The organism is Thermostichus sp. MS-CIW-15 (assembly GCF_054060575.1).
In genome coordinates, this window is the sequence record NZ_JBSSDI010000018.1 from 1 (window position 1) to 53024 (window position 53024).

Annotated in this window: 48 protein-coding genes, 2 tRNA genes and 3 pseudogenes; 27 read left to right on the forward strand and 26 right to left on the reverse strand. The window is 60.3% G+C overall.

The features are described from left to right. Positions 1-111: 111 nt before the first annotated feature. From prmC to ACVW0R_RS08145, 3 genes are all read right to left on the reverse strand, one after another. On the reverse strand, positions 112-999 hold the full coding sequence (gene prmC / locus ACVW0R_RS08135) for a peptide chain release factor N(5)-glutamine methyltransferase (RefSeq protein WP_041438671.1): 888 nt from the start codon (positions 997-999) through the stop codon (positions 112-114). A gap of 11 nt (positions 1000-1010) precedes the next feature. Further along, a complete protein-coding gene (locus ACVW0R_RS08140; protein WP_099884443.1) occupies positions 1011-1880 on the reverse strand; it encodes a Tic22 family protein in 870 nt (289 codons plus the stop codon). 455 nt (positions 1881-2335) lie between these two features. Further along, positions 2336-3532, reverse strand: a complete 1197-nt coding sequence (locus ACVW0R_RS08145) for an ABC transporter ATP-binding protein (RefSeq protein ID WP_457501910.1) — start codon at positions 3530-3532, stop codon at positions 2336-2338. 224 nt (positions 3533-3756) lie between these two features. On the opposite strand from ACVW0R_RS08145, the gene ACVW0R_RS08150 reads away from it, so the two are divergent. From ACVW0R_RS08150 to apcD, 4 genes are all read left to right on the forward strand, one after another. Beyond that, positions 3757-4482, forward strand: coding sequence for an SDR family oxidoreductase (locus ACVW0R_RS08150; protein WP_099812698.1), 726 nt, complete (start codon positions 3757-3759; stop codon positions 4480-4482). Positions 4483-4686: 204 nt separating this feature from the next. Then, the gene (gene folE / locus ACVW0R_RS08155; RefSeq protein ID WP_049749847.1) at positions 4687-5295 is read left to right on the forward strand and encodes a GTP cyclohydrolase I FolE; all 609 of its coding nucleotides are present in this window, start codon (positions 4687-4689) and stop codon (positions 5293-5295) included. Positions 5296-5395: 100 nt separating this feature from the next. After that, a complete protein-coding gene (locus ACVW0R_RS08160) occupies positions 5396-6904 on the forward strand; it encodes a PilT/PilU family type 4a pilus ATPase (RefSeq protein WP_228375371.1) in 1509 nt (502 codons plus the stop codon). 187 nt (positions 6905-7091) lie between these two features. Next, positions 7092-7577, forward strand: a complete 486-nt coding sequence (apcD, locus tag ACVW0R_RS08165; protein WP_011431562.1) for an allophycocyanin subunit alpha-B — start codon at positions 7092-7094, stop codon at positions 7575-7577. A 66-nt stretch (positions 7578-7643) separates the two neighbouring features. On the opposite strand, the gene ACVW0R_RS08170 is transcribed toward apcD, so the two are convergent. Continuing rightward, a complete protein-coding gene (locus tag ACVW0R_RS08170) occupies positions 7644-8324 on the reverse strand; it encodes a HEAT repeat domain-containing protein (RefSeq protein WP_099812700.1) in 681 nt (226 codons plus the stop codon). Positions 8325-8412: 88 nt separating this feature from the next. Here ACVW0R_RS08170 and rpsO point away from each other — a divergent pair, with 88 nt between their 5' ends. Together rpsO and ACVW0R_RS08180 are read left to right on the forward strand one after the other, a co-directional pair. After that, the gene (rpsO, locus tag ACVW0R_RS08175) at positions 8413-8688 is read left to right on the forward strand and encodes a 30S ribosomal protein S15 (protein ID WP_011431560.1); all 276 of its coding nucleotides are present in this window, start codon (positions 8413-8415) and stop codon (positions 8686-8688) included. 35 nt (positions 8689-8723) lie between these two features. Then, complete coding sequence (locus ACVW0R_RS08180) at positions 8724-9158, forward strand: photosystem II biosynthesis protein (protein ID WP_457501911.1); 435 nt, start codon at positions 8724-8726, stop codon at positions 9156-9158. Positions 9159-9182: 24 nt separating this feature from the next. On the opposite strand, the gene ACVW0R_RS08185 is transcribed toward ACVW0R_RS08180, so the two are convergent. From ACVW0R_RS08185 to ACVW0R_RS08205, 5 genes are all read right to left on the reverse strand, one after another. Beyond that, positions 9183-10385, reverse strand: a complete 1203-nt coding sequence (locus ACVW0R_RS08185) for a carbohydrate ABC transporter permease (RefSeq protein WP_228375370.1) — start codon at positions 10383-10385, stop codon at positions 9183-9185. Between the two features lie 101 nt (positions 10386-10486). Then, positions 10487-11839: an ABC transporter substrate-binding protein gene (locus tag ACVW0R_RS08190; protein ID WP_011431557.1), complete on the reverse strand. Its 1353-nt coding sequence runs from the start codon at positions 11837-11839 to the stop codon at positions 10487-10489. Between the two features lie 155 nt (positions 11840-11994). Beyond that, the gene (locus ACVW0R_RS08195) at positions 11995-13647 is read right to left on the reverse strand and encodes an ABC transporter permease (RefSeq protein ID WP_240527786.1); all 1653 of its coding nucleotides are present in this window, start codon (positions 13645-13647) and stop codon (positions 11995-11997) included. A 54-nt stretch (positions 13648-13701) separates the two neighbouring features. After that, positions 13702-14706 (reverse strand): ABC transporter substrate-binding protein, encoded by a 1005-nt coding sequence (locus ACVW0R_RS08200; RefSeq protein WP_011431554.1) that lies wholly within the window; start codon positions 14704-14706, stop codon positions 13702-13704. A 517-nt stretch (positions 14707-15223) separates the two neighbouring features. Then, positions 15224-15814, reverse strand: a complete 591-nt coding sequence (locus tag ACVW0R_RS08205) for a thioredoxin family protein (protein WP_011431553.1) — start codon at positions 15812-15814, stop codon at positions 15224-15226. A 137-nt stretch (positions 15815-15951) separates the two neighbouring features. Between ACVW0R_RS08205 and ACVW0R_RS08210 the strand changes: the two genes are divergently transcribed. The 3 genes from ACVW0R_RS08210 to ACVW0R_RS08220 all read left to right on the forward strand — a co-directional run bounded on the left by ACVW0R_RS08210 (position 15952) and on the right by ACVW0R_RS08220 (position 19782). Further along, a complete protein-coding gene (locus ACVW0R_RS08210; protein WP_228375368.1) occupies positions 15952-16770 on the forward strand; it encodes a TatD family hydrolase in 819 nt (272 codons plus the stop codon). A 124-nt stretch (positions 16771-16894) separates the two neighbouring features. Beyond that, positions 16895-19402, forward strand: coding sequence for a sensor histidine kinase (locus ACVW0R_RS08215; RefSeq protein WP_099887306.1), 2508 nt, complete (start codon positions 16895-16897; stop codon positions 19400-19402). Next, a complete protein-coding gene (locus ACVW0R_RS08220) occupies positions 19402-19782 on the forward strand; it encodes a DUF309 domain-containing protein (protein ID WP_041438668.1) in 381 nt (126 codons plus the stop codon). Before ACVW0R_RS08215 ends, ACVW0R_RS08220 begins: the two co-directional genes overlap by 1 nt. Before the next feature lie 40 nt (positions 19783-19822). Here ACVW0R_RS08220 and ACVW0R_RS08225 read toward each other — a convergent pair whose 3' ends face one another. Both ACVW0R_RS08225 and ACVW0R_RS08230 read right to left on the reverse strand, forming a co-directional pair. Beyond that, positions 19823-20011, reverse strand: coding sequence for a hypothetical protein (locus ACVW0R_RS08225; RefSeq protein WP_011431549.1), 189 nt, complete (start codon positions 20009-20011; stop codon positions 19823-19825). Between the two features lie 15 nt (positions 20012-20026). Then, the gene (locus ACVW0R_RS08230) at positions 20027-20143 is read right to left on the reverse strand and encodes a cytochrome b6-f complex subunit PetN (protein ID WP_240527309.1); all 117 of its coding nucleotides are present in this window, start codon (positions 20141-20143) and stop codon (positions 20027-20029) included. 106 nt (positions 20144-20249) lie between these two features. Here ACVW0R_RS08230 and ACVW0R_RS08235 point away from each other — a divergent pair, with 106 nt between their 5' ends. Both ACVW0R_RS08235 and ACVW0R_RS08240 read left to right on the forward strand, forming a co-directional pair. After that, positions 20250-20495, forward strand: coding sequence for a hypothetical protein (locus tag ACVW0R_RS08235; protein WP_011431547.1), 246 nt, complete (start codon positions 20250-20252; stop codon positions 20493-20495). Between the two features lie 105 nt (positions 20496-20600). Beyond that, the gene (locus ACVW0R_RS08240) at positions 20601-21158 is read left to right on the forward strand and encodes an SRPBCC family protein (protein WP_457501912.1); all 558 of its coding nucleotides are present in this window, start codon (positions 20601-20603) and stop codon (positions 21156-21158) included. 173 nt (positions 21159-21331) lie between these two features. Here the strand turns inward: ACVW0R_RS08240 and ACVW0R_RS08245 are convergent, their stop codons facing one another. After that, positions 21332-23296 (reverse strand): DICT sensory domain-containing protein, encoded by a 1965-nt coding sequence (locus ACVW0R_RS08245; RefSeq protein WP_011431544.1) that lies wholly within the window; start codon positions 23294-23296, stop codon positions 21332-21334. A gap of 169 nt (positions 23297-23465) precedes the next feature. Here ACVW0R_RS08245 and ACVW0R_RS08250 point away from each other — a divergent pair, with 169 nt between their 5' ends. Both ACVW0R_RS08250 and ACVW0R_RS08255 read left to right on the forward strand, forming a co-directional pair. Next, positions 23466-23909: a 2TM domain-containing protein gene (locus tag ACVW0R_RS08250; protein ID WP_457501913.1), complete on the forward strand. Its 444-nt coding sequence runs from the start codon at positions 23466-23468 to the stop codon at positions 23907-23909. Between the two features lie 94 nt (positions 23910-24003). Next, positions 24004-24074 (forward strand) — tRNA-Gly (locus tag ACVW0R_RS08255). 261 nt (positions 24075-24335) lie between these two features. Here the strand turns inward: ACVW0R_RS08255 and hisN are convergent. Both hisN and ACVW0R_RS08265 read right to left on the reverse strand, forming a co-directional pair. Continuing rightward, positions 24336-25130: a histidinol-phosphatase gene (gene hisN, locus ACVW0R_RS08260; protein WP_011431542.1), complete on the reverse strand. Its 795-nt coding sequence runs from the start codon at positions 25128-25130 to the stop codon at positions 24336-24338. A gap of 31 nt (positions 25131-25161) precedes the next feature. After that, a pseudogene (locus ACVW0R_RS08265) lies at positions 25162-25578 on the reverse strand (zinc ribbon domain-containing protein); the annotation flags it as partial. 33 nt (positions 25579-25611) lie between these two features. Between ACVW0R_RS08265 and ACVW0R_RS08270 the strand changes: the two are divergent. Both ACVW0R_RS08270 and ACVW0R_RS08275 read left to right on the forward strand, forming a co-directional pair. Continuing rightward, the gene (locus tag ACVW0R_RS08270; protein ID WP_011431541.1) at positions 25612-26244 is read left to right on the forward strand and encodes a biotin transporter BioY; all 633 of its coding nucleotides are present in this window, start codon (positions 25612-25614) and stop codon (positions 26242-26244) included. A gap of 152 nt (positions 26245-26396) precedes the next feature. Beyond that, the gene (locus tag ACVW0R_RS08275) at positions 26397-26837 is read left to right on the forward strand and encodes a hypothetical protein (RefSeq protein WP_011431539.1); all 441 of its coding nucleotides are present in this window, start codon (positions 26397-26399) and stop codon (positions 26835-26837) included. A gap of 111 nt (positions 26838-26948) precedes the next feature. Here ACVW0R_RS08275 and ACVW0R_RS08280 read toward each other — a convergent pair whose 3' ends face one another. Continuing rightward, positions 26949-27065, reverse strand: a complete 117-nt coding sequence (locus tag ACVW0R_RS08280; RefSeq protein ID WP_011431538.1) for a photosystem II reaction center protein I — start codon at positions 27063-27065, stop codon at positions 26949-26951. 369 nt (positions 27066-27434) lie between these two features. Between ACVW0R_RS08280 and ACVW0R_RS08285 the strand changes: the two are divergent. Both ACVW0R_RS08285 and hemB read left to right on the forward strand, forming a co-directional pair. Beyond that, positions 27435-28353, forward strand: a pseudogene (locus ACVW0R_RS08285) (alpha/beta fold hydrolase). Positions 28354-28408: 55 nt separating this feature from the next. Next, positions 28409-29395, forward strand: coding sequence for a porphobilinogen synthase (gene hemB / locus ACVW0R_RS08290; protein ID WP_011431536.1), 987 nt, complete (start codon positions 28409-28411; stop codon positions 29393-29395). On the opposite strand, the gene ACVW0R_RS08295 is transcribed toward hemB, so the two are convergent. Further along, positions 29396-29956 carry a slr1601 family putative cell division protein gene (locus ACVW0R_RS08295; protein ID WP_228375367.1) on the reverse strand — a complete coding sequence of 187 codons (561 nt, stop codon included), beginning with the start codon at positions 29954-29956 and terminating at the stop codon, positions 29396-29398. It lies immediately after the preceding gene. Between the two features lie 105 nt (positions 29957-30061). Between ACVW0R_RS08295 and ACVW0R_RS08300 the strand changes: the two genes are divergently transcribed. Both ACVW0R_RS08300 and thyD read left to right on the forward strand, forming a co-directional pair. Beyond that, positions 30062-30241, forward strand: coding sequence for a hypothetical protein (locus ACVW0R_RS08300; RefSeq protein ID WP_143596988.1), 180 nt, complete (start codon positions 30062-30064; stop codon positions 30239-30241). A 96-nt stretch (positions 30242-30337) separates the two neighbouring features. Beyond that, positions 30338-31267, forward strand: coding sequence for a thylakoid membrane protein ThyD (thyD, locus tag ACVW0R_RS08305; RefSeq protein ID WP_011431534.1), 930 nt, complete (start codon positions 30338-30340; stop codon positions 31265-31267). A 53-nt stretch (positions 31268-31320) separates the two neighbouring features. Here the strand turns inward: thyD and ACVW0R_RS08310 are convergent. Further along, positions 31321-34223, reverse strand: a pseudogene (locus ACVW0R_RS08310) (HAD-IC family P-type ATPase); the annotation flags it as partial. Between the two features lie 474 nt (positions 34224-34697). Between ACVW0R_RS08310 and ACVW0R_RS08315 the strand changes: the two are divergent. From ACVW0R_RS08315 to ACVW0R_RS08325, 3 genes are all read left to right on the forward strand, one after another. Next, positions 34698-35972: an NAD(P)/FAD-dependent oxidoreductase gene (locus ACVW0R_RS08315; protein WP_011431532.1), complete on the forward strand. Its 1275-nt coding sequence runs from the start codon at positions 34698-34700 to the stop codon at positions 35970-35972. A gap of 232 nt (positions 35973-36204) precedes the next feature. Beyond that, on the forward strand, positions 36205-37011 hold the full coding sequence (locus ACVW0R_RS08320; RefSeq protein WP_457501914.1) for a hypothetical protein: 807 nt from the start codon (positions 36205-36207) through the stop codon (positions 37009-37011). Beyond that, positions 36989-37351, forward strand: a complete 363-nt coding sequence (locus ACVW0R_RS08325; RefSeq protein ID WP_099812711.1) for a hypothetical protein — start codon at positions 36989-36991, stop codon at positions 37349-37351. The genes ACVW0R_RS08320 and ACVW0R_RS08325 overlap by 23 nt, the downstream gene beginning before the upstream one ends. Positions 37352-37418: 67 nt before the next feature. Here the strand turns inward: ACVW0R_RS08325 and ACVW0R_RS08330 are convergent, their stop codons facing one another. Next, positions 37419-39002, reverse strand: coding sequence for a serine/threonine-protein kinase (locus tag ACVW0R_RS08330; RefSeq protein WP_099812712.1), 1584 nt, complete (start codon positions 39000-39002; stop codon positions 37419-37421). Positions 39003-39320: 318 nt separating this feature from the next. Beyond that, positions 39321-40541 carry an HhoA/HhoB/HtrA family serine endopeptidase gene (locus ACVW0R_RS08335; protein WP_457501915.1) on the reverse strand — a complete coding sequence of 407 codons (1221 nt, stop codon included), beginning with the start codon at positions 40539-40541 and terminating at the stop codon, positions 39321-39323. A gap of 187 nt (positions 40542-40728) precedes the next feature. On the opposite strand from ACVW0R_RS08335, the gene ACVW0R_RS08340 reads away from it, so the two are divergent. The 3 genes from ACVW0R_RS08340 (at position 40729) to glgP (ending at position 45362) form a co-directional block, all read left to right on the forward strand. Beyond that, positions 40729-41253 (forward strand): nucleoside deaminase, encoded by a 525-nt coding sequence (locus ACVW0R_RS08340; RefSeq protein ID WP_011431528.1) that lies wholly within the window; start codon positions 40729-40731, stop codon positions 41251-41253. Positions 41254-41553: 300 nt separating this feature from the next. Further along, the gene (locus ACVW0R_RS08345) at positions 41554-42750 is read left to right on the forward strand and encodes a SpoIID/LytB domain-containing protein (RefSeq protein WP_041438653.1); all 1197 of its coding nucleotides are present in this window, start codon (positions 41554-41556) and stop codon (positions 42748-42750) included. Between the two features lie 410 nt (positions 42751-43160). After that, positions 43161-45362 (forward strand): alpha-glucan family phosphorylase, encoded by a 2202-nt coding sequence (glgP, locus tag ACVW0R_RS08350; protein ID WP_041438652.1) that lies wholly within the window; start codon positions 43161-43163, stop codon positions 45360-45362. Positions 45363-45541: 179 nt separating this feature from the next. On the opposite strand, the gene ftsH is transcribed toward glgP, so the two are convergent. Continuing rightward, positions 45542-47458, reverse strand: a complete 1917-nt coding sequence (ftsH, locus tag ACVW0R_RS08355; protein WP_011431525.1) for an ATP-dependent zinc metalloprotease FtsH — start codon at positions 47456-47458, stop codon at positions 45542-45544. A 229-nt stretch (positions 47459-47687) separates the two neighbouring features. Between ftsH and ACVW0R_RS08360 the strand changes: the two genes are divergently transcribed. After that, the gene (locus tag ACVW0R_RS08360; protein WP_011431524.1) at positions 47688-48161 is read left to right on the forward strand and encodes a globin family protein; all 474 of its coding nucleotides are present in this window, start codon (positions 47688-47690) and stop codon (positions 48159-48161) included. On the opposite strand, the gene ACVW0R_RS08365 is transcribed toward ACVW0R_RS08360, so the two are convergent. Continuing rightward, positions 48158-48409 (reverse strand): ferredoxin-thioredoxin reductase variable chain, encoded by a 252-nt coding sequence (locus ACVW0R_RS08365; RefSeq protein ID WP_011431523.1) that lies wholly within the window; start codon positions 48407-48409, stop codon positions 48158-48160. The two genes, ACVW0R_RS08360 and ACVW0R_RS08365, sit on opposite strands and share 4 nt — an antisense overlap. Positions 48410-49171: 762 nt before the next feature. Between ACVW0R_RS08365 and ACVW0R_RS08370 the strand changes: the two genes are divergently transcribed. Beyond that, positions 49172-49375, forward strand: coding sequence for an RlpA-like double-psi beta-barrel domain-containing protein (locus tag ACVW0R_RS08370; RefSeq protein ID WP_168173328.1), 204 nt, complete (start codon positions 49172-49174; stop codon positions 49373-49375). 59 nt (positions 49376-49434) lie between these two features. On the opposite strand, the gene ACVW0R_RS08375 is transcribed toward ACVW0R_RS08370, so the two are convergent. The 5 genes from ACVW0R_RS08375 to ACVW0R_RS08395 form a co-directional block, all read right to left on the reverse strand. Beyond that, positions 49435-49647, reverse strand: a complete 213-nt coding sequence (locus ACVW0R_RS08375; RefSeq protein ID WP_049749797.1) for a hypothetical protein — start codon at positions 49645-49647, stop codon at positions 49435-49437. A gap of 189 nt (positions 49648-49836) precedes the next feature. Further along, on the reverse strand, positions 49837-50442 hold the full coding sequence (gene cbiT / locus ACVW0R_RS08380) for a precorrin-6Y C5,15-methyltransferase subunit CbiT (RefSeq protein WP_011431520.1): 606 nt from the start codon (positions 50440-50442) through the stop codon (positions 49837-49839). Positions 50443-50600: 158 nt separating this feature from the next. Further along, positions 50601-50673 (reverse strand) — tRNA-Thr (locus ACVW0R_RS08385). Between the two features lie 82 nt (positions 50674-50755). After that, positions 50756-52372: an apolipoprotein N-acyltransferase gene (locus ACVW0R_RS08390; protein WP_011431519.1), complete on the reverse strand. Its 1617-nt coding sequence runs from the start codon at positions 52370-52372 to the stop codon at positions 50756-50758. A 112-nt stretch (positions 52373-52484) separates the two neighbouring features. Further along, positions 52485-52934 carry a DUF305 domain-containing protein gene (locus ACVW0R_RS08395; protein ID WP_276307364.1) on the reverse strand — a complete coding sequence of 150 codons (450 nt, stop codon included), beginning with the start codon at positions 52932-52934 and terminating at the stop codon, positions 52485-52487. Positions 52935-53024 lie beyond the last annotated feature (90 nt).

Sequence of the window (53024 nt, forward strand, 5' to 3'; positions counted from 1 at the left end):
CGGTTTTACATACCTAGCCATACCAAGCAGCCATACTGAACATACTGGGCATTATTTTCAGTATAGTCCAGCATATCATTGACTAGAGTCATGCTTTTTCTTCCCAACTTTCTAGCCGACGAAGTGGGCGCTGACCACCCGCTCAATTCCGGCCAAATCCCGGTGGACTTGGATCTGCTGATAGCCGCCTCTGGCCTGCAACTGCTCCGCCACCCAAGGGGCTTGGCCTTGCATCACCTCCACCGCCCAAAAGGAGTTGGGGGCCAAGTAATCCGGTGCTTTTTGAATCAAAAGCCGCAAGTGCACCAGCCCATCTTCCCCGCCATCGAGGGCCTGTCGTGGCTCGTGCAGCCGTACCTCGGGCATGAGGTAGGCCAGCTCCCCGGTGGGGATATAGGGCGGGTTGGAAACCAGGCCACGCAGCCGACCTCGCCAGGGATCCAAAGGCGCAAACCAGGATCCCTGTAACAGCTTCACCCGTTCCTGCAGATGATAGTCCGCCACATTGGCTGCCGCAACGGCCAAAGCCTCTGGGCTCACGTCCACCGCTAGAAGCTGCAACTGGGGATGCCCCTGGGCCAAAGCGATGGCAATGGCCCCGCTGCCGGTGCCCAGGTCGGCAAAAGGGGATCCCGGCGGCAGCAGGTTAGACTGCAACCAAAGGGAGGCTTGCTCCACCAGCAGCTCGGTCTCCGGGCGCGGGATCAACACCGCTGGCGTTACCCGCAAGCTTAAACCTGCCCACTCTACCCTTCCCAGCAGGTACTGCAGGGGGATGCGCTCTGTCAGCCGGCGCCGCCACAGCTCCTCTACCTCCGCCAGCGGATCCCCCTGCAGCGTCGGGGGCCGACCCAGCAAGCGCTCCAACGATCCCCAGCCCAGCCGTTCCCTAAGCAGAAGTTCCACCTCCTGAGGAGGGATGCCGGCGGCTTGCGCCGCCTGCAGAGCCTGGGCACGCCAGGCCAGCAATTGCTGCACCAGCGCAGAGGGGGATCCCATCAGGAGCTAGGTCAACGCCGCTGAGGCTGGGGAGTGGCAGAGCGAATTAACGATTGCACGTACTCCAGCGACGCGCGCGGCGGAATGAAAGCGATCTTCTGCACATCCTCCTGGGCGTCAGGGGCTAACATGCGCTCCACCACGATGGCCAGGGAAGTGACCTCGATCTGGGTTTTGCCGACCACCTCGGGGTTCTGCGCCGCCGCCCGGTCTAAAGCCCCCTTCAGGTCGTTGCGGTCGAAGAAGAAAGGCACCACCTCCTGGCCATCCTGCTCGATGGTCAGCAACCCCTCTCCCGAGCGGCCATAGAACAGCGGCACGCCGATCACTTCCGGCGGCACCTCCTGACCCGTTTCTTTCAGCACTTGCTTGGCCGCCTCCACATCAGCAGCCCGAGGCACCACCTCAAAGTACAGATTGCTATTCTTGGCCCGCTCTTCTTCCGACTTTTCGTAGGCGTAGCCCAAGGGAATGGGCACCACCTGGGCTTGCTGGCCCACCTCAGGGTTCTTGGCTTTCACCTGATCCAACGCTTGCTGGGCTTGGTTCTGATCCAGCCAGAAAGAAGCCACCTGGATGGTGCGACCCTCCCGCTCTACGTTAGCGACCACAGGGGTGCCGTTCTGAGACACAATGGCAAAAACCGGCACCAGATTCAGCCGCTCCGCCACTTCTTGACGACTCATGGGGGCTGCCACTGCCTGAGTCGAGAGGGGCCCCCCTTGAGCAAAAGTAGGAACTCCCCCCCAGATCACCCCCGCCAACCCCAGCAGGAGGGTGCTGCGAACTGCCGCTACGAACGCGGCCCGCCCGCCTGCCTGAGCTCTACGGCGGCAGAGGGATCCCAAAAGCGGCACTGCATTACCGCGCATCATTTTCATCTCTACTCCTGGCATCACGCCTTGTCTTCGTTGCTATTGGGTCAGATCCCTGAAACACTAACCGACGACCTCTGCCCAAGAGGAGCTGACCAAGCTCACCTTGCTCAACACAGCTCAGGCTGGCCATGCGGCGCACTCTTGGGACTTTGGGGACAGCGCCTGGCGAAGCTGGTCCTTGCTGACACTACGCCCCTCTACCCTTTTTGACGAGCGCCCCCTGGGCCACCCTAGAAGGCAAGGTTAAAGCATTTGCTCAACCCCTGTCGAGGGGTAAAGCCCTCGTTTTGGGTGGGGATCCCGCATCACCTCCTACTATATACGGAGTCTAACAAAGCGGATCCACACCAAATACAGATAGCCCCTCCATCCTCTGGCTGTAGAGTCTGGGCTGAGAAGGCAGGATCCTGGGAACGCGGCAGCGGCGTGGGGCGCCTGGGCTGAGGGCAAAGATCCCATCAGGCAAAGCTCTTGCTTCCCGATCCCGCTACTGACTGAGGTTCCGAAATGGGAAACAGACGGCCCTGCTCGACGGTAACTTGAACCCGCGTGCCCACCGGCAAAGCTTCCCGCGCCAGGGCGTGCAATTGCTTGCCCGTCTCTGTAACCAGACAATAGCGATACTCTCGCCCCAGAAACTGTCGATCCCGAATGGTAACTCTCCCCTGGGGATTGGGATGCAGACGTAACTCCTCCTGCCGGATCATCAGCTCTCCCTGGCGCAGATGGGGATCGGGCTGATCCCTCAAAGCCTGAAATGGGATGTGCAGCAGCCCCTCAGCTTGCCAACCGAACTCCCGCCGCTCACAGCGAAGAAAGTTGGCCTGGGCGATGAATTCCGCCACAAAGCGGGTAGCCGGCTCCCGATAGACTTCCTCCGGGGATCCCCATTGCTCAATACGCCCTTCCCGCATCACCGCCACCCAATCGGAAAGGCAGAGAGCCTCCTCTTGGTCGTGGGTAACGAAAATGGCCGAGGTCTGGGTTTGCTTGAGGATTTTGCGGATTTCTTCCCGCAAGTAGTAGCGCACCTGCACATCCAAGTTGCTCAACGGCTCATCCAAAAGGATTAGGCTGGGCTTGGGGGCCAGAGCTCGGGCCAGGGCCACCCGCTGCTGCTGCCCGCCTGAAAGTTCATGAGGATAGCGGTGGGCGTAGTCCTCTAGACCCACCAACCGCAACACCTCGTCAGCCCGTTCCCGCGCCTGTTGGGCAGCGCCTCCCACCTCAGCCGAGGAGGAGCGACTGCCGCCCCCCGCTGCCGACGCGAACAGGGCAGTGGGCCGGAGGCCAAACATCACATTGGCCAACACATCCAAGTGGGGAAACAGGGCAAAATCCTGAAACACCAGCCCCACCCCCCGCCGCTCCGGTGGGATCCACTGCCCCTCCCCGGCCACCACTCGCCCCCCCAGCAGGATCCGCCCGCTGTCTGGCTGCTCAAAGCCGGCAATGGTGCGCAATAAAGTGGTCTTCCCACAGCCCGATGGGCCGACAATCCCCAGAATGTCTCCCTGGGGCAGGCGAAACGCCACTTCCTGCAAAACCAACTGCCGCTGGCCGGGAAACCCCTTGCTGATGTGCTCAACCTCAAGAGTGTAGGGAGAGTCCGTCCGGGCAGCGGTGGACGTCGAGGAAATCAAAAACTCGGCCATGATCGTTGTTGCAAAAGATTTTCACTATCTTTACCAGACTACCATACCTCAGATCCTTCCCGGCCCGACGCCAGTCAGCTAGAGGGCGGCGGAGAGGGATCGATGCCAGTCTTTCCTGTTTGCTTGGAGGGGCAGGCAGGAATTAGTGTTACACTGGGTTAACGAAGTTTCCCAGGCTCTGGTGGCGCTTATTCTCGACGGCGCATCCCAGAGTTTTATTGTGGATGAGTTTTGAGACCCAGTTTCCCGAACGTGCCCTGATTACGGGGGCCAGTCGAGGGATCGGCAAAGCAGTGGCCCTAGCCCTAGCTCGGCAGGGGGTGGCAGTTGCTCTGGTGGCCCGTTCCCATCCCGATTTGCTGGGGGTACAGGCGGAGATCCAGGCAAAGGGAGGAAAGGCGGAGGTTTTTCCCATCGACTTGGCCGACTTAAGAGCCCTGCCGCAGCGGTTGCAGGCTCTCCTGGATCAATTTGGTGTTTGTGATGTCTTGGTCAATAACGCCGGCATAGCCCATGTCGGGCCTTTGGCCACCTTATCTTTGTCCGATTGGCAGCGGGTGATCGACTTGAACCTGACGGCAGCTTTTCTCTGTGCCCAAGCCGTCCTGCCGGCGATGCGCCGGCAGCGCTGCGGCACGATTGTCAACATTATCTCCATTGCGGGCAAGCGAGCCTTTCCCAATTGGGGGGCTTACTGCGCCAGTAAGTTTGGCCTGCTGGGCTTTTCTCAAGCCCTGGCCGCAGAGGAACGGCAGCATGGCATTCGGGTGACCAGCCTGTGTCCCGGAGCTGTGGATACACCTCTTTGGGATACAGTTCAGGTCGATTTCGACCGTTCCAAAATGCTCTCGCCGGAGTGGGTGGCGGACTTGATTGCCCACATCGTTCGCCTGCCCAAGGGTGCTGTGGTGGAAGATCTGACCCTCATGCCGGCAGCAGGGGCCTTTTAGGCTGGGCTGGAGCTGGCTTTTCCTGTAACGGCCTTTGTGACTGAGCTTTTGAGGAGATCTGCCTGCACCGCCTCCCTCGACAAGTTCCTTCAACCCTTCGTTCAACCCAAGGAATATCCTGCTATGACTCTTGCCAAGCCTGGATCCGGTGCCGAGTTTCGACTCAACGACAAGGCCAACCTGAAGTCTCGCCTTGTCCGAGATCTGTCCCATGCGGCGGGGCAAGAGCCCGAGGGCTCAGAGAGCCTGGATCCGGCGATGGTAGCGGCAGTGGAGACGTTGCTGCGGGGAATTGGGGAGGATCCGCAGCGGGAGGGCCTCAAGAAAACGCCGGAGCGGGTGGTGGCCGCCCTGAAATTTTTGACCAGCGGCTATCGGCAGTCCCTGGAAGATCTCATCAACGGCGCCATCTTCGACGAGGGCCACGACGAGATGGTGCTGCTGCGGGATATTACTTTGTTCAGCCTCTGCGAGCACCACCTCTTGCCCTTTATCGGCAAGGCCCATGTTGCCTACATCCCCCGCCAAAAGGTGGTGGGCCTGAGCAAGATCGCCCGCATTGTCGAGATGTACTCCCGCCGCCTGCAGGTTCAGGAGCGCCTTACCCGCCAGATCGCGGAAGCTTTGATGACCATGCTGGATCCCTATGGGGTGGGGGTGGTTATCGAGGCTACCCACATGTGCATGGTGATGCGGGGGGTGCAAAAGCCGGGCTCTTGGACGGTCACCAGCTCGATGGTGGGGGTGTTCCAGGAGGATCCCCGCACGCGGGAGGAGTTTTTGAGCCTCATTCGCCACCCGTCCAACCTTTAAGGATGCCGCGGCGCTTTGCCGGCAAGAAAGCTAATCCTCTGCTCTGGCTGGGCATACTAGCTTAAAATCGACGCAGATCCTGCCAGAAGCGAGGCCTGTTATGAGCGAGGTTAGCCCCGAAAATCAATTTCCCACCGACTTAGACTCCGGTTGGAAGCCGCCGACCCCGCCTGTTATCCAGCGCCCCGCGCGTGCGGCCGCGCAAGCGCCCTCGGCAGAACCCCCAACCCAGCTAGATCCGGTGCTGGGCAGGGCTGCTCCTCCCCCTGTCGGGAGCGGATCCCGTCCTGTCCCCAGCGCCCCCAAGCCCATCTTGGGCCGGCCCGTCCCCCCAGATGTGGCCGTCGCCCCCCCGCAGACGCCGGTGCCCATGCCGGGCCCTGCCACTCCCCCGCAGATGTCTCCGCCCCCTCCAGCTCCTGCTGCCCGGCCTCAGGTGTCTCCCCCCAGCCCCGGTTCGGCTGCTCCGCCTTTTGGGCCGCCGGCTCGCCCCACGGCTGCTGGACGGATCCCGGTGGCCGCCGCTGCTCCTAAGTCTGCCCCCGCTGGACCGACGCTGCGCCAACTGGTGCAGGAAGCCTACGAAAAAGGCTACTCGGATATTCACCTGGGGGTGGGAGAGGTGCCCCGTTTCCGGGATCGGGGGCAAATTGTGATAGGCAACTACCCGGTGACCACCACCGAGGTGTTCTATAGCTGGCTGCGGGAAAGCCTGCCGGAGAACCAAATCCGCCAGTTTGAGGAGTGCCTGGAGCTGGATACCGCTATCCAGTACGAGGGCTTGGTGCGCTGCCGGGTTAACTGCTTTGTTTCTCTGCTAGGGCCTGCCATGGTGCTGCGCCTGATCCCGCTCAAGATCTTGACGCTGGAGCAGTTGCGGGCGCCGGAGGTGCTCAAGCGCATTGCCGAGGAGCACAAGGGCCTGGTACTGGTGACAGGCCCCACCGGCTCCGGGAAGTCCACAACCCTGGCGGCGATGGTGGACTACATCAACTCCAACTTTGCTAAGCACATCATCTCGATTGAGGATCCCATCGAGTTCGTCCACCAGAGTAAGAAATCGCTGGTGCGGCAGCGGGAGGTCGGCATCCACACCCTGGAGTTTGCCAACGCCCTCAAGGCTTCGCTGCGGGAAGATCCGGACATCATCCTCATCGGGGAGATGCGGGATCGCGAAACCGTGGATACGGCTCTCAAGGCCGGCCAGACGGGCCACCTGGTGTTTGGAACCCTGCACACCAACAGCGCCGTCCGCACCATCGAGCGTCTCTTGGGGATCTACCGGCCAGAGGAGCAGGAGCCAATGCGTCTGCAACTGGCCGAGACTCTAGTAGCAATTATTGCCCAGACGCTGGTGCGCACCACCGACGGCAAGCGCACCGCTGCCCACGAGATTATGCGCAACACCGATGCCATCCGCGACTACATCAAACGGGGTGCCGTGGACGAGATCGAGGAGCTGATTGCCGACGGCTCCTACGAGGGGATGTGTACCATGAACCAGTCGCTGTTTCGGCTCTACCAAGAGGGGCGCATTACAGAGGAGGTGTGTCTGGAGGCGGCTCCGCGGCGCAACGAGATGGCCCAATGGCTGCGGGGGCGCATCTGAGGTCGCTGCCCCGCAGGGTGGGTGCTTGAGGGAAAGCTCGCCCTATCCTAAACTGAGAGCAAGCGGCAAGGCTGGCTTTCTGGGCCATATTCTCATCTCCTGAGCCGAGCTTTGGCTTGCGGGATGGGTGCCGGATTGGTGAACAAATTGAATTGAAAGCAAGTTAGCAAACAGGAGAATTCCTACCGTGAGCGTGATCAACCAGATCATCGAGACCGCAGACGACCAACTGCGCTATCTCTCCGTCAGCGAACTGCAAGCTATCAAAGATTACATGAGCAGCGGCGAGAAGCGTTTGCAGATCGCTCAGGTGTTAACTGAGAACAAAAAACGCATTATCGATCAGGCGCAGAAGCAGCTATTTGCCAAGCGACCCGAATACATACAACCCGGCGGCAATGCCTACGGCGAAAAGCGCTATAACCAGTGCCTGCGGGACTACGACTGGTATCTCCGCCTGGTGACCTATGGCATCATTGCCGGCAGCAAAGAGCCGATCGAGTCCATCGGCTTGATAGGGGTGCGGGAGATGTACAATGCCCTCAACGTGCCCATTGCCGGTATGATCGATGCGATCGTGTTCTTGAAGGAAGCAGCCCTCAGCCTGCTGGATCCGGACTCCGCCGCCGAGGCTGCCCCCTATTTCGACTACATCATCAATGCCATGAGCTAGCTCGCCTCTCTTGAGGAGGGAGGCCGGTCTGGGCGGTGGAGAGGCAAGCTTTGGTGGTCTTGCTGCCTACAGAGATGCCAGGGCGGTGCGGGCGTGGGCGGCCACCTGCTCTTGGGGATCCTGGGCCAGCCGGGTTAGGCCGGGGCGGGCGGCTTCGGTGCCGAGCTGGGCTAGAGCAATGCAGACGCGGTAGCGCAACTGCCAATCGTCCGAATCGATGAGGGGCTCCAAATGGGGGATGGCCCGCGGATCCCCTAGATCTCCCAGGGCAGCGGCAGCGGCTGTTGTTAGCAGCTCGTCTCCTTCCTGTAAAACCTGCACTAGGGTGTCGAAGGCGGCGGGGTTGCCCAGCTCGCCCAGCGCGGCGACAATGCTAAAGCGCACCAGCCACTCCGTCTCTCGCCGGTAAGCCTCTAGCAGATCGTCTAGGGCCTGTGGCTGCTTCAGATCCCCCAGGGCGGCGGCGGCGGCAGCCCGCACATCGAACTCGGGGTCCTCTCGCAAAAACTGTCGCAGAATCGGCAAAAGGGCAGCCGGGTCGACACCTGCGCCGGAGAGCGTGCCCAATTGGCTAATGGCGGCATAGCGGACGCGGGCATTCTCGTCGGTTACAGCTCGCTGCAACAGCGTCAAGGCTTCGGTCGCGGGGAGCTCTCTGGCCTTGTTGACGGCGCGCAGCCGATCCCCCAAGTTCTGAGAGCTCAACAGCTCCAGCAAGGCCGGCAGATCCCCAGAAGTTGTCGTCATCTCCTTTTCTCCCCCTAACCCGGCTATAGCAAAGGACGAAAAGCCGATGTTATCATTCTGAGGCAGTGCATCCAGTTTTTGTGAACTTATGGCCTTACTGCAGCAAGAGAAGCAGGAGATTATCGAGACCTACCGACTTCACGACACTGACACCGGCTCTGCCGAGGTACAAGTTGCTCTTCTAACCAGCCGTATCAACCAACTCTCGCAGCACCTTCAGAAAAACCCGAAAGATTTCAACTCGCGCCGCGGCCTAATGATGATGATCGGTCGGCGTAAGCGGCTGCTCAACTACATTGCCAAACGTTCTCCCGACCGCTTCCGGGAGCTGGCCGAACGGTTGAACATTCGGGTGAAAAAGTAGGCAGCTAGCTAAATCACTGTCGGAGAGCTACCTTCGTGGGCAAGTCCAGGCGCTATTCCAAAGCCTCCCGCCGCCGCTCCAGCTCTACCCCTGCTCAGGTGGAGACGCAACCGACCCAAAGAGAGCCGGTTGCTGTCATTCCCCCTGAGGTCAGCCGGCGTATGGTGCGGCGGATCTTGGTCTTTTCCGGGATCCCTTCTGGCCTTGGCTTGAGCAGCTTTTTTGTCAATTACTATCTCTTAACCAACCATGTGATAGCCCTGCCCCCCTACTTTACTTTGGTGGAGTCGCTGGCCTTTTTCGGCCTTGGCTTTTTGGGCATTAGCTACGGCGTGTTCTCGGCTTCTTGGGATCCAGAGCCGGGATCCCTGCTGGGGATTGACGAGTTCCGCCGCAACCTAGGCAATGTTTTCAAGCAATGGCGCGAGTTGTCTGACCCTTCTAAGCCGTCGGAAGCTGACGAATCCTAGATTTTGCTCTCTCCCCCAGCCCCGTTATCCCCCATACGTTACATTCCGCTCGGTGGTGCGGAATTGCAGGATCGTCAGGCCCACCACAATTAAGAAGAGCACAATGGATTGGGCGGCTGCCCTGCCCAAATTGCCTGACGATACGCCAATCTTGTAGATCTCGTACATCAACACCGAGGTGGATCCGGAAGGGCCGCCGGCAGTCAGCAAATCAATGGTGCCGAAAATATCGAAAAAGGCGTAGGTCATGTTGGTGATCACCAAAAAGAAGGTGATGGGGGAAAGCAGCGGTAGAGTGATGGAAAAGAAGCGGCGAAGGGCCCCCGCCCCATCGATGGCAGCCGCCTCCTGCAAATCTTTAGGCAGGTTTTGCAGCCCAGCCAGATAAAACAAAATGTTGTAGCCCATTTGCTTCCAAACGCTGGCAAAGATCACCACCCAAGGGGCTAAATTGGGATCGCTCAGCCAGTTCAAACGTGGGATCCCTACTAACCCCAGCAAGTAGTTGGCTACGCCGCCCAAGGGGTTGAAGATAATGAAAAAGATGATACCGGCCACTGCTGGCGAAATGGCGTAGGGCCAGATCAGCAAGATGCGATAGATTGCCGCCCCGCGGATGGGCTGGTAGGCCAGCGTGGCAATCAACAGGGATCCGCTCAGCCCCAACACCACGATGGCCGCCGAAATGGCGAAGGTAATCCCCAGGCTGCGCAGATAGGTGGCATCCGTCAGCAGAGCGGTAAAGTTGTCCACACAGACGAAGCGGCTGCGCGGCGCGCCCACAAAGGTGAGCAGGGTGGAGAGGCGCAGGGTATCCAGCCCTGGATAGTAGAGAAACACCACCAAAATGGCGAAGGTGGGCAACAAGAGCAGCCACGCCAGCCACCCCTGCTTGAAGATACCCCTCTCTTGGGGAGCTGCACTGGGGATCCCCAGGCGGCGCTCCCGCTCCTTGCGGATCCAGGCCAGCAGCGGCCAGAGGGGGATGGCCATGCCCGCCAGCACCAACCCCACGCCAAAAGCGAGGTCGATGGCCTTGCGCTCCGGCTCAAAGGTGCAAAAATCCAGCGGCACCATGAAGATCAGGGATCCCAACCCTCCTGCCAGCCCCCCCAGAGCCGCCCCCAGCAGCACAGGCCGCTCGATGCGCCGAAAACGGGATCCCACCCAGAGGGCCCCCGACAACCCCGCCAGCAGCGGCAGCAGCACTTGGATCCATTTCCCCATGTTCTCTCTCCCATCCAACCTTGCAAAAGCCAAAAAGGGGCAGGCCGCCGCCCACCCCCCATCCTCAGATTTTGCTTTGCTGTAGCCCAGCTCCTGACCAATTACTGATAGAGGGAGTTGTACTCGGCCAGAAGCCGGTTGGCAGTCTCGTTGGCCCTGGCCATGGCTTGGGCCGGATCCCCGCCCTTGAGCATGAGATCTTCCATGGTCTGGGTTACCACATTGCGAATCTCAGGAAAGGCTCCCAGCAACGCCCCACGGGTGGCAGGAGTGACCTTGGAGTTGTTGATTTGGTCGATAGCAGTGAAGAAGTTGGGGTTTTCCTTGAACCAGCCCTGCGACTCCAGCAAGGCTACCGAGCTTTTGCGAATGGGCAGATAGCCGGTCACTTGGTGCCATTCGGCAGCATTTTCGGTGTTATTCAGCCACAACATGAAGGTCAGCGCCCCCTCTTCCACCTCTTTGGGCAGATCCTTCACCAACCAAAGGCTGGCGCCCCCGATCAAGTTCCCCGTCCAACCCTTGTCGGCGTTGTAGGGCATGCGGGTGGTGACCAGCTCGATGTTGTTCTGCTTGGCGGCGTTGGTGATGTTGGCCGCGTCGGCGCTGCTGGTGATGGCCATGGCGACGGTGCCGGTTTGGATGGCTTGCTCCGTGGCCGCCCAATCGCGCTGCTTGCCGCTGTAGATGTAGTAGCCTTTGTCATACATCCCTTTCCACCAGGTGGCGATAGCCACCGAGGGCTGCGAGTCCAAAAAGACCTGGGTGGCCCGGGCGGCACGGCCATTTTCGTTGTTGGCCAAGAGAGCATCTTGCTGCGCCATCCACTGCTCGTAAAACCAGCCGTGGTTGGGCCAGGTGACGCAGCCCTGGGGAGCGTCGGGAAGCGCCATGATCTTCTCACAGGCGGCTTCTAGCTCCTGCCAGGTGGCCGGCGGCTTCTCGATCCCGGCCTTCTTCAAAATGGCGGTGTTGGAGTAGAGGATGGGGCTGGAGCTGTTCCAGGGCATGGAGGTGAACTTGCCATCCAGGGTGTAGTAGCTCACCACCGGCTCGATAAAATCCTCGAAGTTCACCGGGATCCCGTTCACTTCGGTGCGGTTGCCCAGCGCCTCGGCGATGGACTTGAAGTAGCCGAAATCCCGTGCCCGTTGGGTGCCCACCTCAAACCACTGCACCACTGCCGGAGCGGCTTTTTGTTGAATAGCGAGGTCGGTGGCCTGTTGAATTTCTTCGTAGTTGCCGTAGCCCTCAACAGTTACATTGTATTGAGGAAATTGCTTGTTGAACTCTGCCGCCTTTTGACGGGCCCAATCGAGACGGTTATCGGTAAAGGCAATCCAAACTTTGACGTTGGCAGGAGACTGGGCAAAGCTGTCAGCAGCCAGGAAGGCAGCACCAGCGGCAGCCGCCAGGCCGGCCAGAGCAGCCAGGAAAGTCCGACGGGTATTCATAAAATAAAATGCAGTCGCATCCACTAAGGGCAGGACTGATACTAGCGCAGCGACATTAAGAGCAGGTTATAAACCGGGGATCCTGAAGGGGCAACCCATCCGTCGCACCACCACCATCGACCCCCATCCGTGAAGGATCTGGTGGGATCCCCTGCTTAAGGCTGCCCAACCTGCCGCCGCAGCGCCTGGATCCCGGCAGCCAAGCCAAAGAGAACGAGTACCAGCAGGGTGCTCAGAGCTGCTGCCTGGTGGGTGTAGCCCCCCTGTTGCAAGCCAAAGATGAGCCACCCAAAGGTTTCTGAGCGGGAGGTGACCAAGAGGGCGGAGAGGGTCAGCTCGGCAAAAGATTGCAAAAACACCAGCAACACCGCTGCTGTCAAGGCCGGTGCCAGCAGGGGCAGCAGGATGTAGCGAAAAGTTTGCAGCAGGGAGGCCCCGTCGATGCTGGCCGCCTCCTCCAGGCTGGTGTCCAGGCTGCGCCAAGCAGCTTGCATCGGTTGCAGCGCCAGGGCCAAGAACCGCCCCAAGTAGGCCATCAGGATCAGCCACAGGGTGCCGTAGAGGCTCAGCCCCGGCAGGGGAGGGGGCAACCACACCAAAATGAGGGACAACGCAAAAATCAGGCCCGGCAGGGCATAGGGCAAGTCCACAATGAAGCTGAGCAGCGCCAGCAGCCGTGCTTTCAGCCGGGTCAGGGCGTAGCCCAAGATCGTCGCCATCCCGCTGCAGAGCAGCGCTGCTCCTCCCGCCAAACCCAAACTGTGCAGCGTGGCGCGGCGGGCCCGCTCCAGCTCAAACAGAACCAGCCGGAAATGCTCCAGCGTCAGGTTAGACCAGACCAAGGGCAGGCCATAGGCCCGCAGCAGGGCAGTTGCAGCCATGGCCAGCAAAGGCCCAAGGATGACCAGCAAGGCTGCGGCAAAGAGGATCCCGCTGAGCAGCCAACCCAGCCAGCCCAAGCGATAGGGATCCGGAGGGGCCTCGCCCGGATCCAGCCCCGCCTGAGGCTGCTGTGACCAGGCCAAAAAGAAGAGGGCCGGCAGGCCAAAGAGCAACGCCAGCGCCGCGCTGCGCCCAAACCCATCCCCGCCGAAGTTGATCACCTCTTGGTACAGCAGGGTGGGCAAAGTCAGGTAGCGTCCTGGGATCCCCAGCAAGGCCGGGATCCCGAAATTGCCCCAGGCCCCCAAGAAGGCCAGCGCCGCTGCTGCCGCCACAGAGGGCCGCAACAGGGGCAGCGTGATGAAGAGCCAAACCTGCAGCAGGTTGGCCCCATCCAGTTGGGCCGCCTCCTGAGCTTGCTTGGAGAGCCGGCTCAAGCCCGCCACCAGCGTCAGGTAGGCAATTGGCAGCACAAAAAGAGCCAGCAGCAGGATGATCCCCCCCGGCGTGTAGAGGCTCCACAGGGATCCCTGACCCCCCAAAATCCAGCGCAGCCCCTGCTGCAAATAGCCCACCGGCCCGGCCCATTGGATCCAGGCCAAGGCCAAAACCTGGGGCGGAACCACAAGGGGAGATAAAAAGAGCACCCGCAGGATGCTGCGGCCCGGCAAATCTGTCTGGGTGGTGAGTACCGCCAGCACCAGGCCGCCGACCAGCGCCAATGTGGCTGAGACCGCCGACACCCAAAGGCTGTGAACCAGCGCCAGATGGACACGGGGCGTTTCCAGCAACCAGCGGATGTTCTCACCTTCCCCGCTCAAAGCTCGCTGCAGCAGCCGCCAGAGGGGATAGGCATGGGTCAAAACCAAAAGGCCCGGTACAGCCACCAGCCAGGGAATGATGGGGTGCCTTAACCCTTTACTCAAACCCTCCCCCAGAAACGTTAGACCACGCCTTTGCCGACGCCCAAGGGATCCCACCTATTCCTCAAACAACTTGGCAAAGCGGGCCTTGTCGGCCTCGCGGCTTTGGGCCAACTCTGCTGCCGGGGCGCTCAAGATCTTCAGCTCGCTCAAAGCGGGGAACCCTTTTGGCGGCGTCACACCCTGCCGCAGCGGCATGTAGCCCATCTCAGCAGCGACCTCCTGCCCCTTCTGAGACAGCAAGAAGTCCACAAAAGCCTGGGCAGCTTCCAGGTTAGACGTTCCTTTGACAATTCCCACCGGCTCGGTAATCACCGGCACGCCCTCCTTGGGATAGACCACCTCCACTGGGGATCCCTCGTTGCGGCTGCGAATGGCAAGAAAGTCCACCACCATGCCGTAGCTCTGTTCGCCACTGGCGACGTTGCGGGCGACAGCGCCATTGCCCTGCACCAGCACCGTTTTGTTCTTTTTCAGGGCTTCGTACCACTCCCAGCCCAGGCCGGGGGTGCGTGTGATCACCCCCAAATTGTAGGCGGCAGCACCCGAATAGGTGGGGCTGGGCATCACCAGTTGGCCTTCCGGAACCTGGGCTAGGGCCGCCCAGCTATCCACGGGCTGGGCTTTGGCCGTGTTGTAAACGATCACCGTGGCCAGGATCTTGGTGCCGAAATAGTGGCAGTCTGGATCGTAGTAGGTGGCGGCGATGGCCTTGGCTTCAGGGCTGCAGTAGGGCTCCAGCAAATTGCGGGATTTCAGCAACTCAAAAGTAGGCGCATCGGCCACCAGCAGCACATCAGCCTGGGGACTACCCTTTTCGGCTTCCAGCAAAAAGCGGCTGATCACCTCCTCGGTGCCGGAGCGAAAGATCTCCACCGAAACCTCTGGATAAACTTCCCGAAACGCAGCCACGGTTTTCTGAGCATCTGCATCGGGTTGGGAAGTGTACAAACGCAAGGTGCCGGACGGCTTGGCCCAGGCTGGGTTCAGGGATCCCCACCCAAGGGGCTGGGCAAAAACCAGGCTCCAGAGTACCGCCAACAAAGGTAGAGGACGCTTCATCGTTTTCCCTCGCTTGAGAGCTTGACCTGGACTCCGCTACCAACTTGCCAAAGACAAAGGCATTTTCGGATTTCAGATCGCGTCCAGATCGCGACAGTGAAAATCCACTTCGACCTTCGCCCCCTGCAATTTTTGCCTTTGGCAAGAGTCAGCCATCGCTAAACTACCCCAGGAAGATTAACCCGAGGTTATCTCTGGATTCATCGAGGATGTTGAGATTCTCCCCGCGGCTACAGCTTGCCTTTGGAGTCCTTTCCGGTTTGTCAGAGTTAGTTCTGCGCCCTGGGCTACCCAGAACTTGCGGCTGATGCCGCAGCCCCCTGGGAGAGGGGAAAACCCTGGGCGCCGCCGCAGGCAAAAACCCTAGCTTCAAGGCCTGCAGCCTGCTGGCACAAAGGAACCCGGAACTGCCCTGGCTACTTTTTCCGCAGATTCCCCCAAGCCCACCCCTACTAGAGGCGCCCGGCGGGCTTGGCTGGCCGGTCGGCTCAGGCTTTCCCAAGGGTTGCTGGCGAATTTAGGCTTGCTTGAAATAGTCGGGCTCATTGCCGGGTTTCCACTTGATGTTGCAGCCGAGGCTGGGCTTTTGGTCGGGATCGATGGGCTTGCCCGCCAGCAGGTTATCCAGCGCCGCCCGCAAATCTTTGCCCGTCACCGGCACATCCGGCAGGCTGGGGCGGCTGTCGTCCAGTTGGCCGCGGTACACCAGCTTGCGCTCCGCGTCGAACAAGAAAAAGTCGGGGGTGCAGGCCGCCGTGAAGGCCTTGGCCACCTCTTGGCTTTCGTCGTAGCAAAACGGGAAGGTGAAGCCCAAGGTCTCGGCCATCTTCTTCAGGTTCTCGGGGCTGTCGTCGGGGTATTTCTCCACGTCGTTGGCGCTGATGGCTACAATGCCGACGCCGCGATCCTTATAATCTCTGCCAATGCGGGCCAGCTCCTCTTGCACATGCTTCACATAGGGGCAGTGCTGGCAAATAAACATCACCAACAGGGCCGGCTTGTCGGCAAAGGTGGAGAGGGAAATGGTTTGGCCGCTCACCACATCGGGCAGGCTGAAGTCAGGGGCAGGGGTGCCCAGAGGCAACATGGTCGAGGGAGTACGGGCCATAGCAAACCTCCAGCGTAAGGTTTCCTCAATCATCATGGATCATCCTGCTCCTCCCGCAGCAGCCCCCACCCCAAGCAGGCCGGGAACCGCTTTTACAATTGGATAGAGTCCGCAACATTTGGTTCGGGAGCTGAGCCTTGAGCACCGCCGTCTTGCCCGCTGCCCCCCTCGTGGATACCCACGTCCACTTGAACTATCCCGATTTTGCCGAAGATCTGCCGCAGGTGGCCGAGCGCTGGCGCCAGGCCGGGATCCAGCAACTGGTGCACTCCTGCGTAACGCCGGCGGAGTTTCCCCAATTGCAGGCCATTGCCGACCAGTATCCGGAGGTGTTTTTGTCGGTGGGGCTGCACCCTCTGGAGGCGCGCCAGTGGCAGCCGGATCTGGCCGAAAAGATCGCCCAGTTGGCCGCCGGCGACCCCCGAGTGGTGGCCATTGGGGAGACAGGCCTAGATTTCTACAAGTCCGACCCGGCCGATGTGGAGCGGCAAACAGAATCCTTCCGCGCCCACATTGCCCTTGCCCAGGAGCAGGATTTGGCCCTGATCGTCCATTGCCGCGAGGCGGCAGCAGCCACCTACGAGATTTTGAGGGAGGCCATGGCTGCCAGGGGGCCGCTGCGGGCGGTGATGCACTGCTGGAGCGGATCCCCGGAGGAGACGCGACTGTTTGTGGAGCTGGGCTGCTTCATCAGCTTTAGCGGCATCGTCACCTTTAAGAACGCTGAGACGGTGCGCCGCTCGGCCCAGGAGGTGCCTCTGTCCCAGCTTCTGGTGGAAACCGATTGCCCTTTCCTGGCCCCCACCCCCTTCCGCGGCAAGCGCAACGAGCCGGCCCATGTGCAGCGGGTGGCCCAAACCCTGGCGGAGCTGTTGCAGATCCCCTTGCAAGACCTGGCCCGACAGACCAGCCAAAATGCCGCCCGCCTCTTCCGCCTGCCTCAGCCCCCCTTGTGAAGAAGGGTGGAGAACTTTTGGCATTTTTTAAGCTTTTTACTTGGGGCTCTCTAACTTCCCGGCAGGGGGCGCTATCGTGAAAGAGGAGGTGTAGCTTCCAATACTTTTGCACTCCCCTATAGCTATGGAAACCTTAGCCCCTGCAGCCTGCGCCAGCCGGGATGTCCTCATCAACCGCATTACCCACCAGATCCGGCAATCCCTGGAGCTGGATCAGATCCTGAGGGCAACGGTGGAGGAGGTGCGCGCCTTTTTGGGCACGGATCGGGTCAAGGTATACCGCTTCGACCCGGAAGGCCATGGGACGGTGGTGGCGGAAGCCCGACAAGCCGAGCGGTTGCCCTCCCTCTTGGGCCTATCGTTTCCGGCGGGGGATATCCCAGAAGAGGCGCGGCAGCTGTTTCGCCTGGCCCAGGTGCGGGTGATCGTGGATGTGGAGGCCCAGACCCGCTTCCTCAGCCAGCCGGAGTCGCTGGGCCACTTTGCCCAGGCCCGGCCTTTGCCCCTGGGCGAGGTGCCGCAGCGGCTGGTGGATCCCTGCCATGCCCACTACCTCAAGTGCATGGGGGTGGCCTCCTCCCTGGTGGTACCCCTCCTGCATCACCAGCAGTTGTGGGGGCTCTTGGTCTCCCACCACGCCGAGCCCCGCTCCTACTCTGCCGAAGAGCTGCAGGTGGTGCAGTTGGTGGCGGATCAGGTGTCGATTGCCATTGCCCAGGCGGAATTGCTGGAGCAGGCGCGGCAAAAGGCGCAGCAGGAACGTTTGATTAACCAAATTGCGGCGCTGGTGTACTCGCCGCTCCACCCCGAGACCACCTTGACCACTGTGCTGGAGCAGCTTACCGCCGGCCTCCAAGGGATCGGGGCGCGGCTGCGCATCCGGTTCCTGGGCCTGGACACCCTCTGCCACCATGGGATCCAGCCGCCGGCAGGCTACGACGCCTGGCTGCAGGAGCAGGTGGGAAGGCCCAAGACAGCAGGAAACGGGGTGAAGACGTGGTCGCTTTCCCAGTTGGAGAAGTGGCCAGAACTGCAGGCCCAGCTGCAGCAGACGCCCATTCGCGGGCTGCTGGCGGTGCCGCTGGTTTGGAACGAGCAGCTGGTGGGCTGGCTGAGCGTCTTTCGCGGCGCCCTCTGCCAAGAGACCCACTGGGCCGGCTACCGCTGGCCCGCCCAAGGGGAAGGTGGGGAGGATCCCCGTCAAGAACTGCCGTTGATCTCCTTTGCCGCTTGGCGGGAGCTGAAAGTTGACGAGCCCAAGGCCTGGTCGGCCGCGGAGCTGGAGCTGGTCGGCCGCGCTGCGGTGCACCTGGCCCTGTCGATTGCGCAAAACCAGCTCTACCGGCAGTTGCAAGATCTCAACGCCCGTCTGGAGCACGAGGTAGAGGAGCGGACGGCGGCCCTGCAGCGCTCTTTGGCCATGGATGCCCTCTTGCAGCGGGTTACCGACCAGGTGCGCAGCAGCCTAGACGAAGCCCAGATCCTGCGGGCGGTGGTGCAGGAGTTGGCGCTGGGGCTGCCCATCCAAGGCTGCGATCTCTGCCTCTACGAGGGAGCAGCCGGCCAGGCCACCGTGCGCTATGAATACACCGCCGCCCTGCCGCCCGCCGGCGGGATCACCCTAACCCTGGCCGACTACCCAGATCTCTACCGACAACTGCAAAGGGGGCAGGCGGCGCAACTGTGCCATCTGCCGGGGCAAAGCTGGATCCCACGGCGGGAAGGGCTGACGCTTTTGGTTTGCCCGCTGCGGGATGACCAGGGGGCGTTGGGCGATCTGTGGTTGGCCAAGGCGGCAGCCGAGTGCTTTGATACCCTGGAGATGCAGGTGGTACAGCAGGTAGCGGATCACTGTGCCATCGCCATCCGCCAGGCTCGCCTCTACCAGGCCTCGGTGCAACAAATCAGTGAGCTGGAGCGCCTCAACCGCCTCAAAGATGATTTTTTAAGCACCGTCTCCCACGAGCTGCGCACCCCCATCACCAACATGAAAATGGCCATCCAACTGCTGAAAATGGCCCGCACCCCCCAAAAACGGGAGCAATATCTGCAAATCCTAGAGCAGGAGTGCGAGCGCGAGGCGGAATTGATCAACGATCTGCTGGATCTGCAGCGGTTGGAGCAGGGATCCAAACCCCTTCATCTTGAAGAAGTGTCCCTGGCCGCCTGGCTGCCCACTGTGCTGCAGCCCTTTGTGCAGCGGGCCGAGGCCAATCAGCAACAGTTGCAGTGGCAGATTGACCCGAAGGTGGGCAAGGTGGTGACGGATCAGGCCGCCTTGACGCGGGTGGTACAGGAGCTGGTCAACAACGCCTGCAAGTACACCCCGCCTCAGCACCGCATCACGGTGACGGCGCGCCGCCTCAGCCCTGAACAAGTGCAAATTCGGGTGGTCAACGAGGGGGTGGAGATTCCCCGCAGCGAGTGGGAGCGCATCTTCGAGAAGTTCTACCGCATCCCCAGCGGGGATCCCTGGAAGCGGGGCGGCACCGGCCTGGGGCTGGCTTTGGTTAAGCAGTGGATGCAGCGGCTGGGGGGCTGCGTCTCTATAGAAAGTGGCCAGGGCAAGACGTGCTTTACCCTGGTGTTGCCGCAAGGATCCCTGCCTGGGCAGACCTCTTGCACCGCGTGATGGGCGATTGCGATTTGGAAGCGCTGCAACGGGCGGTTGAGCAATTCAACCGGGGGGAATTCTACGCCTGCCACGACACCCTGGAGGCCCTGTGGATGGAAGCGGTGGATCCGGAGCGGCGCTTCTACCAGGGGCTGTTGCAAACCGCCGTGGCCTACTACCACCTGCAAAACGGCAACCGCCGCGGCTGCATGATCCTGCTGGGGGAGGCCAACCGCAAGCTGGCCGACTTTCTGCCCACCTACGCTGGCTACAACCTGCAAGCTCTCTGGGAAGCCAACCAGAGCCTCCTGCAAGAGCTCTCTTGCCTCCAGCCTGAGGATCCCTTGCCCCCGGTAGCCTCTCCTACTCTGAGGGTTGTTGGCGGTAAGCCCGATTGAGATGAGAAACTTCTTGGCCCCTCTCCCAGAACCCCAGGAGCTAGCGACGCTTGGAGCGGCGAGCCTGCCGTTCTGCCTCGTTGCGCCGCCGCCGATCCCGCCAGTCGATAAAGGTGATGTAGCCAACGCCCACCGTTACAGCCGTCAAGAGCAAAAAGATGCTCCCATACGCAAGGCGGGCCACCCAGGGCAAGTCGGTTTCCATAGAGCCAGAGGTAGCGAAGGACAAGGGGGATGCTTGGGGCTACATGCCGTTACGGCCCCAAACCACGAAGGCAATGGAAAGGGCGAAGAAAGCCGCAACGGCAACCCAGCCAAAGGTGATGATGTCCATAGGTCTAGCCAAGCAAAGAAGGCTCATCGGGGTGATCCCATTTTACGGGATGGGATCCCCGGCGCATCTACAACAGGGCTCGACTGGGTAGATTAAGGTCAGAGGCCAAAACCCAAGCCAAAGGGAGGACGCGATGGTACTGGAGACCCTGCCGCTGGTGGCCGCGGTGGCCATCGCCATTTTTGTGCTGGTTTTCTGGGTGCGGGTGGTTCGGGAGGCCATCTGGACGGCGGTGGGGATCGTGGTCCTCCTGGCCGTGCTGTACGTGGTCTTTAGAATTGGCCCGCGGCAGGTGTTGCAGGAGCTGCGGGATCCCTTCGCCTTTTTGGAGCAGGTGTGGCAGGTGATCGTCGCCTGGTTCCGGGCCTTTTTCCCCTAGCGCGTTGTCCCCTATACAATTCCTCGTACAATGGACTGGGCTTGGGTTGGGGCTGCCGGCCCTTCCCCTTTGTTCTGCAACCCTGACGCGCTTCGATTGCTGGCCATGCCTTCCGACTCCGCACAGGATCCCCAAAGCCTCCCAGACCCTGCCCCGCAAGACGGGATCCCAGTTCCCGAAGACATCCAAGTGGAGGTGGAGGACTTGGGGGATCGCCGCCGCCAAGTGCGAGGTTGCGTCTTGATCCCGGTGGAGCGGCAGCGGGTTTGGCAGGTTTTAACCGATTACGACCATCTGGCGGAGTTTGTGCCCAACTTGGTGGAAAGCCGCTTCCTCGGCAGCGAGAACGGCCGCAAGCTGGTACGCCAGGTGGGATCCCAAAAGGTTCTCTTTGCCCGCTTTTCGGCGGCAGTGGTGCTGGCCATTGAGGAAATCTTTCCCCACCAGCTTCGCTTCCAAGAAATAGAGGGGGACTTTCTCCTTTTCGAGGGGTTTTGGGAGCTGGCCGAGTGGCTAAACCAGCAAACTTTGCTCACCTACCACCTGCAGGTGAAGCCGCCGCGCCCCATGCCGGTCGGCCTGGTGGAACGGCGCATCTGCCGAGACTTGGCCTTCAATCTCCAGGCCATTCGGGAGCGCTGCCTGAGTTTATACTCCCAATAGGGCGTGCCATCCCTCACCCCCAGCCCCTCTCCCAAAGGGACGTCCCTCACCCCCAGCCCCTCTCCCTTTGGGAGAGGGGAGCTATGCGGCAACCTGATTTGTTGGACATTCGCGGTTTGCATTTGCCGGCTGGGATCCCAGCTCATCGCAGCAGCCTGGCAGCCCCCCACTTTTCAGGCGGCCATCGAGGGCTGAGTCTGGGTTCGTGGGTTTGCTATCGGCAGGGTGAAGTGGAAGGCACTGCCCTGGTTGATCCCCGGCGATTCGGCCCAGATGCGCCCCCCCATCGCCTCAACGATCAGCCGGCAGATGGCCAGCCCCAAACCCGTCCCGCCCACGGAACGGCGCAGGGATCCCTCTGCCTGGTAAAACCGCTCGAAGATGGCTTGCAACCGCTCCGGCTCAATGCCTCGCCCGCTGTCGGCCACAGTAAATCTCACCATCGCTTCTCCAGGTTCGCCGGCTGGTGGCTCCACCTCTGCCCGGATCCAGATCCGCCCGCTGGGAGGAGTAAACTTGCAGGCATTGTCCAACAGCTTGCGCAACACTTCCACCAGCCACTCGCCATCTGCCCTGACCATCGGCAGCCGTTTGGGCAGCGCCTGCTCGATGGTGGGTAACTCCTCGTGCCGTCGTCGCGCTTTCACGTTGCTCAGGGCCAGCTCCACGCATTCTTGGGCAGACAGCGGCTCAATATGCCAGCGAACGCGACCACTTTCCAGCTTGGAGAGGGTGAGAAAATCCTGCACCAGCTCCCGCAGCCGACCGGCATCCTGCAGGGCCGCATTCAACATCTCCTGGCGCCTCTCCAAGGGCATGTCGGGGTCGCCGGCCAAAGACTCCAGACACACTTGAATGGTGGACAAAGGAGTGCGCAGCTCGTGCCCGATCACGGCAATCAGCTCCGACTTGGCCCGATCCAGAGCCTGCAACTGGCGATTCAGCTCTTCCAGGTGCTGATAGGCTTCTGCCTGCAGGAGGGCTACTCCTACCTGGTTGGCAATGGCTTCCGCCAGCTCCAGGGTGGCCAGCTGCCAGCGGCGGGGGTGTTGGTGGTGCAGCTCCAATAGGCCCAGCAACCGCCCCTGATAGAGAATCGGCATGGCCACCCAAGCGCGAATTTGCGCCGCCTGCCACAGCTCCGGCACTTGCTGCAAGCGCGGATCCTTTTGGGTGTCCTCGCAACACACCAGTTGGGCCGAGGCCATCGCCTCCTGCAAAAAAGGGTTGCTTGGCACGGGCCAGAGGGATCCCTTGAGGCTGCCCATCGTCAGGGTGTGATACTCGTGATCGATCTGGACAGCAGGAACCTGACCGTCGTAGCGGTAGATCAAACAGCGCCCCACCTTCGCTGCCTGACCCAATTCCTGAACGGCAATGGTCAGGATATCGCCGGGATGCAAAGACTGGCGAATGGCGCTGCTGATGCGGTTGATCAAGTGTTCTTTGCGCTCTTGAGCTTGAATGGTGCGATAGGCCCGCTGCAGCTTGTATTGCCCTACCTGGAGATAGGTGATCAGCCGCTCCGTAAAAGGGCCGGGGTTCAGTTGGCTGTCAGCATCCTGGGGAGCTCCTTCGAGGTACTGGCGAACCGGCTCCAGGCGAGGGGCCAGATCCGGACGGTAGCCAAGGATCTTCGGCAACAGAGCCAAAGCCGCCTGGGCAGTGACGGAGCGATCAAATGACCAGATGCCATCGAATTGGCGGGCCGCATCCATGTCGCTGCCCTGCCAGGGCCGCTCCCGACACACCAAGCAGGTGGCATAGTGGGCGTCGATAACGATCAAATGCCACTCCTGCGCCAGCGGATCCTCCGGATCCAGGGGGATAAAGTCAGGGGGCAGGTCGGCCTGAGCCCCATCGGGAGCAGCCAACACAAACACATCTTGGGCAACCGCGCCGATGCGACGGTAGCGCCGCGCCTCCTGGCGGTAGTAGCGCTCCTTTTGAAAATTGGCGAACACCCACGGGGATCCCTGACCTTGCAACACCTGATCCTCGATGGCGTGGCTAAGGGCAACCAGAGAAGACTTGAAATAAAGTTGCGGGCGCAGATGGGGCAAAGCCTCCAGCAGATCGCTCAATAGGGAAGTCCGACTCTGACGGCTCTGGCGGGATCTAGGGCGGGTAGAAGTCATAGCCCTATTGGCAAGTTCGGTTGGCAAGGAGTAACTTAGCCGTGGAGAAAGCGCCTGGCGGGCTGGCCTAGGTTTAGTCTAGCGGTTGGGTTCTGCAGCAAGGCGAACTTAACGAGCTGCAAGATCTGGCTAACTTGGGCTAAGAATTGTAAGGTTGTGTGTAGACCCAATGTCGGGATCCCGGTACAGCCAAGAGGACGTGCAACAAATTCTCCAGTGGGCCATGGCCCGCCAGCCGCGTCTGGGCGAGTTTACCCGCGCCCAACTGCAGGAGATGGCCGCCGAACTGGGGATCTCCTCCCAAGAGCTGGATCTGGCCGAACAGGAATGGAAGGCCTGGCAAGAGCTGAACAGCCAACATCGCGAATTCCAGCGCTACCGCCGCCGGCAGTTTTACCAGTTGCTGGGGCGATATGCAATTGTCAACAGCTTTCTGCTGGGCTTGGACTGGCTTTCCGGCGGAGGGCTATCCTGGTCGCTGTTTATACTCATGGGCTGGGGCTTGACAGTTTCCCTCAAAGGCTGGAACGCCTATCAAACGGAGGGTGAACGCTACGAAAAGGAGTTTCAGCAGTGGCAAAAGAAACGCCAGAAGAAGCTTCAGCGTCGATGAGTAGCATCTCGTCTCTCTGCTTTGAGCGGCGATGGTCTTAGAAGGAGACTGCCGGCAGATGCTAGTATAGGTAGCTGCAGAGGCAAATGCCTGTGCGGGCGTAGTTTAATGGTAAAACCGCAGTCTTCCAAACTGCTGTTGACGGTTCGATTCCGTTCGCCCGCTTCCAGCCACCCAAAGCCATAAACCCGCTCCAGATAAGCACTTCCAGCCTTAAACTGCAGTTGAGTTTGGGGTCAGAAAGTGTCAGGAAACGGCTATGGAGAAAAGGGAAAGCTTGGTACGCTTTTGGTCTGAACTGGCACTGCCGGGGGTGGCGGTACCGGTTGTCGACGGGGGCGCCGGACGAAGAACTTGGCTAGAGCCTTATCTTGTCAGCAACAATTTCTAACAATCGCTCCCCAGCGCTTACCTTCGGGCTAGGGACTACCTCTCGGAGCTTATTGCAGCCAAGGCCTGGCGATGCAAGTCGGGGTTGGCCGCCGCCAGCACTTCCCCCCTAGACGTGCGGGTCAAGGGATCCCCCGACCAATCGGTAATCAGGCCGCCGGATCCCTCGATAACAGGCACGAGAGCAGCAAAGTCGTAGAGGGCAAGCCCACACTCCATCACCAGATCGATGTAGCCGCTGGCCAACAAGCCGTACTGGTAGCCGTCGCCGCCGTAAGAGGTGATGTGAACCGAGCGGCTGAGCTGCTGAAAGCGCTGCCGCTGGTCAGGCTGGGCGAACAAATCGGGGGTGGTGCAGCTTAGGTAGGCGCGGCTGAGTTCAGTGGTGGCTTTGGTGCGCGTGAGCTGTTGGGTGGAGGGGGTTATCCAGCGGGTTGGTTGTCCCTGCACCCCCAGCCAGCGCTCGCGCAGCACCGGCTGATCGATGAGGCCCAAGATGGGGCGATCCTCCGCCAACAGGGCGATCAAAGTGGCAAAGGTGGGCTTGCCGGTGGAAAAGGCGATGGTGCCATCCAAGGGATCCAAAACCCAGGTGTAGGGGGATCCGGTCTGGTGGAAGCCAAACTCCTCGCCGAGGATGTTGTGCTCCGGCACGTGGGCGGCCAGCAGCGCCCGCATCGCCCGTTCCGCCTCCCGGTCGGCTATCGTTACAATTGGCGAGCGGGCCTCCTTGTATTCGGCTTTCAGCTCCCCGCGAAACAAAGGTCGGATCACCGCTCCGGCAGCCTCGGCCAGGGCCTGCGCCAATTCAATCCATTCTGGCTTGACCACCTTACTCTCTCTGTACTTTGTCCTGATACATTTACGCTGAACACTGCTGAGCATTATCGCTCAACGGTGCAGCGATAGCATCCTGCCCACTGCTGAACAGGATGGCGGTATCCCGCAAAGCTCTGAGCATAACACCCAGAGCGCCTTGCCAATCTCGTGGCAGCCTATGGTTGCACTTTGGGCATCTAAACACCTTTGCGCCACCCAACTTGGTGTGGATGTGCCCGCACTTGGTACAGGTTTTGCTGGTGTACGCTTCCGATACTTCCACGACAACCACGTTTTTCTTCTTGGCTTGAAACTTCAGGAACTGCTTGAACCGATAGTGCGCCCAGGTGAGCATCGCCCTTGCTGTCTTGCTACCAAACTTCCTCCCTGCCTTGGCAACCATCTTGGCTGACTCGAAAGTGGGGAGGAATATCAATCGGTAGTTATCTGTTAGGAACGCTCTTCTAGCATAGAAAAAGACTTCCCCTCGGCTATGCGCTCTGGCCGACTGTTAACCCCTCTGGAATGGCTCTGGATCGCGATTGGGGTGATCTTGACCATTTTGGGCACCCTAACCCAGGTGAGCTTGCCGCCTCAGTGGCCAGGGGTGGGCGGATATAGCTTTTCCCTGCAAATCGGCGGCGTGCTGCTGACGGCCTGTCTGGCGGGGCCGGTGGCGGCAGTGTGCGCTCAGATCGTCTATCTGGGATTGGGGTTGGCGGGGCTGCAGGTGTTTGCCCAAGGAGGCGGATGGCAATACCTGTACCAGCCCGCCTTCGGCTATTTGCTCGGGTTTCTGCCTGCAGCCTGGGCCTGCGGGACAATGGCCTTTCGACAAACGGATCCTCATTTACCGCGCGCCTCCTTTCCCCCTCGCCGCAACCCCTACGTGCAGCCCAGCCTCTCTGCGCCGGTGCGTCTGCAAGACTTGGCCGCCGCCGGTTTGGTGGCCCTGACCCTGGTTCACCTGACCGGGATCACCTATCTCTTAGCTACTCAGCCCTGGAATGGAGAGTTGCTGCAGTTGCTTCGGCTCTACTCTGGCTATACCCTGCCAGGACAGCTCATCGTGGTCAGCTTCGCTGCCCTCCTAGCCCTGATCCTGCGGCGCTTGCTGCTGCTTTAGCGCAAAAGACCTTCTATCTTTGCGCGATTGGGCATTTGCTCTTGGGCTGGAGCAGCAAAGATTAGCCTAGAGGCAAACTTGCCCCAGAGAAGGGACAAGGGGTTTCCAAGGTTTCACCAGGTTTCTGCAAAGTTTCGTGAGAAAAGGCAAGAATGCGACGCGCTGCGCTAACTCTCTTGGCAACGGGCTTTCTAGCCACCACTCTGACCGCCTGCGGCAACAGCGGCAACTCTGGCGGATCGATTGTCATTCCACCCCAAAGCCCAACCGTTTCCTTTATCAATCCGCCTACCTCTGGGCGCGTAGGCACCTCCACACCGGCTTTCACGGTGCAGGTCAGTGTGCCGGGCGGCGCCCGCTCAACCCAGTTTGTGGAACTGGAAACCTTCAACCCGCTTGGCACGCGCGTGCAAAGGGAAGTCTTTAGCCCCCAGCAGGTTGGCTGCAGCCCAGGTGCCACTTTCTGTAGCTTCAACACCGACTTCCGGGTTGCTCCTGGCGATCCTGCCGGCGTTTGGCAGTTTCGAATCACTGCCTTTGACCAGCAAAACCGCTCTGGATCCCAGACTCTTCTGATTACAGTCTTTCAGTAGGCAAGCCGAGCCGTTGCTTTGGATTGAGAGCTAAGCGAAAGCAGGGGATGCGTCAAGCACCCCCTTAAGGCGTAAGCCCTTCTCACCAGGAACGCCCAAATGCGGGATCCCTCATTCCATGTCCCGACGGTTGGGGTTGCGGGCAGGGTCATTGCTCAAGAAACCAAAAACAAACAGCCCCACAAAAAAGATTACCACCGCGTAAACAGAGATTTTCAGTAACAGCATAGTTTCAGCGACCCGTTTCCAAGTGGATGAAGCGAACAAGCAACAAAGCAATGGTAGAGCAAAGACCGAGAGCCACGGAGACGGGATCCCGTCAGACCTGAGGCTCGGCAAAAGTTCTTCACAAGATCATACCTCCCAACAGCTCCTCATTCCCGCCGTTGGCCCCAATTTGTCCCCAAAACGCCTCGGACACTTGCCGGAAAAGAGCCGCAAAGCTCGGCCAGATAGGGATCCCTGGCAAGGGGCAAAATTGTTAAGAAATGTTTTAAAGCGAAAAGCAACATTGCGCTCGCTCAGCGGCAGCAGTGTTGGAGAAGGCTGGGGAATGGGAGGATGGGATCTGCGGCTTTGCTGGCTGGGTACCTATCTATGCCTTTTGACTTGTCCGGTAATCCAGTTCATCAGTTAAACCACTGGGATGCTTCAGAGGAGCGGTTGCCCAGTCAGGCAAGACCTCCGTCGTCTCAAGAGATCTATTGCTCCCGGGAACTACAGCTTTCAGACGGCACCGCGGTTTTTCTGCGCCACTGGCTACAGGGATCCCCGCGGGGCCGGGTGTTGCTGTTGCACGGCAAAGGGGATCACGGCGGCGGGTTTGGCCCCTTGGCGGCGGAGTTGGCGGCTCAGGGGTGGGAAGCTTTGGCGCCCGACATGCGGGGATTTGGTTCGCTGCTGGATCGACCGCTTCGGCCAGTACCAAGCGGATCTAGAGGCAATCGTCAAGCAAGTTTGGCCCCAGCGAGAGCTCCCGCAGATCTGGTGTGGGTACAGTGCAGGGGCCAATTGGGTTACGGAATATGCGCTTGCTCACCCCGACCAGGTGCAAGGTTTGATCCTTATCTCCCCGGCCTTTCGTATCGACCACTATTTCAACCACTTTACCTGGGGTCTTTTACAGGTCTTGGACAAGGTTTTGCCCCAGTTGGCCCTGACCGGCCTCTACGAACCCGGGCGGGTGACCTCCCTAGCGGAGCAGCAGGCAGCCTTGGCTGCAGATCCTTACGTGTGTGGTGTTACCCGGGCCCGGTTTACGGCGGAGCTGGTGCGCAGCGGCCGGCGCTGCCTTGAACAAGCCCACCGGCTGGAGCTGCCAGTTTTGGTGCTCTACACCTCTGCCGATATTGTTGTCAATCCTGCTGGCGCTGTGGAGTTTGCCTGTCGGCTTCCCAAGGGTGAAGTCTACGATTTTCCCCAGTCGCGCCACGACCTTTTGCACGACTGCGAGGCTGCAGCTGTTCAGCAAGCAATTGGCTGCTGGTTGGAGCGGCATTTTCCCCCTCCGCTTTGACTGAGCTCCTGGGGCCCTCATGGCAAAATAGAGAGGCCCTCTTTCTCCTGCTCCTATGAGCCAAGACCTGATCTACCGTCCCCGCCGGCTGCGGCGCACCGAGGCCCTTCGCCAGCTGGTTCAGGAGACCCACCTGCGGGTGCAGGATCTCATCTACCCCCTGTTTGTCATGGAAGGGGAGAACCAGCGGCAAGAGGTGGAGTCGATGCCCGGCTGCTACCGCTACACCCTGGATCTGCTCCTCAAGGAGGTGGAGGAGGCGGCCAACTTGGGGATCCCGGCGGTGGCCCTCTTCCCGGTGGTGCCCGAAGAAAAGAAAGACCCCACGGGGCGAGAATCCTTCAACCCGGAGGGCCTCATCCAGCGGGCGGTGCGTCGGATCAAGCAGGAGATCCCCGAGATCCTGGTGATCACGGATGTGGCCTTGGATCCTTACAACAGCGACGGCCACGACGGCATTGTGCGGGACGGGGTGATCCTCAACGACGAGACAGTGGAGGTGTTGGTTAAGCAGGCCCTCTCCCAGGCGGAAGCGGGAACCGACATCGTGGCCCCCTCCGACATGATGGACGGTCGCGTCGGCGCCATTCGCGAGGCCCTGGATGAGCAAGGCTATACCGACGTGGCGATTCTGGCCTACTCCGCCAAGTATGCCTCCGCTTTCTATGGCCCTTTTCGCGATGCCCTGGGATCCGCGCCCAAGTGGGGGGATAAAAAAACCTATCAGATGGATCCCGCCAACGCCCGCGAGGCTCTTAGAGAAGTGGAGCTGGACGAGGCGGAAGGGGCGGACATTGTGATGGTGAAGCCGGCCTTGGCCTACCTGGACATTATCTATCGGGTCAAGGAAGCGACAGATCTGCCCGTGGCCGCCTACAACGTGAGCGGCGAATACGCCATGATCAAGGCTGCTGAGCAAAAGGGCTGGATCGACGGCAAGAAGGTGATGATGGAATCCCTCTTGGCCATGAAGCGGGCCGGCGCTGACATGATCCTCACCTACTTTGCCAAAGAGGCGGCCCTGCTGCTGCAACAGTCCTAGCTAGGGCCTTCTGGACAACTGGGGAGATTGTCCAATCCAGGTGGGGGGTGCCTTTTTCTCTGCGTCGGCTACTAGGTCGCTGGGATCCACCAGGCGCACCTGGATTTGATCGGGCGGCACGCGGTTGAGGCGTTCCTTGATGAGGGCTTGCTGCTGCAAGGGATCCATGCCGCGATCCACTCCCTCCCGCAACCGTGAGACTCGGGCTGAGAGGACTTCGAGGTTCTGCTCCAAAACCTGCAGGCGGTGGTGCTGGGCCAACTGCACCGGTAAAAGGCGATACAGGCCGCCGAGGGCAGCCGCCGTAAACACGAGGTTCACCCCGATGCGACAGAGCAGTTCCCAAGCTTGGGGCTCCGGCTCTGGGGCTCGTCGTTCCCGCAGGCGAGACAGATTTCTTGAACAGGAAGGCCGGACGGGGATCGTCCGCGGGCCGGGAACCGGGAGAGAAGGGGGCGCTCCGGCCCGAACCAGGGATCCCTGCCCCTGCAAACGACGCAGCCGCGGAGCAATAGAGACGCCCAGCTCAGGCCGAGGAACCTGCCCCTCATTGACAGACATGGGGCGAGCCGAGGTACGCGAAGTAGACTTGGGTGTCACGGGTGAAGGGAAGCAATCGGGGGATGAAAGACCACCTCTGCTACTGGGAAGCGCAGCTAGGGCTTATTGAAGCCGATTTTTCCGAACGTGTCAGGCGGTGGTCCAAAACATTTTTCTTTTCAGCTCTACTCCGGTACGGCGGAGGCGGATTTCGGCTCTTTTTCCGGGTCTTCGGTCAACGCCAAGCAGGAACTGCCGGACAGCCCAGAGAAAAACCGGCTATGGCCAAACCCGGAAACGCGCTAGGCTAGAGGTTCCTACCTTGGGCAAGCTCTACGCCGTCCAAAGGACGAAGGCAACAGAGAGCCCAGGGGCTTGTAGGGTGCTTATCGGGATCCGCCTATGCGCATTGCCATCACGGGTGGGAGTGGTTTTATCGGGCGCCGCTTGGTGGCCCGCCTGCTGGAGCGAGGAGATGAGGTGTTGGTTTTGAGCCGCCGCCCTGAGCAGGCCCGCCGCGTTCTGGGAGCATCCCCCAACCTCAAGCTGCTGGAGTACGATCCCTACCAACCGCAAGCCTGGGCCTCAGCTCTGGAAGGCTACGAGGCCATTGTCAACTTGGCCGGAGAGCCCCTGGCCTCTTCCCGCTGGACAGAAGCTAAGAAAAGAGAGATCCGCCGCAGCCGCGTGGAAACTACCCAGGCTCTTGTCCAGGCTCTTGCTTCCCTGCAGCAAAAGCCCCGGGTGCTCCTCAGCAGCTCGGCGGTGGGCTACTACGGATCCCATCCCGAAGGGGATCCCCTGACGGAGGCGGATCCCCCGGGCCAAGGCTTTTTGGCAGAAGTCTGTCAAGCTTGGGAAGCTGCCGCCCGCCCGGCAGAGGAGCTGGGGATCCGCCTGGCCATCCTGCGCACCGGGATCGTGTTGGGGCCCGATGGGGGAGCGCTGGCCCAAATGCTTGCCCCCTTTCAGTTCTTCCTCGGCGGCCCCATTGGCTCTGGCAAGCAGTGGGTCTCCTGGATCCACCGCGACGACTGGGTGAGTCTAGTCTGCTTCCTGCTGCAACAGGGATCCGGCGTCTTCAACGCCACTGCCCCTAACCCAGTGCCAATGGAAGAGTTCTGCCGCACGTTGGGGCAAGTTCTGGCCCGCCCCTCGTGGCTGCCGGTACCAGCCCCAGCCCTAGAACTGCTGCTGGGCGAAGCAGCTCAGGTGGTTCTAACAGGGCAGAAAGTGATCCCCCAAGCCGCGCTGCAGCTGGGGTTCACCTTCCAATATCCCCACCTCAAAGAAGCCTTGCGGCAACTCCTCATCCCCCAGGGCAACCGCTGAGCGTAGCCATCTAGGAGGCAAGCCCTTGCCGCCGCTCTGGCTTCCCCCAAGATTTAGGTTTTCCTGGGTAAGCGGGCCAGCGAAGCGCCTTCCGGATCCACCCGGTTGGCCAGCGCTGCCACCCCAATCATTGGCAGGCTCACCACCAGGCAGAAGCCCCACTGCTCCCAAGCTAGCGGTGCCGTGTCGAAGAGAGCGTTGAACAGGCTCCATTGGCTGAAGAGGATCTGCAGCAGGATGGCCGCTCCAATGCCGATGGTGATAGCCGCCACATCCATTAGGCGTTCGCGGCGTTCCAACTGGCTGGCGCGCCCGCGGCCCAACAGGGTAGGAATAGCCTGGCTGAGGCTGAGCAAGTAGAAGATGCGCCCAATCACCAGCGTCTGAATGGCCATGCTGCGGGCCAGGTTGAGGTTGCCGGTGGTTTGTTCGATGTATTCAAAAACCCCGAAGATCAAGAGCCAGTTAAAGGCTGAAACCAGCAGAATGCGCTGCAGCAGCCGAGGAGAGAGCAAGTTGGCATCGGGATCCCGCGGTGGTTGGGTCATCTCCCGCCCCGTGCTGGGCTCAAAGGAGAGGGGCACTGTCATGGTGATGGAGTTGATCATGTTGAGCCACAACACCTGGATGGCCAAAATGGGCAGCTCGCGGTTGAGGAGGACGCTGAGGAGAAGGGTCATTGACTCCCCGCCGTTCACCGGCAGGATGAAGGCGATGGCCTTGAGCAAGTTGTTGTAGACAGTGCGCCCCTCCTCGACGGCGGCCTTGATGGAGGCGAAGTTGTCGTCGGTCAAGATCATGTCGGCGGCGGCTTTGGCCACTTCCGTGCCGCCCCTCCCCATGGCAATGCCCACATCTGCCTGCTTCAAGGCCGGGGCGTCGTTGACCCCATCGCCGGTCATGGCCACGACCTGACCCTGCGACTGCAAGGCCTTCACCAGGCGCAGCTTTTGCTCCGGCACCACCCGCGCAAAGACGGATCCCTCGTTGGCGGCGGTAACAAACTCCTCTGGGCCGAGCTGCTCCAGATCCCGGCCGCTGTAGGCTTTTACCGGTTTGCCGCCGCCCAGGCCCATCTGCTCGGCAATGGCTTGGGCCGTGAGCACATGGTCGCCGGTAATCATCTTGACTTGGATCCCGGCGGTTTGGCAGGAGCGCACGGCGGCAATGGCCTCTGGCCGCGGCGGGTCAATCATCCCCTGCAAGCCCAAGAAAATCAGCCCTTCCTCTAGATCTGAGTGATCCACCTGAGTTTGGCTGCTGGGGACGGTTTTACCGCAAGGACTTTTTGATTGCGCCTTGTTATTTACTTCAATGGGCCGGGTAGTTGACTCAGTTAGGTCAAGCGTGCTACCCTGGCGCAGACTATCGGCTTGCAAGAAGGGGACTATGCCCGGAAGGTTGGTCTATAAACTAGGTGAACACCGCCTCAAGGTGTTGGTCATCAACCCTGAGAAAGGCTCAAGGAGGCGGATGTATAAATCGATACCGATTCTAAGCCGTTGCCTAGAGCGGACTGGTAGGCTTCTCGGCTTAGACCGGGCAACTGAGGACGACATAAAGGTAGTTAAGCAAATTAAGGTAGGTGGAGAAGCATCCGAGGAAGAAGGAGGTCAACTCCCACCAGAAGAAGGTGAGGAAGGGGGAGAAACTGAAACCCGCGAGATTATCTATTACCGGCTTGGGAGTTGGAGGGCCGATAGGATAATACTGGTCTATAAGGAGTACATAGAGGAGTCGGGAGGAGAAGAAGGGGGGCAACAACAAAGAGGAGAAGGGGAAGGAGCAGAGAGAGAGAGAAGATACAAGCTAAAAAGGCTCTACATCCCCATCCCAAGTTGGGCGCCAAACTACGTGGTGCTTCCGACTCTGTTTTCCAAAGCAGAAGCGGCAGGCCTAGAACTTGTAGGAGCCTATCGCCACGGCTACATGATCCCTGCACCCGGTCAATTGGGCAAAGGCCAGAACTCGCAGCTGCCGGTAGCTTGCGGATAATGGCGTGGCGTTTTGCCATGCGGGAAACCCCAATCGCCAAGGTTACAGTGACTACCGTCGGCAAGCCTTCGGGGATAGCACTCACCGCCAGCGCCACCGCCGCCTCAAAGACAGTCGCTGCCGCTTGGCCCTGCACCAGGCCCACCAAAAAGGTGAGCGCCGCCAAGGTGAGGATAATTTTCAGCAAGGTCAGGCTGAACGCCTCAAACTTGCGCGTCAGCGGAGTTTGCAGGGATCCCCCTTCCTCGATCAGCTTGGAGATGCGGCCTGTTTGGGTCTGGTTGCCGATGGCCACCACCACCCCCGCCCCTTGGCCAAAGGTGACGAAGCTGCCGGCATAGGCCATGTTCTGGCGGTCGGCCAACGGCGTGTCTTCGGGGAGGGATCCCAGCCGTTTTTCCACCGGCACCGACTCTCCCGTGAGGGCCGATTCGTCCACCTGCAAGTTGCGCACGCTTACCAGGCGCAGGTCGGCAGGCACCCTGTCTCCCGAGCTCAAGAGCACCACATCCCCCGGCACCAGCTCCCGCGAGGGCACCCGCACTTTCTGCCCCTCCCGCATCACCGTTACTTCCGTCACCACCGACTTGGCCAGGGCGGCAATCGCCTCCTCCGCCTTGGACTCTTGGATGTAGCTGATGAGAGCGTTGATCACCACCACCGCCCAGATTACGATGGCGTTGCGCCAGGAGCCTAGGAACGCCTTGATCGCCCCGGCCACCATCAGGATGTAGAGCAGCGACTGGTTAAACTGCTGCAGAAACTTGACCCATGCGGGGGTAGCTGCCTTGGCCTTCAGCTCATTGGGGCCATACTGCTTCTGCCGCCGCTCCACTTCCGCCTGGGAGAGGCCTTTTTCCAACAGCGTCGGCAAAGAGAGCTCCTCTCCGAGGAGCTGCTGGATGGCTTGCTCCTCCGGCAGGGCATGCCAGGCAAGGGCCGGGAGCAGCTCAGGGGATGAAGGTTTGGCCATGTTCGGAATCTTGAGTTACAACAACACAACGGCAGGACGAGCTGCCGACCTTCCTCCATCTGACAGCCTAGCGGATGCCGCCTGCCCTTCCCAGTAAAACGCTCCCCGAGCAGCTCTTGCTAAGGCAAGCGTCAACAACGTTTAAGGAGGCGGCTAAGATTTGCTGAAAATTCTCGACAGATAGATAGAAAGGATGAATATATTCTTATTAGGTAGTATGATTAGCTAGAGCTTGTGGGGAGCCGAAGTGCTTCGGCCTCCCATGCTAGCTGACCTGTCCGGGCTCTTGGATGGGTTGGTTGGCTCTCTTGCTGTTTTTAATATGGCCGACGGGTCTATCGGTCTCTTTTTTTTTTGTTTCCGTTTTGAGTTTTAGAGGGAGTTATCGTGGTACCGACTACAAAGCCAAGGGAATTCCAGGCGCAGTCAGCAGCAGTGCCGCAAAACGGCGCGCGCTCTGAGGTGCAAGGGATCGGATCGAAGGGGTCCGCGGCGGTTCTCCGCCATCAGATTGTCGTCGTCGGGGGAGGGGCAGCCGGCATCAGCGCAGCAGCCCAGTTGCTGGAGCGCCAGCGCAACCTCGACATTGCCATCATCGAGCCATCCGACAAGCATTACTACCAGCCCGGCTGGACGTTGGTGGGTGGGGGTATTGCGCCGCTGGCCAAGTTTGTGCGCGATGAAAAAACCGTGATCCCCAGGGGAGCCAAGTGGATCCAGGCGCGAGTAACCGAGCTGGATCCGGATCACAACCGCGTCATCACCGAGGATGGCCAAGTTATCGAATACGACTACCTCATCATGGCCCCCGGCATCCAAATTGACTGGCACCTGATCGAGGGCTTGCCGGAGGCGCTGGGCAAGGGCGGCGTGACCAGCAACTACTCCAAAGACTACGCCCCCTACACCTGGGAGACCATCCGCAACTTCCAGGGGGGCACGGCCATCTTCACCTACCCTGCCACTCCCATCAAGTGCGGCGGCGCGCCCCAAAAAATCATGTACATGGCCGACGACGTTTTCAAGAGCAAAAGCGGCGTTGGCGTCAACACCAAAGTTATCTTCTGCACCGCCACCCCTACCCTCTTCGCGGTGCCCGAATACAGCGCCGCCCTGGAGAAGGTGGTGGAGCGCCGCGGGATCCAGGTGAAGTTCAGGCACAACCTCAAGGCCATCCGGCCCGAGACCCGGGAGGCCATCTTTGAAGTCACCACCGACGGTGGCAAAGAGGAGGTGAGCCTGCACTACGACATGATCCACGTGGCTCCGCCCATGAGCGCCCCGGACTTTGTCAAGCGCAGCCCTCTGGCAGGGCCCGGCGGCTGGGTGGAGGTGGACAAATGGACGCTGCAGCATCCCCGCTACCCCAACGTGTTTGCTTTGGGGGATGCCTCTTCCCTGCCAACTTCCAAGACGGCAGCCGCGGCCCGCAAGCAGGCGCCGGTGCTGGCGGAAAACCTCTTGGCGGCCATGCAGTCCAAGCCGCTGCCGGCCCGCTACGACGGCTACACCTGCTGCCCCCTGATCACCGGCTACAACTCCCTGATCATGGCAGAGTTTGCCTACGACGGGAAGCTAGCTCCCTCTTTCCCCCTGGATCCAACGCGGGAGCGCTACTCCATGTACTTGGCCAAGGTGCACCTGTTGCCCTGGCTGTACTGGAACCGCATGCTCAAGGGCAAGAGGTTTGAGGCCGACATCTTCAAGCCCATCAATAAGCTGGTGCATCGCTACTAAGGCTCTCCACCCTCTCACCCCCAGCCCCTCTCCCAAGGGGAGAGGGGAGTTTTTTTACAGAGCTGGCTCGCTCTGCCGCTGTGTTGTTACTTAGAAACCTTGTTAGAAAAACTACTAAGTATTTCTTAACGTCAATAGCTTCTGAGAGGTGAGGTTTTGCCGTACAATCAGCCCAGGTCTCCGTGAAAACCGAGTAGACTAGGTAAGGAAGTTTCACTTAAGGTTCTGTTCTATGGATTGTCTCAGAGAAGACGAGCTTGGCTATCTCCTTAAGAGGCGGGAAGAAGTTATAGAGGAGCAGAGAGAGATTCAAACCACTATTCAGTCTTCAAGAAATTGGCGGAAACGAGACATTTTGTCTCAGGCAAGAAAGTGGGGCTGGGAGATTGTCCGTCGTCGTGCCAGACATCCCACGCAAGCTGTTCGCGGGCATTTGAGGGTTAGTATTCCTGGACATGGCGACGGCGATTTCCTGGGGGTAGGAATAGCTCATAGAGTCTTAAAGGAATTGGCAGAGCCTAAACCCACAGAACTACAGCTTCAAAGACAAGAGTGCAGCGACCAAATTGTTAACTTTCTCGTGGGCAGAGGTATTGAATTTAGTTCTTTGCGCGAGTTAGGTTTATTAATCGAGCAGATTGAATTTCTGGAAGAGCAAAACCTAAAACTTAAGCGTAGAATAGAAGAGAGCGAGGAAGTAGCTTTAGATTTGCTCGTCGAGAAAGAACACGAAAATCAGAAGCTGGCCAATAGAATAAGAGAGCTTGCAGAAGAGCAGCTGCAAGTCCAGGAGATCGTCAGCCGTGCCATTTTAGCTCTGAAGGAACTTAAACATATCTTTGACCAGCTTCAGAACGCGGTAAACTACATTCCCATTCCAGAGATTAGGAGCTCACTGCAAAGTTACCTGAACAGGATCATGGCTATTTTTAAGGCTAACCTGCCTTCTACGGGTTCTAGAAAGTTGCTTCAGAAGAACGAGCAGGATATTTATCAAGCGAATTTGGAGGATAACCATGGGTCTCATCGAGAGCCTTGAAACGGCAATCGCGGCCTCGCGTCGCAACTATATTGAGCTCCTTGAGTTGACAGGACAGCTTGTTGCCGAGCGACAGCAGCAAGGTCAAAGGAATTGGCTACGGCTGAATGCCAAGCCCTGGACAGCAGCGACCCTAAAAAAAGCTTTTGCTTCCTTTGCAGCCGCTCGAGCTTACTTTAGTAAGCGCTACGGCATAAAAGCAAGAGGGTGGAAAGCTTTGGCAGAGCAGGTCAATACTGTTGAGACAGCGCTGATTCACTTGGGACTGGCCGTTCGCGAAAGCCCTCAGGCAACCTCCCTTTTGGAGAAGAGTGCCCGGCAATCCTCCTCGATTTCTTGAGGGGATAGGCGTCCACTCTCCCTTTTTTCGCCGTTCTGGCTTTGTATCCCCAGGAGGGGGAAGTTTTTTACAGGCAGGCTTTGAACTTTTTCAATACCGCCCGATCCAGCATCAGCAGGGCTGCGCGTAACCCCCCCGAGTATCCCCAGAAAAAGCCCACCGGCAGATGGCCCTTGGGCGCTTCCAAGTTGGTTTTGAGCTCCCCGTACTCCAGCCAGCGGCCCTGGATCTGCCAGCCCACTTTCTCTCCCATACACTCTTCGCGGGGCAAGGCCGAGAAGGATCTCGAGCTGAGCCCTCCCCTTTTCTCCGAGTCACACTCCTGCCAGAGCTGCTTCTGGACGGTAAAGCCAAAGCGTCCATGGCTGGCCTGCGTCCAAAGTTGGTCGATTAGCCGCAGCATCGGGCAGGGGAAAGCTTCAACATCCTTGGGATCGAAAAAGCCCACCTGGGATCGCCCGCCCAGCTTTAACATTAGAGCCGTCGTCCAGCGATCGGCTTCCCCCCACTGGCCAGCCCGCAGCCGATCCCACAGCCCTTGTAGGGCAGGAGCCGCTTCTCCCACCCAGTCTGGCCAGGGGAGAGTAGCGGGCAGGGATCCCTGTCCCTCTAGACAAACTTCGGGAGAAACCAGGGATCCGGATGCCCCCTCTTTTTTCTTTGTCGTGGCAGGGGTAGGGGGCGCCACCATTTGCTCCAGCTCTTCTGCCGAGTGCTGGGCCAGGAGCTGTTCCAGCTCATCTTGGGGTTGCGGGGCCAGAAGCCGCTCCAGTTGCCGCAGATCTTGAGTGCGGATGGCGGGCTCAAAGGTCAGCGGCTTCTTCTCTTCTTGAGAGGCCGCTCCCGGCAGCAGGGCCAGCCACTCGGCCATGGTTTGTGGGCGCTCTTCGGGGTGGAGAGCCATCCCTTTGAGGATGGCGGCCTCCACCTCTTCAGGAATGCTGGGGTTAAGGCTGCGGGGGGGATCCAACTGCCGGCCTGTGGCCCGCACCGGCGCGCACAAGGGCACTATCCCCGTCAGCAGGGTGTAGAGGGTGGCGGCCAAGGCATAGACATCGGTGAAGGCGCCGCGGCGGCGCAGGCTGTCGTACTGCTCCAGGGGGGCGTAGCCATCGGTGCCGTAGGAGGTATGGCGCTGGATCAAACCTTGGGCGTAGGCCCGCGCCAGGCCAAAGTCGATCAACACCGCTTGCCCGGATCCCTCCCGCACCAGGATGTTGGCCGGCTTCACATCGCGGTGCAGGATCCCCTGTTCGTGCAGGGCCATGAGGGCGGATCCCACCTCTCGCGTCAGGCGCAGGGCCTCCGGCAGGGGCAGCGGCCCCTTTTGCCGCAAAAGCTGGTGCAGCGTCTGGCCACGGATGTACTCCATCACAATGCACCAACGCTCCTGCTCCCAGATCACCTCTTCCACCTTCACCACGTGGGGGTGGCGGCAGCGGGCCAGTTGCAGCGCCTCGTTCATGAAGTTTTGCTGGAAGCGAGGATAGTCGGGATCCTCGCGGATGCTGTCCTTTAAGACCTTGATAACCACATCCTCAGCACGGACGCTGTCCCAGGCGCGGTAGGTAATGCCGAAGCCCCCTTCCCCCAAAACGGCCTCGATGCGGTAGCGCCCCCCCTGCAATTCTTCGCCAACTGCCCAAGCCATACGCGATCTCGCTCCCCGCCTCTAGGGCTATTCTGTCACGGGGATCAACAACGGACGGCACGTAAAACTACTCGTTGCCGGGCAGACCCCCTGTCGGGCACAGCGGTGGCTCTATCGCCCCAGGGATTGTGGTCATTTCAAATAGCAACGAAACGTTTCTCTACGTCGTTATTGGTAGGCAGGGCTGTCGCAAACGCGCCAGCGGCGCGGAGCGCTTGGATGGCGGCAGAGTGTTTTCACCTAGTTTAAAACGACTCCAAGTCTTTGGAGGGGAGCTTGCTGAGAATAAGGTAGGGATCGGGATCCCAGCCTGCCTGCTCAAGAGCCCACCGGCAGCACCCCCGTCTTCACCTGGAAGGTGCGCGCCTGGCCGTCGCGGATGACCCGCAGCGTCAGCGTCTTGCCCACACCGGCGGCATCCACCAACTGCTGCACCTGCTCGGCATCGCGAATAGGTTGGCCGTCAATCTCAACAATGACGTCCCCTTCCCGCAGGCCAGCTTGCTCAGCCGGCGATCCCGGAACCACCTCCCCAATCAACACCCCTTCCTGCACCGTCAGCGGGCTGAGCCGCGCTGGGTCGCGGTTGAGGCGGGCTACCAAATCGGGGTTGAGGGTAATCATGCGAATACCCAGGAAGGCGTGCTCCACCCGGCCGTCGCGGATCAGCCGCTCGGCAATTTCCATGGCGCGGTTGATGGGAATGGCAAAGCCAACACCCTGAGCCCGCTGGAAAATGGCCGTATTCACCCCAATAACCCGACCTTCCGCATCCAGCAAGGGACCGCCAGAGTTGCCAGGGTTGATGGCAGCGTCGGTTTGCAGGAAGGTCACCCGCTTGTTGGCAGCCCCGATTTGCCCAGAGGAGCGTCCGACAGCACTGATGATCCCCACCGTTACCGTGTTGTCCAGGCCCAGTGGGTTGCCAATGGCAATGGCCCAGTCTCCTGGCCGCACCTGGTCAGAGTTGCCCAGGGTCACCGTGGGCAGATTTTCTCCCTCGATCTGGATCACAGCGATGTCGGTCACCGGGTCTGAGCCTTTGACTTTCCCTTCAAAGGTGCGCCCATCGAGCAGATGCACCCTAACCCGCTCGCTACCCTCCACCACGTGGGCATTGGTGAGGATCAGGCCGTCGGCGTCGATGATGAATCCGGATCCGGTGCCTTCCTGCTGGAACTCTTGCGGCAGTTGCGGGAAGAAGCGGCGGAACAGGGGCTGGTTGAACAGCTCGGGATCAATAGGGCTGGCCACGGTGCGGGTGGCGTCGATGCGCACCACCGCCGGTCCCACCTTTTGGGCAACGGCGGCAATGAAATTGGAAGGCCGCACGGCATCGGCAGGAGAGGCAGACTCAGGAGGGGACTCAGACCAAGGCAGAAGGGATCCCACCCCCTCTCCAGCCCGCTGCGACCAAGTGGCAAGGGGAGTTTGCTGCAGCCATGCTTGCCCCCTTGGCGAGGACAACCAGACCCCATAGGCAATGCCTCCGCCAAACAAAGCCATCGCCAGAAATGTTTGCCGTAGAAGCCGTGTCATGATCCCTCCCAGAGCTCAGCCGTATTGCCCCAAAAACACTGCACTGAGGAAGCTCAGGCAGACCGGCGCTACCCACCTGCGCAAGCAGACCCGGTTTACTTTGGCCTATTCTTCTTTTAGCTGTTTAGGGGATATGTGCTTAACTTAGCAAATCTTGCGGGCAAAGACAGGGCTCAAGAGCCTAGCGATGACCGGGAATCTAGCTCACCTCCCTTCCTCAGCACCGCCGGAGCGGGATCCATGGCAACGCCACCGCGCCTGGATGCAGTTGGCCCTGCAAGAAGCCGAGCGGGCGGGAGAAGCGGGCGAGGTGCCGGTGGCGGCTCTGGTGGTGGGGCCGGGGGAAGAGCTGTTGGCCCTAAGCAGCAACCGGCGGGAACGGGATCGGGATCCTACGGCCCACGCGGAGATTTTGGCCCTACGGCAGGCGGGGCAGCGCCTGGGCGACTGGCAGTTGCAGGGCTGTCGGCTGTACGTGACCCTGGAGCCCTGCCCCATGTGCGCGGGGGCGATCAGCCAATCGCGGCTGGCCCAGGTGATCTACGGCGCCGACGATCCCAAGGCCGGCGCGCTGCGCAGCGTGCTCAACCTGCCCGCTTCTGCCGCCAGCTTCCATTGCCCAGAGGTCATCGGCGGAGTTTGCGAGGCCGAGTGTCGTCGCCTGTTGCAGCAGTGGTTTAGCCGCCGGCGGGGGATCCCTCTGGCAACCTGACGGGGAACTTGGGCGACAAAAAGGCCGGGTTGAGGTCGTGCATCGGCAAGCGGTTTTTGATACTGTCATATCGGAAGGCCCCCGGCCCGCCAGCGCGAGCAGCTGGCTGGGATCCGGCCGCGGCCTCGAAGGCAAAGCTCTTTGAAGGCGGGAGCGCTTTGGTTGGTCGGTCGCTTGAGGGGTTGGTTGGGCAATCCTCACCGCAGGATCGCAGTTTCCTTCTGGATCCCTCCTCCGAAGTGGTTTATCGGCGGACAGGGATCCGTTGCTCTTGGGTGGTCTTTCCCAGAGGAGTGACGTGTGAGTGTAGCTCTCTTTTCTTCTCCGGTTGTGTCCCCGCTGCCCTCGGCTTGGCTTAGGGGGATCGGCCTTCTGGTTTGGGCTTGGCTCTGCTTGGCCTTTCCGGTGCAGGCGCGGGTGCTGCTGCGGGTGGGGATTGCCGTCAACAAGCCGCAGGTCAGGCTCGGCAGCTCTGCCCCGGCCCGCCTGCTGGATGCCCAGGGACAACCGCTGGCCGAAGTTCCGGCCATGCAGCCGCTGCAGGCCAGCCGGATAGGCTCGGCGGTCAGTTTGGCCGGCCAGCAGGGAGAACGCCTTTACCTACAGCCCACCACCCCCGATGGGTTGGTGTTCATCGACCAGAACTGGTACCGCGGCTGGGTGGAGCTGATCCCCGGCGAAAGTGGAGTGATCGCCATCAATCAAGTTGGTTTGGAGGACTACGTTTCCAGCGTGGTGGGCAGCGAGATGGGGCACCGCTTCCCGATGGAGGCCCTCAAAGCCCAAGCCGTGGCCTCCCGCACCTATGCCCTCTACCATCGCAGTCGTCGCTCCCAGCAGCCTTTTGACTTGGGGAGTGGGATTGATTGGCAGGTTTACAAAGGGGTGGCTGCCGAATCCAACCGCACCCAGGCAGCAGCCCGCGAGACTGCCGGCCAGGTTCTCGTCCACCAGGGGCAGTTGATCAACGCCGTTTTCCACTCCTCCGGCGGCGGCCACACAGACGATGCCGGCAATGTTTGGCTGGAGTCGCGGCCCTACTTGCAGGGGGTGCCCGATTTCGATCACCACTCGCCGGTGTTTAGCTGGACGGCTACCATTCCTGCCCAACAGCTCCAGCAGTTGGCCGGCGGGATCGGGGCCATCCGCTCCATTGAGATCCTGCGCAGCTCTCCCTGGGGACGGGCCATCACCCTGCGCCTAGTGGGATCCCAAGGCAGCAAAGACGTCAGCGGCAGCGAATTCCGGCGGGCTCTGGGGTTGCGCAGCACGATGATCGCCATCAGCCCACGAGGGGAGGCGGCCACCACCGCCAGCCTGACCCCTGCTGGGGCAAACTTTCCCGCTTTCTTCCAAATCCAAGGGCGCGGCTACGGGCACGGGGTGGGCATGAGCCAATGGGGAGCTGCCGCCCTGGCCAGCCAAAACTATTCCTACCAACAGATCCTCAGCCACTACTACCGCAACACCAGCTTGGCCGTGGTGGAGGGACGCTAGGCTCAGTCGGAGCTCCTATCGAAAAAGGCCATTTGGTAGCGAAGGCAGCTAAAGCTTTGCCGAGCTTGTGGCAGTTTAGATTGCCCTGCCGGGATCAGGAGTCAGTGGCAATTCTGGAAACTCTGTTAACTCCGATGCAGCACCGTCTCTTCAGACAGGCCGCAGATCGATCAGCAGCCTTCTCTGAGATTGAAAACCGAACTGCCGGTGGCCATTGTTGTTGCAAGATCTGGGAAAAGACTGAGGAAATCTGGCTTGGAGCTGCTGCAGATTTTGTAGAGATCCTGAATCCTCCTGCCAGAATTCTCAAAGTTGGCTCAATAATAAAAAATTAGAAACGTTTACCAGGCACGATTAACCTCTGCCGCTTCTTTTTCCGGCCTATAGCTTCAACCCCAGGTATCTGTCCTATGTCCCTTGCCACTTTAGCCCCCGCTTTTCCCGAACGTTGCCCGGTGCTGCCGGAGGCGCTCACGCCCCTGTGCGAGATCGCCCGTAACTATTGGTGGACGTGGAACCCCGATCACCTCACCATTTTCCGGGAAATGGATCCCGCCCTGTGGGAAAAAACCTCTCACAACCCGGTGCGCATGCTGGAGGAGGTTTCTTACTTGCGCTTGGCGGCCTTGGCTACTGACGTCAACTACCTCAACACCCTCAATCGCATGGTGCAGGCCTATCGGCAGTACATGGCGGCTGAGGATACCTGGGCCAAGCGCACCATGAAGACCTACGACTGGCAGCGTCCTATTGCCTATTTCTGCGCTGAGTACGGCCTGCACGAGTCTTTGCCCATCTACTCCGGGGGCCTGGGCATGCTGGCTGCCGATCACCTCAAATCCGCCTCCGATCTGGGGGTGCCGCTGGTGGGCGTGGGATTGCTCTACCGCCAAGGCTATTTCCAGCAGCGCCTGGATCTCAGCGGCTGGCAAGGGGAGCTGTACGAAGATTGCGAGTTTGACGCGCTGCCTCTGACGTTGGTGCGGCAGCCAGATGGCAGCCCTCTGTTGGTGGAAGTGGCAATGCGGCAGCGGCTGGTGAAGGCACGCGCCTGGCGGGTGGACGTGGGGCGGGTGCCCCTCTTCCTGCTGGATACCAACCTGCCGGAGAATGATCCCATCGACCGCTGGATTACTGCCCATCTCTACGGCGGCAGCACCGATACGCGCATTGCCCAGGAGTGTATCCTCGGCATTGGGGGGGTGCGCCTGCTGCGCCAGTTGGGCCTGGATCCCATGGTCTATCACATGAACGAGGGGCATGCTGCCTTCTTGACTTTGGAGCTGCTGCGGGAGGAGGTGGCACGGGGTACGCCCTTTGAGGCGGCAGAGGCCAAGGTGCGGGAAAAGTGTGTCTTCACCACTCACACGCCGGTGCCGGCTGGGCACGATGCTTTCAGCCCCAACGAGATGGATGCGTTCTTTGCCTCTTTCTGGCCGCAACTGGGCTTGACGCGGGAGCAATTTTTGGCTCTGGGGGCGCGGCGCGGCGGGGATCCCTGGGAGCGCTTCAATATGACGGTGCTGGCTTTGCGCTACGCACGTGCAGCCAACGGGGTGAGCAAGTTACATGGGCGCGTCTCTCGCCAAATGTGGCATGTGCTCTACCCAGAGCGGTCGGTGGAGGAGGTGCCCATCGGCTCCATTACCAACGGGGTTCACGCCCGCACCTGGGTTGCCCCCCTCTTCTGGAACCTCTACGACCAATACCTGGGTCCCGACTGGCCGGAGCGGGTGTCGGATCCGGAGCTGTGGGCCAAGGTGGAAGAAATTCCCGATGAGGAGCTGTGGCGGCGCAAGGAAGCCCTGCGGGAGCGGTTGGTGTCTTTTACCCGCCACCGGGTGTTGCGGGCGCGGCGCAACCGCGGCGAAAGCAACGAACGTCTCCAGGCCGTCAACCAGTTGTTGGATCCCAAGATCCTGACGATTGGGTTTGCCCGCCGCTTCAGCACCTACAAGCGAGGAGATCTAATCCTGCGCGATCTCGAGCGAGTGACCCGCATCTTCACCAACAAAGAGTACCCTGTGCAGATTATCTTTGCCGGCAAGGCTCACCCGCGAGATGAAGAAGGCAAGCGCCTGATCCAACGGGTGGTGGAATGGTCGAATCGGCCTGAGGTGGCTCACCGGGTCGCCTTTATTGAGAATTACGATGCCTACGTCAGCCGCAATTTGGTCCAAGGGGTGGATCTTTGGCTGAACAACCCGCGGCGTCCTCTGGAGGCCTCCGGCACCTCCGGCCAAAAAGTGGGCTTCAACGGGGGGCTCAACCTCTCCGTTTTGGACGGCTGGTGGCCCGAAGGCTACAACGGTCGCAATGGCTGGGCCATCGGCCAAGAAATCGAAGGTCTGGATCCAGCCGCCCAAGACGATCTGGACGCCAGCTCCCTCTACGATGTGTTGGAATACGAGATTATCCCTATGTTCTACGACCGGGATGAAAAAGGGATCCCGCGCCGCTGGATTGCTCGCATGAAAGAAGCAATCCGCACCCTCAACCCGGTCTTCAACACCGACCGCATGGTGGCTGAGTACGTCCTGAAAATGTATGAGCCCCAGCCTATCGAAACGGAGGTGAGTCGCATCTTGTCGGGCTCGGCCGTCGTTAGCTAAGTTAGCCTCCCTCAACCCAGCCCTTCTCCCTGAGGGATGGCCCAAGCGCGCCGCGCCGCCGACGCGACCACCCCCAACCTCTCTCTGGGAGAGGGGAGATAGTTATCATCATGCAAAAATCGGGATCCCCGCCCTCCTCAGGCGAAAAGGCAGGGATCCCTGGCCTGTGTCCATGGAGACTAGGCACTAGCGTTGAGGGTTATCGGGAAGGTCAGCGGCTCCGGCTCCTCCTCAGGCGGTAGCATCACCACCTCCGAGCTGTCGATGATCGCTTGCAGCTCTTCCCCATCAATGGTTTCGGCCTCCACCAAGCGGCGGGCGATGCGATCCAAGAGGGCGCGGTTTTCCCGGATCAGGTAAGTGGCCCGTTGGTAGGCCTCATTCACCAGACGTCGCACCTCTTCGTCGATGAGGGCCGCCGTCTCCTCGGAGAAATCCCGCTCTGCAGCGATCTCACGGCCTAGGAAGATATTGGCATACTGGCGTCCCAGGGCCACGTTGCCCAGGCGGTCGCTCATGCCAAAGCGGGTGACCATGTTGCGGGCAATGCGGGCCACCTGCTGTAGGTCGCTGGCTGCCCCCGTGGTCACCTCCGCCTCGCCATAGACCACCTCCTCTGCCACCCGACCCCCCAGGGCGACGGTCATCATGTTTTTCAAGTGGGCACGGGTGGTCAGGCCCATGTCATCATCGCTGGGCATGAACCAGGTGAGGCCGCCCGCCTGGCCGCGGGGAATGATGCTGACCTTTTGAATGGGATCGTAGTTGGGCAAGAGGGATCCCACCAGGGCGTGTCCTGCCTCGTGGTAGGCCACCAGCTCCTTGCGCCGCTCGCTCATGAGGCGATCCTTCTTCTCTGGGCCAGCCAACACCCGATCCACGGCGTCGTTGATCTCGTCCATCGAGATCTCGGTGAGGTTGCGGCGGGCCGCCAAGATGGCCGCTTCGTTGAGTAGGTTGGCCAGGTCTGCGCCGGTAAACCCAGGGGTGCGGCGGGCCAATTTCTCCAGATCCACATCGGCGGCCAAGGTTTTGCCGCGGGCATGCACCTTGAGGATCTCCAGGCGGCCCTGGAAGTCGGGGCGATCCACCGTCACTTGGCGGTCAAAGCGACCGGGCCGCAGCAGCGCTGCATCCAACACATCGGGGCGGTTGGTGGCGGCGATAACGATGATGCCGGAGTTGCCCTCAAAGCCGTCCATCTCGGTCAGCAACTGGTTCAGGGTTTGCTCCCGCTCGTCGTTGCCACCTCCTAGGCCGGCTCCCCGCTGCCGACCCACGGCATCGATTTCGTCGATGAAGACAATACAGGGGGCATTTTGCTTGGCCTGCTCGAACAGATCCCGCACCCGCGAGGCCCCCACTCCAACAAACATCTCCACAAACTCAGAGCCAGAAATGGAGAAGAAGGGCACACCCGCCTCTCCGGCCACAGCGCGGGCCAACAGGGTTTTACCTGTACCTGGGGGGCCGACCAGCAACACCCCGCGCGGGATCCTGGCGCCCAGAGCGTTGTACCGCTCGGGGTTTTTCAAAAAGTCCACCACCTCGGCCAGCTCCAACTTGGCCTGGTCAACACCAGCCACATCGTTGAAGGTAACCTGAGTTTTCGGCTCCATCTGCACCCTTGCCCTCGACTTGCCAAAGTTGAGCGCCTGGCTGCCAGGGCCGTTTTGGGCTCGGCGCAACAGGAAAAACAGGCCAAGCAGCAGCAAGACGGGCAGGAAGAAGGTGCTGAGGATGCGCCCCAGCAGACCCTCCTCCTGAACCGGGCGCACCGCCAGCTCCACCCCTTGCGCAAGCAAGGTGTTCTCAAACTCGGGGGTGAGGGGAGGCAGGTTGACCAGCACTTGGGTGGCGCGGTTGTTGATTTCCGCCTCGGCAATGGCAATTTGGCGACCATCGGGGGCGATCTCGACCAAGACTTTGCTGACCTCGCCCCGTTCTATGCGGCTCATCAGGTCGGAGTAGCTGATCTCCAGACGCTCAGCCGGACGGGTGCCGAAGAAGGTTGTGGCCAGCGAGATCAAGACAATGGCCAGCAACGCGTACAATCCGGCGCTTCTCCATTTTTTGTTTTTACCTTTCTGACTCACGGAAGCGTTTCCTCCCAAAGGGTGCTTTTTATCGAACTCACAGATGGCATCTGGGGTCGAGTGGATTCTTGCAACGATAGACTATTAATTAATATTAACCCGGCTGAGAGGCCGGGGAGAATAGCCGAAGATCCGCAGGATCGCGCACTTTTGTCAACGGGCTTGCGGCTAGGATCGGGGGCGAAAGGGCCGCACTCCCCCTCTCTCCTTGGTTTTCTAGGGAATCCCCATGCTGACTCAACTGCGCCAACTGAGCCTGGCTGCCGACGGACGCTACCTCAGAGATGAGGAGATGCAGTTCATGGAGAGCTACCTGGCCTCCTTTGAGCTGCGCCTGGGCGCCTATCGCAAAATCCAAGCGGCGGAAGCCCAGATTGTCGGCGAGGTGGAGGCGAAGCTGCGCGCTCTGGATCCCTACTTGCTCATGCGAGGGGTGGAGGATTTCCGCAACAAATGGAGAGCCGACACCGTGCGGGTTTTGCGCCTCTCGGCTTTGGCCATGCTCCTAGACGATGAGCAGCGCTACAAGGAGCGATTTCTCTACTGGTTTCAGACCTTGATGCGGGCCTTCCGCACCCAGCGCAGTTGTGAGGCTACCTACCGCTTCTTGCAAGAGGTGATAGCCAAGTACCTCACCCCCGCGGAGTTTGCTTTGATCCAGCCGATTCTGGAAACCAACCGTACCCTGCTGGGTCTCACCTAGGCCGCAGGCTCGGAGGAAGGGCTCGCCTCGATCACCTCCAGCTCGTCGGCCTGGAGGTGGGCGCGGAACTTATTCCCAAACTGCACCTGAAAGGGAAAATTAGCGCTGATCGGGCGGCCGTTCCAGTCTTGGATCACAGCCGTCACTTCTCCCTCCATACCTTTGAGGTCAAAAGGTTGATTGCGATGTTCCGGGTGGTGATAGACGATCACGCTGGTACGCACCCGCACTCGATCTCCAACTTTCATCACACACCATTACACGGCGCTGTTAGGAGCCGTGCCCTCCAACCGTTGAACGTTAAAAACTTGCAATACCCTAGGTTGGCATTTTGCCATAGCTGCTTGCCAGGAGCGACCTCCTGCAAACTCACTCGATTGGTTGCTTTCAGCCGCACGCCCCGCTCACCTCGCTGCCAGGGGAGTGTGGCTTCGCCGCTTGCTACCCACCGTCTGGCGGGGCTGGGTTTGATTAACATCAGGGGGGTTTTCCCATCCACGGCAAACATAGGTACCAACACGGCTGTAAGCTCTTCTGTGTACGCCCCCTCGCCCCTACGGAGGTTTCAGGCTGGGGGAGAACCTGTAACATGTTTTGGGCCGCTGGGCCTAGCTCCTCTGCTTGCCCTCCGGCGTTCCTTGCGAAGCTTGGCCAGGCTGTTCTCGCGCCTAGCTTGCCGTTGCGATGCTGGCATCGCTACTCCTGCCAATTGCTAACCAAGTGCCTCCAGCCCGCTGATGCGATCAGTCGCGGCACTTGGCCTCCTGAAAAGGCAGCCCACCCCAGGAGCCTGCTGGAAACACTCTAGCTCAGCCCCTAACGAAGACTGCGGAATGTATTGATACAGTGGTTTGCATTTCTCCGGGATCCCCTCGCCCTTGAGGAGCCGCGCCGGCTTCTGGGAGCATTGCCCCAACCCAAGCCCACTGACTTCAGCCGAAAGATCCCTCTGCGGAACCTGGGATCCGTGGGGCTCATCAGTGTATTCCCGGACACGTTTTTGGGAGACTTTGACCAATTCTGAGGATCCCAGGCCTAGAGTGGTGGTGGATGTTCTGGCTCGGGGCCCTTTTGTTCGCGGTCGAGATCTGGATATTTCGACGGCTGCCGCTCGCCAGCTGGGCATTTACGAGCAGGAAGTGGCGAAAGTAGAGGTGCCTCTGCTGCCTCCCCAAGAAGTTCCTCTCTCCGGCGTTTTGATGAGCCTAAGGTAGAAATTGCTGGGCAAAAATAACTACTAGAATCGGCTCCCGATGGGGAGAATCTGCCCAGGCTAAATGCCTGAAGATTTGCTGGGCTGGTTTTCTGCTTCTTGTCTGCGGCGATCGCCAATGCCGCAGTCGCCGCAGCATTCGGGTCGCTTGAAGTCGTCCCAATGGATGCAGGCCCGGCAGCCCTTCAGCATTTCCGGCCAGCGCTCTCGAATTAGCAGTTGTCGCAGCCTCACTTCTCGTGATTCGGGAAAGGGGTGTTGCAATTCATCCATGGCCCTGGGATCCGCAGCTCTCTGTCTCTGGTATAAGGGCAAATGAAAGTCTGCAATCTAGAAATATCGGCATAGCTTAAGGTTTGTGCTTTGCCGATCTCCAAAGAGGGCTTGGGCTAGCCCAATTTTCTTGAGCCCATTACTTTGCGAAGGGATTTGCAAAAAATATAAACGGATTTCTTACAAGATTTAGCTGGATTTTTCCCCGCTTAACACAAAGGTGGGATCCAGAGGCAGCAACAGTTGGCTGCGACCGCGGTGTTCCAGGCGGTTCACGGCTGATTGGATCACCTCCACATGATGAGCTCGCACGGCAGCCAGCCCGGCAGAGAGGCCGTAGAGCCCCTCCAGAGAGTTGGTGGTCGCCACAATCCTGCCGTTGGGTTTGAGATGGTTCCAGGAGGCCTCCAGGATCTCCCGTAGGGGATGGCCACCTTCGATACAGATGCGATCGGGGGGCGGAGAGAGCTGATGCAAGCAATCGGGGGCGGTGCCCTGGATTACTTGCACGTTGTTGAGGCCGAATTTCTCGCAGTTGCTCTCGATCAAGCTGACCACCTCGGCATCGCGCTCGATGGCAATCACGCGAGCGCGGGGGCAGAGAATGGCCGCTTCGATGGCGATGGTGCCTGTCCCGGCGCCGATATCCCATAGGCAGTGGTCTTCTCCCAGGCGCAACTGGCTCAGCACCAGCACGCGTACCTCGCGGGGGCTCATCGGGATCCCCGGGATCCGCTCAAAGGCGGAGTCCGGGATCCCTGGGGTGCGATAGGGCCAAGAGAAGGGGGTTGCCATTGCCAAAGACCGCTGCCGGGGAAATGGCCATACTTCTCAGCATAAGGCGAAGCCCCGACCAACTGGCTACGCTCTTCATGTCCCCCTCCTGGGAGAGGGGATCCCCGCGCTAAGCCAGCCTAGGTCAGTAGCCCCGTGAGGGCCGGACAAGGCTCCAAAGCTGATGATCGGACTCGAACCGATGACCTGCTCATTACGAGTGAGCTGCTCTACCGACTGAGCTACATCAGCAAGGGTAAGCAATTCCGCATCCCTTTGTTCAGCCAGTTCAGCAGCGCAAACTGGGAACGCGGGACGGGAAAGCTGACTTAGACTATTGATGCTCACCAATCTTAGCGCATCCTTGCCCTGCTCGGGATCCCCAGGCCGTCAATCCTAGAGAAAGACCTAAGGTTAACCAGGCCAGCCAGTCGCCTGTGCGCGTGTAGAAGGTTACCTGGGATTGCCGCCTGACCTCTCCAGTCACCACTCCGCGCTGAAAAATCGGGCCCACCTGCTGGAGTCGACCTGAGGGATCCACCACCAGGTTGCCGCCGGTGTTGTTGACAAAGACCACGCTGCGCCGGTTTTCGACCGCCCGGAAAACCGAAAGCCGGCCGTGGAGCATGGGCCAGTGGCTGTTGCCAAACCAGCTATCGTCGGAGATCACGATCAACGACTCTGCTCCATTGCGGGTCAGAGTTCGGCTGGGGGCGGGCAATACACTCTCCAAGCAGATCATCACCCCCAAAGGCCCAAACAGCTCCCCTCCCGCCAGCGGCCGATAGCCATCTGGGGAGGGCGCGTAGCGCCCCGACTCAAAATAGGGGAAGATCCACTGCTTGCCAAACCAATCCAGCACTTGGCCTTGGGCGTTGAAGAAGAGGGCGGTGTTGAAAAATCGCTGCTCCTCCTCCGGCAGGTGGGCTGTGCGGGGATCCGGCTCCGTGGCCCCCGTAATCAAAGCCCCTTCTGGGGGGAGGATGGCTCGCATTGGCTCGATCACATGGGGTTGCAGGGGGGTGTTCAGCAACCGGGCCCGCAAGGCTCCTTCCGGCCAGATCACCAACTGCGCCCCCTCGGCCACCGCCTGGGCCGAAAGCTGGTGCAACTCCCGGTAGCGCTGGCTGCGGTACTCCCAACTGCGATCGGCTTCCAACCAGGCCACCTGCTGCACCGTCCCCACGCGAAAGCTGGGATCCCCTTCCGCCGCCGCTAAAACATCAAAGTAGGCCAGCCGCAGGCTGCCATAGGCCAAGACCAGCCCCCCCAGACCTAAGCCGCAGGCCAGCGTGCGCCGGATATCCGGGTTCTCGGCCCCCGAGCAGGATCCCTCTGCCCTCCATTGGCAGCGGAGCTGCTCGGCCAACTGCCAAACCACGCCATTGACGAACACGGCAAAAAAGGTCACTCCCCAGATCCCGGTGAGATCGGCAATTTGGATCCCCAGGGGCCAGTCAAAGAGCAGGGATCCCCAATGAAAGGGGATCGGCCACCAGAGCAGGCCCAGCAGCCCATCCAGGCCTGTCCAGACCGTGGCCAGGCCCAGGGGACGTGCCCAGGGGGGGAGGGGCCGGCTCAGCGCCAAGCTCAAGACCGTGGCTGTTGTGAAAAACAGAGGGATCAGGGGAGCCACCACTGCTCCTCCCAGGATCTCCCAGGCGCTGAGCACTTGAAGCGAGAAGGGATCCACCCAGAAGGCGTACAGGCACACGCAAAACCAGAGGCCATAGGCCAAACGCCACTGCCTCCAACCCTGTTGCTGTTCGCAAAGGTAAAACAGAGGCGCTAGGCCCAGCAGCGCTCCCGGAAACCAGTGCAGCCAGCGGTTGGGGGATCCCAAACACAGCAGCAAAACGGCCAGCCCCGCCAGCCAGCGGGATCTCCACTCTGGGCGAAGCGGTGGGAGCAAAGCCGGGTGTTGAGGGAAGGAGGGCAGCTCTAGGGCCATTGGCAATGCAGGGGAATCCTCTGAGTGCTGCGGGCAGCCGCAAGAGCCGGCCTTGCTCGCATCCCATCATCTTTACAGAGCCTGCTGAGGCCTGCAAACGATCCCAGCGGCCCTAGCGCGGATACCACCGCTTTTGCCAGGCCCGCATTTGCTCAATCTCCGCTTGCTGGGTAGTGACAATGGCTGTTGCCAGTTGCCGAATCTCGGGGCACTTGGATTTTTCCAGAGCCTCTCTAGCCATGACCAGGGCTCCTTCGTGGTGCTGGATCATTGCTTGCAGGAAGCGCAGATCGAACTCAGGGTCAGCGGCTCCCAGGTCGGTATCCATGCGCATAGCCGAGATCATTTCTGGAGTCATGGCCATCTGGTGGCCCATCTCTTCATGCCACATGACGGGCTCCTGGGGAGCTAGCGGGTACCAGCTCAGCCGCCAGTCTTGCATCTGCTTGATTTCTTGGCTTTGGGCGACCCCAATGGCCCTGGCCAACTGACGAATTTCCCGCCGCCGGGATTTTTGCAGGGCTTCTGTGGCCATGCTCACCGCTCCCTCGTGGTGGAGCATGACTCTAGTCAATGATATGCTGGACTATACTGAAAATAATGCCCAGTATGTTCAGTATGGCTGCTTGGTATGGCTAGGTATGTAAAACCG

What these genes read in the sequence shown, in the direction of transcription:
- ACVW0R_RS08245 (WP_011431544.1), bottom strand. Translation starts at nt 23,296, where the DNA reads ATGACTTCTACCCGCCCTAGATCCCGCCAGAGCCGTCAGAGTCGGACT.
- hemB (WP_011431536.1), top strand. Translation starts at nt 28,409, where the DNA reads ATGAGCCAAGACCTGATCTACCGTCCCCGCCGGCTGCGGCGCACCGAG.
- ACVW0R_RS08325 (WP_099812711.1), top strand. Translation starts at nt 36,989, where the DNA reads ATGGGTCTCATCGAGAGCCTTGAAACGGCAATCGCGGCCTCGCGTCGC.
- ACVW0R_RS08330 (WP_099812712.1), bottom strand. Translation starts at nt 39,002, where the DNA reads ATGGCTTGGGCAGTTGGCGAAGAATTGCAGGGGGGGCGCTACCGCATC.
- ACVW0R_RS08295 (WP_228375367.1), bottom strand. Translation starts at nt 29,956, where the DNA reads ATGTCTGTCAATGAGGGGCAGGTTCCTCGGCCTGAGCTGGGCGTCTCT.
- ACVW0R_RS08365 (WP_011431523.1), bottom strand. Translation starts at nt 48,409, where the DNA reads ATGAAAGTTGGAGATCGAGTGCGGGTGCGTACCAGCGTGATCGTCTAT.
- ACVW0R_RS08200 (WP_011431554.1), bottom strand. Translation starts at nt 14,706, where the DNA reads ATGAAGCGTCCTCTACCTTTGTTGGCGGTACTCTGGAGCCTGGTTTTT.
- cbiT (WP_011431520.1), bottom strand. Translation starts at nt 50,442, where the DNA reads ATGGCAACCCCCTTCTCTTGGCCCTATCGCACCCCAGGGATCCCGGAC.
- ACVW0R_RS08235 (WP_011431547.1), top strand. Translation starts at nt 20,250, where the DNA reads ATGGTACTGGAGACCCTGCCGCTGGTGGCCGCGGTGGCCATCGCCATT.
- ACVW0R_RS08395 (WP_276307364.1), bottom strand. Translation starts at nt 52,934, where the DNA reads ATGCTCCACCACGAGGGAGCGGTGAGCATGGCCACAGAAGCCCTGCAA.
- ACVW0R_RS08140 (WP_099884443.1), bottom strand. Translation starts at nt 1,880, where the DNA reads ATGAAAATGATGCGCGGTAATGCAGTGCCGCTTTTGGGATCCCTCTGC.
- ACVW0R_RS08205 (WP_011431553.1), bottom strand. Translation starts at nt 15,814, where the DNA reads ATGGCCCGTACTCCCTCGACCATGTTGCCTCTGGGCACCCCTGCCCCT.
- ACVW0R_RS08215 (WP_099887306.1), top strand. Translation starts at nt 16,895, where the DNA reads ATGGAAACCTTAGCCCCTGCAGCCTGCGCCAGCCGGGATGTCCTCATC.
- ACVW0R_RS08375 (WP_049749797.1), bottom strand. Translation starts at nt 49,647, where the DNA reads ATGGATGAATTGCAACACCCCTTTCCCGAATCACGAGAAGTGAGGCTG.
- ACVW0R_RS08150 (WP_099812698.1), top strand. Translation starts at nt 3,757, where the DNA reads ATGAGTTTTGAGACCCAGTTTCCCGAACGTGCCCTGATTACGGGGGCC.
- ACVW0R_RS08340 (WP_011431528.1), top strand. Translation starts at nt 40,729, where the DNA reads ATGACCGGGAATCTAGCTCACCTCCCTTCCTCAGCACCGCCGGAGCGG.
- ACVW0R_RS08335 (WP_457501915.1), bottom strand. Translation starts at nt 40,541, where the DNA reads ATGACACGGCTTCTACGGCAAACATTTCTGGCGATGGCTTTGTTTGGC.
- ACVW0R_RS08145 (WP_457501910.1), bottom strand. Translation starts at nt 3,532, where the DNA reads ATGGCCGAGTTTTTGATTTCCTCGACGTCCACCGCTGCCCGGACGGAC.
- thyD (WP_011431534.1), top strand. Translation starts at nt 30,338, where the DNA reads ATGCGCATTGCCATCACGGGTGGGAGTGGTTTTATCGGGCGCCGCTTG.
- ACVW0R_RS08240 (WP_457501912.1), top strand. Translation starts at nt 20,601, where the DNA reads ATGCCTTCCGACTCCGCACAGGATCCCCAAAGCCTCCCAGACCCTGCC.
- ACVW0R_RS08390 (WP_011431519.1), bottom strand. Translation starts at nt 52,372, where the DNA reads ATGGCCCTAGAGCTGCCCTCCTTCCCTCAACACCCGGCTTTGCTCCCA.
- glgP (WP_041438652.1), top strand. Translation starts at nt 43,161, where the DNA reads ATGTCCCTTGCCACTTTAGCCCCCGCTTTTCCCGAACGTTGCCCGGTG.
- ACVW0R_RS08270 (WP_011431541.1), top strand. Translation starts at nt 25,612, where the DNA reads ATGCGCTCTGGCCGACTGTTAACCCCTCTGGAATGGCTCTGGATCGCG.
- ACVW0R_RS08170 (WP_099812700.1), bottom strand. Translation starts at nt 8,324, where the DNA reads ATGACGACAACTTCTGGGGATCTGCCGGCCTTGCTGGAGCTGTTGAGC.
- ACVW0R_RS08185 (WP_228375370.1), bottom strand. Translation starts at nt 10,385, where the DNA reads ATGGGGAAATGGATCCAAGTGCTGCTGCCGCTGCTGGCGGGGTTGTCG.
- ACVW0R_RS08275 (WP_011431539.1), top strand. Translation starts at nt 26,397, where the DNA reads ATGCGACGCGCTGCGCTAACTCTCTTGGCAACGGGCTTTCTAGCCACC.
- rpsO (WP_011431560.1), top strand. Translation starts at nt 8,413, where the DNA reads ATGGCCTTACTGCAGCAAGAGAAGCAGGAGATTATCGAGACCTACCGA.
- ACVW0R_RS08280 (WP_011431538.1), bottom strand. Translation starts at nt 27,065, where the DNA reads ATGCTGTTACTGAAAATCTCTGTTTACGCGGTGGTAATCTTTTTTGTG.
- ACVW0R_RS08160 (WP_228375371.1), top strand. Translation starts at nt 5,396, where the DNA reads ATGAGCGAGGTTAGCCCCGAAAATCAATTTCCCACCGACTTAGACTCC.
- ACVW0R_RS08230 (WP_240527309.1), bottom strand. Translation starts at nt 20,143, where the DNA reads ATGAGCCTTCTTTGCTTGGCTAGACCTATGGACATCATCACCTTTGGC.
- ACVW0R_RS08220 (WP_041438668.1), top strand. Translation starts at nt 19,402, where the DNA reads ATGGGCGATTGCGATTTGGAAGCGCTGCAACGGGCGGTTGAGCAATTC.
- ACVW0R_RS08360 (WP_011431524.1), top strand. Translation starts at nt 47,688, where the DNA reads ATGCTGACTCAACTGCGCCAACTGAGCCTGGCTGCCGACGGACGCTAC.
- ACVW0R_RS08250 (WP_457501913.1), top strand. Translation starts at nt 23,466, where the DNA reads ATGTCGGGATCCCGGTACAGCCAAGAGGACGTGCAACAAATTCTCCAG.
- ACVW0R_RS08190 (WP_011431557.1), bottom strand. Translation starts at nt 11,839, where the DNA reads ATGAATACCCGTCGGACTTTCCTGGCTGCTCTGGCCGGCCTGGCGGCT.
- ACVW0R_RS08320 (WP_457501914.1), top strand. Translation starts at nt 36,205, where the DNA reads ATGGATTGTCTCAGAGAAGACGAGCTTGGCTATCTCCTTAAGAGGCGG.
- prmC (WP_041438671.1), bottom strand. Translation starts at nt 999, where the DNA reads ATGGGATCCCCCTCTGCGCTGGTGCAGCAATTGCTGGCCTGGCGTGCC.